This is a genomic window from Agrobacterium sp. CMT1 (assembly GCF_037203725.1).
In the GTDB taxonomy this organism is placed as follows: Bacteria; Pseudomonadota; Alphaproteobacteria; order Rhizobiales; family Rhizobiaceae; genus Agrobacterium; species Agrobacterium pusense.
This window is the reverse complement of sequence record NZ_JBBCAR010000002.1, coordinates 338,940-395,573: the sequence shown is the minus strand read 5'-3', so window position 1 is coordinate 395,573 and position 56,634 is coordinate 338,940. Positions and strand designations below refer to the sequence as shown.

Annotated in this window: 57 protein-coding genes (2 of these 57 running past the window's edge); 22 read left to right on the top strand and 35 right to left on the bottom strand. The window is 59.0% G+C overall.

Annotated features, from left to right (window positions below; translation table 11 throughout):
* Both WA845_RS04615 and WA845_RS04610 read left to right on the top strand, forming a co-directional pair.
* Positions 1–3,239 carry the 3' portion of a glutamate synthase-related protein gene (locus WA845_RS04615; RefSeq protein WP_112556069.1) on the top strand. It extends 2,266 nt beyond the left edge of the window, so 3,239 of the gene's 5,505 nt are visible here — the last part of the coding sequence; the start codon falls outside the window, past its left edge; its stop codon occupies positions 3,237–3,239.
* On the top strand, positions 3,236–5,005 hold the full coding sequence (locus tag WA845_RS04610) for a flavodoxin domain-containing protein (protein ID WP_112556067.1): 1,770 nt from the start codon (positions 3,236–3,238) through the stop codon (positions 5,003–5,005). The genes WA845_RS04615 and WA845_RS04610 overlap by 4 nt, the downstream gene beginning before the upstream one ends.
* Positions 5,006–5,041: 36 nt before the next feature.
* On the opposite strand, the gene WA845_RS04605 is transcribed toward WA845_RS04610, so the two are convergent.
* From WA845_RS04605 to fabA, 5 genes are all read right to left on the bottom strand, one after another.
* Positions 5,042–5,635, bottom strand: coding sequence for a TadE/TadG family type IV pilus assembly protein (locus WA845_RS04605; protein ID WP_037089524.1), 594 nt, complete (start codon positions 5,633–5,635; stop codon positions 5,042–5,044).
* Complete coding sequence (locus WA845_RS04600; protein WP_004439213.1) at positions 5,632–6,228, bottom strand: TadE/TadG family type IV pilus assembly protein; 597 nt, start codon at positions 6,226–6,228, stop codon at positions 5,632–5,634. The genes WA845_RS04605 and WA845_RS04600 overlap by 4 nt, the downstream gene beginning before the upstream one ends.
* Positions 6,229–6,414: 186 nt before the next feature.
* The gene (fabI, locus tag WA845_RS04595; protein WP_022555382.1) at positions 6,415–7,221 is read right to left on the bottom strand and encodes an enoyl-ACP reductase FabI; all 807 of its coding nucleotides are present in this window, start codon (positions 7,219–7,221) and stop codon (positions 6,415–6,417) included.
* 6 nt (positions 7,222–7,227) lie between these two features.
* Positions 7,228–8,451, bottom strand: coding sequence for a beta-ketoacyl-ACP synthase I (gene fabB, locus WA845_RS04590; protein ID WP_020011229.1), 1,224 nt, complete (start codon positions 8,449–8,451; stop codon positions 7,228–7,230).
* A gap of 75 nt (positions 8,452–8,526) precedes the next feature.
* Entirely contained in the window at positions 8,527–9,042 is a 516-nt protein-coding gene (gene fabA, locus WA845_RS04585; protein WP_003507274.1) for a 3-hydroxyacyl-[acyl-carrier-protein] dehydratase FabA, read from the bottom strand.
* Between the two features lie 316 nt (positions 9,043–9,358).
* On the opposite strand from fabA, the gene irrA reads away from it, so the two are divergent.
* Positions 9,359–9,778, top strand: coding sequence for an iron response transcriptional regulator IrrA (gene irrA / locus WA845_RS04580; RefSeq protein WP_003493135.1), 420 nt, complete (start codon positions 9,359–9,361; stop codon positions 9,776–9,778).
* A gap of 75 nt (positions 9,779–9,853) precedes the next feature.
* Here the strand turns inward: irrA and WA845_RS04575 are convergent, their stop codons facing one another.
* The gene (locus WA845_RS04575; protein ID WP_004439220.1) at positions 9,854–10,492 is read right to left on the bottom strand and encodes a trimeric intracellular cation channel family protein; all 639 of its coding nucleotides are present in this window, start codon (positions 10,490–10,492) and stop codon (positions 9,854–9,856) included.
* A gap of 77 nt (positions 10,493–10,569) precedes the next feature.
* Between WA845_RS04575 and WA845_RS04570 the strand changes: the two genes are divergently transcribed.
* Positions 10,570–11,088 carry a hypothetical protein gene (locus WA845_RS04570; protein WP_004439222.1) on the top strand — a complete coding sequence of 173 codons (519 nt, stop codon included), beginning with the start codon at positions 10,570–10,572 and terminating at the stop codon, positions 11,086–11,088.
* 12 nt (positions 11,089–11,100) lie between these two features.
* Here WA845_RS04570 and WA845_RS04565 read toward each other — a convergent pair whose 3' ends face one another.
* On the bottom strand, positions 11,101–11,811 hold the full coding sequence (locus WA845_RS04565) for a YoaK family protein (RefSeq protein ID WP_077986541.1): 711 nt from the start codon (positions 11,809–11,811) through the stop codon (positions 11,101–11,103).
* Positions 11,812–12,016: 205 nt separating this feature from the next.
* Between WA845_RS04565 and WA845_RS04560 the strand changes: the two genes are divergently transcribed.
* The 8 genes from WA845_RS04560 to WA845_RS04525 all read left to right on the top strand — a co-directional run bounded on the left by WA845_RS04560 (position 12,017) and on the right by WA845_RS04525 (position 19,297).
* Entirely contained in the window at positions 12,017–12,958 is a 942-nt protein-coding gene (locus tag WA845_RS04560) for an ABC transporter substrate-binding protein (RefSeq protein ID WP_112556188.1), read from the top strand.
* Between the two features lie 134 nt (positions 12,959–13,092).
* On the top strand, positions 13,093–13,866 hold the full coding sequence (locus WA845_RS04555; protein WP_022555387.1) for an ABC transporter permease: 774 nt from the start codon (positions 13,093–13,095) through the stop codon (positions 13,864–13,866).
* Positions 13,866–14,651, top strand: a complete 786-nt coding sequence (locus tag WA845_RS04550; RefSeq protein WP_337322207.1) for an ABC transporter ATP-binding protein — start codon at positions 13,866–13,868, stop codon at positions 14,649–14,651. Before WA845_RS04555 ends, WA845_RS04550 begins: the two co-directional genes overlap by 1 nt.
* Positions 14,652–14,685: 34 nt before the next feature.
* Positions 14,686–15,423: a histidine utilization repressor gene (hutC, locus tag WA845_RS04545; protein WP_112556063.1), complete on the top strand. Its 738-nt coding sequence runs from the start codon at positions 14,686–14,688 to the stop codon at positions 15,421–15,423.
* Positions 15,424–15,612: 189 nt separating this feature from the next.
* Positions 15,613–16,770 carry a tonB-system energizer ExbB gene (gene exbB, locus WA845_RS04540; protein ID WP_162719266.1) on the top strand — a complete coding sequence of 386 codons (1,158 nt, stop codon included), beginning with the start codon at positions 15,613–15,615 and terminating at the stop codon, positions 16,768–16,770.
* A 6-nt stretch (positions 16,771–16,776) separates the two neighbouring features.
* Positions 16,777–17,262 carry a TonB system transport protein ExbD gene (exbD, locus tag WA845_RS04535; RefSeq protein ID WP_006699793.1) on the top strand — a complete coding sequence of 162 codons (486 nt, stop codon included), beginning with the start codon at positions 16,777–16,779 and terminating at the stop codon, positions 17,260–17,262.
* A complete protein-coding gene (locus WA845_RS04530; protein WP_006699792.1) occupies positions 17,259–18,188 on the top strand; it encodes a TonB family protein in 930 nt (309 codons plus the stop codon). The genes exbD and WA845_RS04530 overlap by 4 nt, the downstream gene beginning before the upstream one ends.
* Positions 18,189–18,307: 119 nt before the next feature.
* Positions 18,308–19,297: an Ldh family oxidoreductase gene (locus WA845_RS04525; protein WP_022555390.1), complete on the top strand. Its 990-nt coding sequence runs from the start codon at positions 18,308–18,310 to the stop codon at positions 19,295–19,297.
* 220 nt (positions 19,298–19,517) lie between these two features.
* Here WA845_RS04525 and WA845_RS04520 read toward each other — a convergent pair whose 3' ends face one another.
* From WA845_RS04520 to phnG, 16 genes are all read right to left on the bottom strand, one after another.
* A complete protein-coding gene (locus tag WA845_RS04520) occupies positions 19,518–19,763 on the bottom strand; it encodes a LuxR C-terminal-related transcriptional regulator (protein ID WP_022555391.1) in 246 nt (81 codons plus the stop codon).
* A gap of 455 nt (positions 19,764–20,218) precedes the next feature.
* The gene (locus WA845_RS04515) at positions 20,219–21,259 is read right to left on the bottom strand and encodes a helix-turn-helix domain-containing protein (RefSeq protein ID WP_022555392.1); all 1,041 of its coding nucleotides are present in this window, start codon (positions 21,257–21,259) and stop codon (positions 20,219–20,221) included.
* 86 nt (positions 21,260–21,345) lie between these two features.
* A complete protein-coding gene (gene phnN / locus WA845_RS04510; RefSeq protein ID WP_162719265.1) occupies positions 21,346–21,942 on the bottom strand; it encodes a phosphonate metabolism protein/1,5-bisphosphokinase (PRPP-forming) PhnN in 597 nt (198 codons plus the stop codon).
* On the bottom strand, positions 21,939–23,075 hold the full coding sequence (locus WA845_RS04505) for an alpha-D-ribose 1-methylphosphonate 5-triphosphate diphosphatase (protein ID WP_004439239.1): 1,137 nt from the start codon (positions 23,073–23,075) through the stop codon (positions 21,939–21,941). The genes phnN and WA845_RS04505 overlap by 4 nt, the downstream gene beginning before the upstream one ends.
* Positions 23,072–23,770 (bottom strand): DUF1045 domain-containing protein, encoded by a 699-nt coding sequence (locus tag WA845_RS04500; RefSeq protein WP_162719264.1) that lies wholly within the window; start codon positions 23,768–23,770, stop codon positions 23,072–23,074. Before WA845_RS04500 ends, WA845_RS04505 begins: the two co-directional genes overlap by 4 nt.
* A gap of 274 nt (positions 23,771–24,044) precedes the next feature.
* Positions 24,045–25,394: a phosphonate ABC transporter, permease protein PhnE gene (gene phnE / locus WA845_RS04495; RefSeq protein WP_037089497.1), complete on the bottom strand. Its 1,350-nt coding sequence runs from the start codon at positions 25,392–25,394 to the stop codon at positions 24,045–24,047.
* Positions 25,394–26,380, bottom strand: coding sequence for a phosphonate ABC transporter, permease protein PhnE (phnE, locus tag WA845_RS04490; RefSeq protein WP_004439242.1), 987 nt, complete (start codon positions 26,378–26,380; stop codon positions 25,394–25,396). Before phnE (WA845_RS04490) ends, phnE (WA845_RS04495) begins: the two co-directional genes overlap by 1 nt.
* A 70-nt stretch (positions 26,381–26,450) precedes the next feature.
* Complete coding sequence (phnD, locus tag WA845_RS04485) at positions 26,451–27,356, bottom strand: phosphonate ABC transporter substrate-binding protein (protein ID WP_004439243.1); 906 nt, start codon at positions 27,354–27,356, stop codon at positions 26,451–26,453.
* A gap of 86 nt (positions 27,357–27,442) precedes the next feature.
* A complete protein-coding gene (gene phnC, locus WA845_RS04480; RefSeq protein ID WP_006699785.1) occupies positions 27,443–28,303 on the bottom strand; it encodes a phosphonate ABC transporter ATP-binding protein in 861 nt (286 codons plus the stop codon).
* Between the two features lie 215 nt (positions 28,304–28,518).
* Positions 28,519–29,136, bottom strand: coding sequence for a DapH/DapD/GlmU-related protein (locus WA845_RS04475; protein WP_112556060.1), 618 nt, complete (start codon positions 29,134–29,136; stop codon positions 28,519–28,521).
* On the bottom strand, positions 29,133–29,840 hold the full coding sequence (gene phnL / locus WA845_RS04470) for a phosphonate C-P lyase system protein PhnL (protein WP_072493818.1): 708 nt from the start codon (positions 29,838–29,840) through the stop codon (positions 29,133–29,135). Before phnL ends, WA845_RS04475 begins: the two co-directional genes overlap by 4 nt.
* 4 nt (positions 29,841–29,844) lie before the next feature.
* Positions 29,845–30,621, bottom strand: coding sequence for a phosphonate C-P lyase system protein PhnK (gene phnK, locus WA845_RS04465; protein ID WP_004439249.1), 777 nt, complete (start codon positions 30,619–30,621; stop codon positions 29,845–29,847).
* A complete protein-coding gene (locus tag WA845_RS04460; protein WP_004439252.1) occupies positions 30,618–31,520 on the bottom strand; it encodes an alpha-D-ribose 1-methylphosphonate 5-phosphate C-P-lyase PhnJ in 903 nt (300 codons plus the stop codon). The genes phnK and WA845_RS04460 overlap by 4 nt, the downstream gene beginning before the upstream one ends.
* Positions 31,521–31,653: 133 nt before the next feature.
* Positions 31,654–32,763: a carbon-phosphorus lyase complex subunit PhnI gene (locus WA845_RS04455; RefSeq protein ID WP_112556058.1), complete on the bottom strand. Its 1,110-nt coding sequence runs from the start codon at positions 32,761–32,763 to the stop codon at positions 31,654–31,656.
* A 1-nt stretch (position 32,764) separates the two neighbouring features.
* On the bottom strand, positions 32,765–33,373 hold the full coding sequence (gene phnH / locus WA845_RS04450) for a phosphonate C-P lyase system protein PhnH (RefSeq protein WP_162719263.1): 609 nt from the start codon (positions 33,371–33,373) through the stop codon (positions 32,765–32,767).
* Positions 33,373–33,834 carry a phosphonate C-P lyase system protein PhnG gene (gene phnG, locus WA845_RS04445; protein ID WP_112556054.1) on the bottom strand — a complete coding sequence of 154 codons (462 nt, stop codon included), beginning with the start codon at positions 33,832–33,834 and terminating at the stop codon, positions 33,373–33,375. Before phnG ends, phnH begins: the two co-directional genes overlap by 1 nt.
* Positions 33,835–33,916: 82 nt before the next feature.
* Between phnG and phnF the strand changes: the two genes are divergently transcribed.
* Positions 33,917–34,654 (top strand): phosphonate metabolism transcriptional regulator PhnF, encoded by a 738-nt coding sequence (gene phnF / locus WA845_RS04440; protein ID WP_004439262.1) that lies wholly within the window; start codon positions 33,917–33,919, stop codon positions 34,652–34,654.
* A gap of 21 nt (positions 34,655–34,675) precedes the next feature.
* Here phnF and dapB read toward each other — a convergent pair whose 3' ends face one another.
* From dapB to mepA, 4 genes are all read right to left on the bottom strand, one after another.
* Positions 34,676–35,503: a 4-hydroxy-tetrahydrodipicolinate reductase gene (gene dapB, locus WA845_RS04435; RefSeq protein WP_112556052.1), complete on the bottom strand. Its 828-nt coding sequence runs from the start codon at positions 35,501–35,503 to the stop codon at positions 34,676–34,678.
* A 126-nt stretch (positions 35,504–35,629) separates the two neighbouring features.
* Complete coding sequence (locus WA845_RS04430; protein ID WP_035206560.1) at positions 35,630–36,652, bottom strand: glucokinase; 1,023 nt, start codon at positions 36,650–36,652, stop codon at positions 35,630–35,632.
* A 22-nt stretch (positions 36,653–36,674) separates the two neighbouring features.
* Positions 36,675–37,058, bottom strand: a complete 384-nt coding sequence (locus WA845_RS04425; protein ID WP_004439265.1) for a methylglyoxal synthase — start codon at positions 37,056–37,058, stop codon at positions 36,675–36,677.
* 99 nt (positions 37,059–37,157) lie between these two features.
* A complete protein-coding gene (gene mepA / locus WA845_RS04420; protein ID WP_112556050.1) occupies positions 37,158–38,213 on the bottom strand; it encodes a penicillin-insensitive murein endopeptidase in 1,056 nt (351 codons plus the stop codon).
* Between the two features lie 199 nt (positions 38,214–38,412).
* Here mepA and WA845_RS04415 point away from each other — a divergent pair, with 199 nt between their 5' ends.
* The 7 genes from WA845_RS04415 (at position 38,413) to WA845_RS04385 (ending at position 48,470) form a co-directional block, all read left to right on the top strand.
* A complete protein-coding gene (locus WA845_RS04415; RefSeq protein ID WP_037089489.1) occupies positions 38,413–40,257 on the top strand; it encodes an extracellular solute-binding protein in 1,845 nt (614 codons plus the stop codon).
* A gap of 142 nt (positions 40,258–40,399) precedes the next feature.
* Entirely contained in the window at positions 40,400–41,494 is a 1,095-nt protein-coding gene (locus WA845_RS04410) for a microcin C ABC transporter permease YejB (protein WP_004439268.1), read from the top strand.
* Entirely contained in the window at positions 41,494–42,639 is a 1,146-nt protein-coding gene (locus WA845_RS04405; RefSeq protein WP_112556046.1) for an ABC transporter permease subunit, read from the top strand. The genes WA845_RS04410 and WA845_RS04405 overlap by 1 nt, the downstream gene beginning before the upstream one ends.
* Before the next feature lie 5 nt (positions 42,640–42,644).
* Complete coding sequence (locus tag WA845_RS04400) at positions 42,645–44,285, top strand: ABC transporter ATP-binding protein (protein WP_045533224.1); 1,641 nt, start codon at positions 42,645–42,647, stop codon at positions 44,283–44,285.
* A 100-nt stretch (positions 44,286–44,385) separates the two neighbouring features.
* Positions 44,386–45,633 (top strand): FAD-dependent oxidoreductase, encoded by a 1,248-nt coding sequence (locus WA845_RS04395; protein ID WP_112556180.1) that lies wholly within the window; start codon positions 44,386–44,388, stop codon positions 45,631–45,633.
* Between the two features lie 172 nt (positions 45,634–45,805).
* The gene (locus WA845_RS04390; protein WP_004439273.1) at positions 45,806–47,167 is read left to right on the top strand and encodes a glutamine synthetase family protein; all 1,362 of its coding nucleotides are present in this window, start codon (positions 45,806–45,808) and stop codon (positions 47,165–47,167) included.
* Position 47,168: 1 nt separating this feature from the next.
* On the top strand, positions 47,169–48,470 hold the full coding sequence (locus tag WA845_RS04385; protein ID WP_037089485.1) for an NAD(P)/FAD-dependent oxidoreductase: 1,302 nt from the start codon (positions 47,169–47,171) through the stop codon (positions 48,468–48,470).
* Here the strand turns inward: WA845_RS04385 and WA845_RS04380 are convergent.
* From WA845_RS04380 to WA845_RS04355, 6 genes are all read right to left on the bottom strand, one after another.
* Positions 48,467–48,955, bottom strand: coding sequence for a gluconokinase (locus tag WA845_RS04380; protein ID WP_034496349.1), 489 nt, complete (start codon positions 48,953–48,955; stop codon positions 48,467–48,469). The two genes, WA845_RS04385 and WA845_RS04380, sit on opposite strands and share 4 nt — an antisense overlap.
* A gap of 107 nt (positions 48,956–49,062) precedes the next feature.
* Positions 49,063–49,803, bottom strand: a complete 741-nt coding sequence (locus WA845_RS04375; protein WP_072493827.1) for an ABC transporter permease — start codon at positions 49,801–49,803, stop codon at positions 49,063–49,065.
* Positions 49,800–50,738, bottom strand: a complete 939-nt coding sequence (locus tag WA845_RS04370) for an ATP-binding cassette domain-containing protein (RefSeq protein WP_112556044.1) — start codon at positions 50,736–50,738, stop codon at positions 49,800–49,802. Before WA845_RS04370 ends, WA845_RS04375 begins: the two co-directional genes overlap by 4 nt.
* Positions 50,735–51,901 (bottom strand): ABC transporter permease subunit, encoded by a 1,167-nt coding sequence (locus WA845_RS04365; protein WP_162719262.1) that lies wholly within the window; start codon positions 51,899–51,901, stop codon positions 50,735–50,737. Before WA845_RS04365 ends, WA845_RS04370 begins: the two co-directional genes overlap by 4 nt.
* Positions 51,902–51,982: 81 nt before the next feature.
* On the bottom strand, positions 51,983–52,894 hold the full coding sequence (gene osmF, locus WA845_RS04360; protein WP_337322206.1) for a glycine betaine ABC transporter substrate-binding protein OsmF: 912 nt from the start codon (positions 52,892–52,894) through the stop codon (positions 51,983–51,985).
* A 126-nt stretch (positions 52,895–53,020) separates the two neighbouring features.
* Positions 53,021–54,067 (bottom strand): AbrB family transcriptional regulator, encoded by a 1,047-nt coding sequence (locus WA845_RS04355; protein WP_022555415.1) that lies wholly within the window; start codon positions 54,065–54,067, stop codon positions 53,021–53,023.
* Between WA845_RS04355 and WA845_RS04350 the strand changes: the two genes are divergently transcribed.
* Positions 54,060–54,215, top strand: coding sequence for a hypothetical protein (locus WA845_RS04350; RefSeq protein WP_162719261.1), 156 nt, complete (start codon positions 54,060–54,062; stop codon positions 54,213–54,215). The two genes, WA845_RS04355 and WA845_RS04350, sit on opposite strands and share 8 nt — an antisense overlap.
* A gap of 49 nt (positions 54,216–54,264) precedes the next feature.
* Here WA845_RS04350 and rirA read toward each other — a convergent pair whose 3' ends face one another.
* Entirely contained in the window at positions 54,265–54,735 is a 471-nt protein-coding gene (gene rirA, locus WA845_RS04345) for an iron-responsive transcriptional regulator RirA (protein ID WP_004439283.1), read from the bottom strand.
* Positions 54,736–54,953: 218 nt separating this feature from the next.
* Between rirA and WA845_RS04340 the strand changes: the two genes are divergently transcribed.
* A complete protein-coding gene (locus WA845_RS04340) occupies positions 54,954–55,958 on the top strand; it encodes a Fe(3+) ABC transporter substrate-binding protein (protein ID WP_337322213.1) in 1,005 nt (334 codons plus the stop codon).
* Positions 55,959–56,047: 89 nt separating this feature from the next.
* Here the strand turns inward: WA845_RS04340 and WA845_RS04335 are convergent, their stop codons facing one another.
* On the bottom strand, positions 56,048–56,634 hold the 3' portion of the coding sequence (locus WA845_RS04335; RefSeq protein ID WP_004439286.1) for a CoA-acylating methylmalonate-semialdehyde dehydrogenase. 910 nt of this gene lie beyond the right edge of the window; the window shows 587 of its 1,497 coding nt (coding positions 911–1,497); its start codon lies beyond the right edge, outside the window; its stop codon occupies positions 56,048–56,050.

Sequence of the window (56,634 nt, the reverse complement as noted above, 5' to 3'; positions counted from 1 at the left end):
GCGTTAGCTTCGCCGTCATCGCCCAGGCCGTGGCGGACTGGCACCGCAAGGCGCTGTCTGTAAAGGGAGAAAGCGACATTCCGCTGCTCGGTCTTTTCAAGGAGCGTGCCGAAGGGGCCGGCCATTCCTATGGCACGACGGCCGTGCGCGGTTTCGTGGATATGACGGAGGAAAAGATCGGTTTCGACAAGGGGACCGAAAACGAAGAGGCGTTACGTCTCCTGCCGCTCAACCGCTTGGAAGATGCCTTCGGTCTCGACGACGCGGCCTATTATCACACCAGTTTTGACCGGTTGACCCCGGAGGCGATCGATGCCTTCGAGGTAACGACTGGCTACCGCGCATTTGCCCGTATGATGGCGGAAGAAAGAGCACGTCGCCCCGCCGCCCTGCGCGATGTCCTGGAATTGCCTGCGGATGTGACGTTCGCCGGTTCGGCGGAAGAGTTTCGCCGTGAAATGGGTCGGTTTTCCCGCAAGGGCAATAACAGCTTCATGGTACGGGGCTTGCTCTGCGAAGGCGCAGAGGAAGGCGCCTTCCGGCTGCAATTGACCGGCCCGCACGGCCATGAGCTTGCCAGGCTCACAGCACTTGGCCAATCGCTGATCGATCGCTTCGGCGAGGACATAGTCGGACATTGGCTTGAAGGGGGCGCTCTTCTGGTTCAGGCGAGGGGCGAGGCTTCCGATTACCTCTCGCTTGTTCGCACCGCGCCGGCGAGCATTTCGCTCGATGCCGTGCAAAATGCCAGCGAGATCACCATGACCCTCGCCTCTGGTGCAATGAGCCATGGCGCGCTTGTCGCGGCCGCCCATGAGGCTTTGGCGCATGGCACCAACATGGTTGGCGGCATGTCAAATTCCGGTGAGGGCGGCGAGCATATATCGCGATACGGCACCATTCGCGCCTCGCGCATCAAGCAGTTCGCATCGGGCCGCTTCGGTGTCTGGGCCGGTTATCTTGCCGATCCGATGCTGGAAGAGATCGAGATCAAGATCGGCCAGGGCGCAAAGCCCGGCGAAGGCGGACAATTGCCGTCTCCAAAGGTCACGGTGGAAATCGCCGCCGCGCGTGGCGGTACGCCGGGCGTCGAGCTTGTCTCGCCGCCGCCGCATCATGATACCTATTCCATCGAGGATCTGGCCCAACTCATCCACGATGCCAAGGCAGCGCGCGTGCGGGTCATCGTCAAGCTGGTCTCGTCAGAAGGCATCGGCACGATCGCGGTCGGTGTCGCCAAGGCGGGAGCGGATGTCATCAACGTCGCCGGCAATACCGGCGGCACGGGGGCGGCGGCCGTCACCAGCCTCAAATATACTGGTCGCGCCGCGGAAATCGGCGTTGCCGAGGTGCATCAGGCGCTTTGCGCCACCGGCCTGCGCGCCAAGGTGCTGTTGCGCTGCTCCGGCGCACACCAGACGGCGAGCGACGTTGTCAAATCAGCTCTTCTCGGCGGGGATAGTTTCGAATTCGGCACCACGGCGCTGATGATGTTGAAATGCGTCATGGCGAAGAACTGCAACATCAAATGCCCGGCCGGTCTCACCACCAATCAGGAGGCGTTTAACGGCGATCCGCGGGCGCTGGCACAATATCTCATGAACATCGCCCATGAAACGCGCGAGATCCTGGCCGCACTCGGGCTGCGTTCGCTGCGGGAAGCGCGGGGCCGCTCAGATCTTCTTCACCTACTCGATCATCCCGCAAGCGTTGGCCAGCTTGACCTCCGGGCAATGCTAACCGTGGTCGAGGAAGTGAAGATCGATAGCCCGGTCTATATGGAAAAGGACTTCGCGCTGGACGATGCCTTCATCGAACTCGTGCGCTCGGCACTGGTCGACGGTGGGCGCGAGAGCATCGAGCTTGGCGGCAACCGTTTCCTTAACAATTGCAACAAGAGCGTCGGCGGCCAGCTCGCCGTCGATATCGAACGTATGCTGAACCATGAGCTTTCCGGCGAAGAGGCGGATGCGCTGCCGGCCGTCAGACGGGACAGCCGTGGCCGTCGATTTCTGGAAGCGGGTTCGGTGCGCATCGATACATCAGGTTCGGCTGGACAATCCTTTGGCGCTTTCTGCAACGACGGCATGATCATGGTCCATACCGGTACCTGCAATGACGGCGTCGGCAAAAGCGCCTGCGGTGGCACCATCGTCGTGCGTTCTCCCGGCGGCGGTTCGCAGGAGGCGGGCGGGAATGTGCTGGTCGGTAATTTCGCACTGTTCGGCGCAACCGGCGGCCGCACCTTTGTGGAAGGGCAGGCAGGCGACCGTTTTGCGGTGCGCAACTCCGGCGCGACCGCCGTTGTGGAGGGCGTGGGGGATTTTGCCTGCGAATACATGACCAACGGTGCTGTGCTTAACCTCGGCAGTTTTGGCAAGGGCTTCGGCAACGGTATGAGTGGCGGTTTCGTCTATCAATACGACCCCTATGGCGACCTGCCGAAGAAAGTCAGCCACGATTCGATCCTGCTTGGCTCCATCACGGGCGAGGACGAGCAGGCGGCGATCCATCGTCACGCCGTTCACCAGCTTCTGAACTGGCACGCGGTGGAGACTGGCTCAGCGAAGGCCGCATGGCTGCTGGAAAACTGGGAGAGCGAACAGCACAATTTCGTTTACGGCATGCCACGCGCGCTGCTGCTTTATCAGGACAGTGACGAAATTCTCAAGGCCAAGCCGCGCAAGGAATTGCTGGAGGAACTGGCTTCCGCACTTGCTGTCCATCAGCTGCGGAAGTTCAAGCTGGCCTATCGAGATCGCAAGTCCGTATTGAACGGCACCGTGCCGGCCTATGGCGAAACGGATACGGAAGACATGTACGCACTGATCAACAATTACACTGTGTTGAGCATGGCGCAGGCCATCGCCTTGCAGCGATTGCCGATGGCATCGGGTCCTTCCGACGCCGCCATCGAAAAAGCGGTGCGCAATCTCATTCTTACGGAAGATTATGCCCTGATGCAGCGTCTGATGAAATGTGCGCGCGAGGCTCTTTCCGACCATAGCGACGGACAGCTTGCGGTGATGATCGCCGCCAAGCGACTTGATGACTACAAGCAGGCACTGGCGCGCCGCAACATCTGGTCGGTGGACAGTCCAGGCACCTATGGCTGGATCATTCAGCAGAGCCGCAAAAACATCGAGAAGATCGGTCGTCTGCCGGGCTTAGAAGAGCTTTTCGCGGCCCGCGCCATTCCTGACCTAACCGCCGCATCCAGCCAGAACAGGGCAGCATGATGAAGATACCCTACATTCCCGAAGACGCGCCCTTTAACGGCGACCAGCGCGCCTGGCTTGCGGGTTTTTTAGCCGGGCTCCACTCCCGCGCCGCCATTGGCCTGGAGGCATCTGTCGCCGCTGCCGCTCCCAAGACGGCGGCGAGCGTGCTGAACATCCTCTTCGGCACACAGACCGGCAATGCCGAGGCGCTGGCAATGGATATCGCCGCCGCCGCCCGCACGCAGGGTATGCAGCCGGCGGTGATGGCGCTTGACGACGTGTCCATGGAGCGCCTGGCTTCGATGAAACGAGTCGTTGTCGTGACCTCGACCTATGGCGAGGGTGAAATGCCCGATAATGCGCAGCTATTCTGGGAAGCGCTTGCCGCTGATGGTGCGCCACGACTGGAGGCGATGAATTTCGCCGTGCTGGCGCTGGGTGATACGGGGTATGACGGATTTTGCCAGGCCGGCAAACTCATCGATACGCGCTTTGAGCAGCTCGGCGGCAAACGTATGAAAACGCGGATTGATTGCGATATAGACTTCGAGGACGCTGCCGCCGCCTGGATCGATGAGACCCTGCCCATTGCACTTGCGCTCGATGGCGGCCAGGCGGCGACTGACGTGACGCCTCGTCCGGCACAACTCCCCAGGCAGGCGACACAGGAATGGAACCGGAAGAATCCCTACCTGGCGCGGCTAAGCGTCAATCACCGTCTTTCCGGTCCGGCCTCATCGAAGGAAATCAGGCATTACGAATTCGATCTCGGGGAAAGTGGCCTCAGCTATGAGGCGGGTGATGCCCTTGGTGTCGTTCCCGTCAACTGCCCGAAACTGGCTGGTGCGTTGCTCGACCATTTCGAGGCGGAAGCCGATAGCGAAGTGGCCGGGCTGGATCGTTCAGTGGGAGACGCATTTCTCCGCATGTTCGAAATCTCGACGCCCTCGCGCGAACTGGTCGCCGAAATCGGCAAGCGCGCGGGTCATGACGAACTAGCGCATGTTCTTGCGAACGGCGACAGGGAGCAGCTGGCCGCCTTTCTCTGGAGCAAGGATATTCTCGACCTGCTCAATCTTGGCGGCAGGCGTCTTTTCGATCTTGCTGAATTCGTGACTTTCCTGAAACCGCTGCAGCATCGGGCCTACTCCATCTCCTCCAGCCCCCTTGCCGCGGGAAACAGCGTGCATCTGACGATCGCCAGCGTGCGTTATCGCGCTCACGACCGCGAGCGCGGCGGCGTGTGCTCCACCTATCTGGCAGATCGGGTGGAGGCAGGGGGGACGGCCGGGCTTTTCGTTTCGCCCAACAAGGCGTTCCGTGTGCCGCAGAAAGACGATGCGCCGGTTATCATGGTGGGTCCGGGCACGGGAATAGCGCCGTTCCGGGCCTTCCTGCAGGAACGGCTGGCGCGGGGCGCCACCGGCCGGAACTGGCTGTTTTTTGGTGACCAGCACCGGCAGTCGGACTTCATTTACGAGAGTGAGCTGGGTGAAATGAGCCGTGCGGGCGTGCTGACGCGTCTCGATCTCGCCTTTTCGCGCGATCAGGCGGAAAAGATCTACGTGCAGACGCGCATGCGGCAGAATGGCAAGGCGCTTTATCAGTGGCTCGAAGAGGGGGGCTATTTTTACGTCTGCGGTGACGCGACCCGCATGGCGAAGGACGTAGACGATGCCCTGCACCGGATCATCATTGACGAGGCCGGCCTCTCTGCGGAAGCAGCAAGCGAATATGTCAGCCAGCTGAAGCGCGAAAAGCGCTATCTTCGCGATGTCTACTAGCCGTCAGCGCGAGGGGATCCGGATGCAACGGTGCATTCAGCAATTGCTGCAGACTGTCTCCGCATCGCGCTGCTTGAAGAAATAATCGCGGCCGATGGTGATCGACTTGACGCCAGAGGAGGAGATGTCGGTCATGAACATCAACAGTTCATGCGGGACAGAAAGTTCGACATGGATGAGGAAGCTGTCAGCAATCAGCAGACGGGTCGGCACCACCACCGCAGAGCCGACCGCATAGGGCCGCTGGTTCTTCTCATCCCAGGACCAGGTGATTTTCGCCTGTTTCTGGGCATCGATCTTGATACCGCTGATCTTCAGCCGGAGACCCTTCGTGCTATAGGGCGCGAAGACTGCGGATGCTACATCCCCCATGCCTGCAAGATAGGTCTTGTCTACAGAACCCGTTTTCGAAATCAGGTCGTTGATCGTCGCGGCGGCGCTGCTTGCCCGCTTGTAGGTATTGTAGCCGATGGTGAGTTCGAAGGACGTCACATAAAGTGCGAGCAATATCGGGAAAATGATCGCGAATTCCACCGCGCCAACACCGCGGCGATCTCTTGCGAAGCGTGAAGCAAGCGCAATGAAACGCAGCCTGCCTTGCGTCACGGCGGCAATCAGACCTGCCATCAGGAGCCCCCGCTTGTCGTGTATTTTTCGTTCATGAAAGCGTCGGTCGCGACGATCAGGAAGTGAGAAGGCATCGATCCATCGGCCGGGCGAATTTTTGTAAGATAGGGGCGAATGATATCGGCCGTTACCCGCCAGCGATAATAGACACGCAGCATGTTGATCGTTTCCGGCCCACCCGGCTTGAAGCCGAATTGCGCCGTATCAAGATCGTAATATTCTCCGAAGGCCTTCAAAGGTATGGCGGTGGGGATATCCTTGAAGGTGGTGAAGGAGCGAAGATCGATATAGAGCTTCTGTTCCGTTTTGATCTCATCCGCGGAGCACGTGATTATCACCGAGACTTCGTTGCAGAAGTTCTTTCGGAAATCTTCTTTCGAAATCGAACTGCTGATCTGCCCCGTCCTCAGCCGCCGGGCCATGCTTTCGGTGGCATTGACGACCACCTGCTCCGCGATCATGGCGATGAAGGTTTCGATGATTGCGAAAACAACCAGGAAATATGGGATGGCGAGGATCGCGAATTCGATGGCTGCGGTCCCGTCGCGCGAAACTCCGAATTTTTCCAGCAATGGCTTCAGTTTGGCCAGTCGCATGAGGCAGTGTCGATCTCTAAGCATATGCGGCAAGCGCAACCGTTGAATTGTTGCGGACCATAATCAACCGATGTTTAAAATCAGTTACCTCGGTGATTTATACTTTAGTGATTTATGAAAATGACACAGACGCCAAATGAAAAAAGCCCGGCACGGGGCCGGGCTTTAATAAACCAGGGACGGTGATTATTCCGCGTCCGCTTTCGACAGAACCTCGAGCGTGGGTGTCGAGGTGATATTATAGCCGCAGTCTACGTAATGGCACTCGCCAGTCACGCCGCGCGAGAGGTTGGACAGAAGGTAGAGCGCAGAGCCGCCGATATCGTCGATATCCGCCGTCCGTCTCAGCGGCGCGTTCTTCTGGTTCCATGCGTAAATGGCGCGCGCGTCGGAAATGCCCGCACCTGCGAGCGTGCGGACCGGGCCGGCCGAGATGGCGTTGACGCGAATGTCCCGAGGGCCGAAATCGGCAGCGAGATAACGCACGGAAGCCTCGAGCGCCGCCTTGGCAACGCCCATGACGTTATAGTTGGGAATGACGCGCTGCGAACCGTTATAAGTCAGTGTCAGCATGGAGCCGCCATTCGTCATCAGCTCGGCGGCGCGCTTGGCGATTTCCGTGAAGGAGAAACAGGAAATGACCATGGTGCGGCTGAAATTCTCGCGCGTCGTATCCGCGTAAAGGCCCTTCAGCTCGTTCTTGTCGGAGAAGCCGATGGCATGCACGACAAAATCCAGCGCGCCCCATTTTTCGCGAATCGTTTGAAACAGCGCGTCCACAGAAGCGATATCTTCGACATCGCAAGGCACGATGAAGTCGGAGCCAAGTTCCGCGGCGAGCGGTTTGACACGCTTGCCGAGCGCTTCACCCTGATAGGTGAAGGCCAGTTCCGCGCCCTGTGCCGCAAGTGCCTTGGAGATACCCCAGGCGATGGAGTGATTGTTAGCGACGCCCATGATGAGGCCGCGTTTACCCTGCATGATGCCGTTCATGGGCAATTATCCGTTATGACGCTGGAAGACGAGCGTGGCGTTGGTACCGCCGAAGCCGAAGGAATTGGATAGGATGGTGTCGATCTTGGCATTGTCGATGCGGCTGCGAACGATCGGAACGCCCGCAAATTCCGGATCGAGTTCGGAAATATGCGCGCTCTCGCCGATGAAACGTTCCTGCATCATCAAGAGGCCGTAGATCGATTCCTGCACCCCGGCCGCGCCAAGCGAATGGCCAGTCAGCGACTTGGTTGACTGGATGTGCGGGATCTTGTCGCCGAAGACTTCGCGGATCGCGCCGATTTCCTTGCTGTCGCCAACCGGCGTCGAGGTGCCGTGGGTATTGATGTAGTCAATGTCGCCCTTGACGGTGGAAAGAGCCTGCCGCATGCAGCGGATCGCGCCTTCGCCTGAAGGGGCAACCATGTCGTAACCGTCAGAGGTCGCGCCATAACCGACGATTTCGGCATAAATCTTGGCACCGCGTGCCTTTGCGTGTTCCAGCTCTTCGAGAACCAGAACGCCCGCACCGCCGGCGATAACGAAGCCGTCGCGGTTGACGTCATAGGCGCGCGAGGCGACGTCGGGGGTCTCGTTGTATTTGGACGACATGGCGCCCATGGCGTCGAAAAGGTTCGACATCGACCAGTCGAGGTCCTCGTGGCCGCCAGCGAACATCACGTCCTGCTTGCCCCACTGGATCATCTCGGCGGCGTTGCCGATGCAGTGCGCCGAGGTTGAGCAGGCCGAAGAGATGGAGTAGTTGACGCCGTGGATCTTGAACCAGGTCGCGAGCGTGGCCGAAGCGGTGGAGGACATCGCCTTCGGCACGGCAAACGGACCGATGCGCTTCGGGCTGTTGTTCTTCAGCGTAATATCGGCAGCTTCGACGATGGTGCGGGTGGAAGGACCGCCCGAACCCATGATGATGCCGGTGCGCTCATTGCCGCTGATATCGCTCTCTTCCAGACCGGAATCGGCGATTGCCTGCTTCATGGCAACATGGTTCCACGCGCCGCCCTGCGACAGGAAGCGCATGGCGCGGCGGTCGACCAGATCGGTGGGGTCGAGAGAAGGCTTGCCCCAGACCTGGCACTTGAAACCGTGTTCGGCAAAATCCGGCGAAAAAGAAATGCCGGATTTGGCATTGCGCAGCGACGCGGTGACTTCAGCGGCATCACCGCCGATGGAAGAAACAATACCGAGGCCGGTGACAACAACTCGTCTCATGAAAGGGACCTTTTCTTAAGATTTCGGCTGGACAACCGAAGCCGCCCGGCGTTTGTCTGAACTATTCCGTCTGCCTCAGGCAGCCTTTTCCTTGGACAGGCCGACCCGCAGGTCTGTCGCCTGATAAATGGTTTCGCCGTCCGCCTTCAGCCAGCCGTCAGCAGTTCCAAGCACCAGACGGCCACGCATCACGCGCTTGAAATCAATACCATATTGAAGGAGCTTGGTGTGAGGGCGCACCATGCCCTTGAACTTCACTTCGCCGGTGGAAAGCGCCATGCCGCGGCCTTCTTCGCCCAGCCAGCCGAGGAAGAAGCCGGTCAGCTGCCACATGCCATCAAGGCCGAGGCACCCCGGCATGATCGGGTTGCCCTGGAAATGGCAGGGAAAATACCAGTCATCGGGGCTGACATCATATTCGGCACGGATGAAACCCTTGTCGAACGCGCCGCCGGTTTCTGAAATTTCGGTGATGCGGTGAACCATGAGCATGGGGGGCAATGGGAGCTGTGCATTTCCCGGGCCGAACAATTCGCCGCGACCGCAGGACAGGATCTCCTCGTAATTGTAACTTGATTGCCTCGTTGCCATACCGCTTTCACTTCCCCAATTACTGGTGTTGATCGACTTCACTAGAGCAAGTTAGGTTCAAAATGAAGCGCTGCAAGGGCAGAGGCGGTTCCGCCCCCATTCTTTGTCTTCGAACCTTCTTTGCAGAAGTCATTACCTCAATATGCCGTCCGCATACAGGAACCATCCGGCCGGAACCAGAGGAAATTTGCAGGAATGGCCGGTTTGCGGCCATTTGCGACACTCGGCGGCGCTGAAACTATTGAAAGCATTCCCTGCAAAAGATATATGCTATTGCAATTGACGGGTGGCATACCTCTGTTTGGAATGGGATTGCATGGCATTTGACGCCACATTGGATATCGGAACGAGGCTGCGGCGCTCTGGGCTGAGGCCCACGCGCCAGCGCGTGGCTTTGGGCGATCTTCTCTTCGCGAAAGGTGACCGCCACCTCACCGTCGAAGAACTGCATGATGAGGCTGTGACAGCTGGCGTGCCCGTTTCTCTCGCCACGGTCTACAACACACTGCATCAGTTCACCGAGGCCGGTCTCATCCGGGTTCTCGCCGTGGAAGGTGCCCGTACCTATTTTGACACCAACGTGTCGGATCACCATCACTTCTTCGTAGAAGGCGAGAACGAGGTTCTCGATATACCTGTCAACAATCTCCAGATCGGCAATCTGCCGGAAGCGCCTGAGGGCATGGAAATCGCCCATGTGGATGTGGTGATCCGCCTCCGCCGCAAGCGCGGCTGAACTTCTTCGGTTCGACAATGGATGTGCAAATGGCGCCCGCGGGCGCCATTTCTGTTTTCAGCGTCGTTCCATGGGTCACTTCATGACATCTTCCGGGCGTCTGCCGGGCTTGCCTTTATAGGGCGGGAAAGTCCAGCCGAAGATCAGCGCGCCGGACCGGATCCCAAAGGCCATCAGCACGCCCGCTGCCGAAGCGGCATAAAGCGGCGCGCCGAAGAAATAGACGACAATGAAGGTGGAAGAGCCCAGAAGCGCGCAGGTGATGTAGATTTCCGGCCGCAAGAGCACGGAGGGCTCACCGGCGAGAATATCGCGCAAAACCCCACCAAATGTTGCCGTCAGAACGCCGGTGACAATGGCGACAGTTGCCGAACCGCTTGCTGCGAGGCCCTTGGCCGCTCCCATGACGCAATAAGCAGAAAGGCCGAGCGCATCGAGCCAGATCAATACCCGGTAACGGGATTCGAACAGATGTGCCGTGAAGAACAGCAGCACCGCCACCGAGACGCAGACGAGAATATAGGTGGGGTTGATGACCCAGAACACCGGCGTTCTGCCGAGCACGAGATCACGCACCGTGCCACCGCCGATACCGGTGGCCGCCGCAAAAAACAGGAAGCCGATCAGGTCGAGCTGCTTGCGCGAAGCGGCAAGCGCACCGGTTGCGGCAAACACTGCCACGCCGGCATAGTCGAGAAAACCCAGAAGTGTCATGAAAAGGTTCCCCCCGGAACACGGGCGGCGAACACGTCAGTGTCGCGCAAGCACTAAACTCTAGGCTGGCCGCCCGGATGATCGCAACATCCATAACCCAAACGGATGCAAAGGAAAATGCCGTGCGAATCGCTCTCGTTGCCGCTCTTCAGGCGCTGGTTCTCTTGATGTTCCCGGTGGCGCTCTCGGCGCAGCAGCAGCTGGTGAGCGATCCGGAGATTTACGAGAAGGATCATTTCCGCAACGAGTGCAAGGTGGCAGCATTCGGCGACGATTTTGTCACACGGCTGGATATCAACAATGACGGGTTGATGGATGCCATCGTCAATCACGGGGTTCTGGATTGCGACGGCGAAAAAGGCCGCGCCTGTGATGACGAGGGATGCCCCTATAATTTTTACGTGCAGGTGAAAGAAGGCGGCTACCTGATGATCGCGACGGCCCGCATCTACGGTTATGACTTCATCAAGCGTTTTGGTAACATGGTCTTCGTGCTGAAGATGCATCCGCGTTATTGCGAGCGTACTGATAAGGAGCCCTGCCTGATGACAGTGCGGGTGCGCGGGACAAAATTCGTCACGATCTCGCGAAAGTGAGCGCAACGGTTGCTACGGCGTAATCCGCCGGATTTTCACCCTCTGATTATAGCGCTGTCGGAGTGAGCGCGGAATGATGAGTGTGGCGATGGCGACAACGAAGACAGCGACTGCCACGACCCAGAGAGCATCCGACTGCATCTTGGCCCCGAGAACGGCACCGCATATCGCACCGCTCAGCATGCCCAGCCACGGCACGATCTGGATGCCCCAATCAAAGCTCCGGTCACCGAGAAGAAAGCGGCCGATGCCTCGGCCGAAACGGGAAAGGGCACCCGTCACATAGGTTAGGCCGATCGGCAGTCCCTCGATATGCTCGACGGCCGCGTTGACCATGCCCATGGCGAAGACCACGAGGTAAAATTGCACGAGGCCCGAGCTCTCGCCACGAAGCAGTGCCGCAATGGCCACAAGCGATCCGACCGCCATGAGGACTGCAAATATACGCCGCTCGAACTTGTGCGCCACCACGATCCCGCCTGCGTTGCCCGCCACAAAGGCAATGATCGCGACAAGGAGTTTCACGGCGTGGGAATAGATGCCGGCTTCCGCTGAAACCGCGGCGCGCGTGGTATTGCCGGTCATGAAGGATACGAAGTCGCCGGAAATATGCAGTCCAACCGCATCCGTCATGCCCGCGATGAAGGAAATGGCGGCAACCAGCGCTATACCCGTGCCGGTCCTTCTGGCCTTGATGATATTACGACGTCTCTGTCTGGTCATGGAGAGCTCGATACGGGAAATCGTTGGGCCTGCTCGCCGGCCGCGTTCTCTATGTCTAGAATGGCTGGCCGTGCATTTGCAATCATTCCAGGGATGTGCGTGCGCTTTCTGTTTTGTCTAGACAAATACAAAATGCCTGCCTACGATGCCTCAAATAAAGCGAAAAACAATGTCGCACAAAAATAAATCAAAAGGGGTTCCGATCATGAAAAAAACCTGGGTTTTCGCCGCTGTGGCGGCGCTTTTCTCATCCGCTTCCGCCTATGCCGAAACGTCCGTGACGATAGGCATGTCGGGCTGGACGGGTTTTGCACCGCTGACGCTTGCAAAACAGGCCGGCATTTTCGAAAAGAACGGCCTGAAGGTCGAGATCAAGAAAATCCCGCAGGCCAGCCGCCATCTCGCTCTCGCTTCCGGTGACATCCAGTGCGCCGCCACCACGGTGGAAACCTGGATCGCCTGGAACGCCAATGGCGTGAAATCCACGCAGATTTTCCAGATGGACAAATCGCACGGTGCCGATGGCATCGCGGTGCGCAGCGATGTCGCAAAGGTCGCGGACCTCAAGGGCAAGACGGTGGCCGCGTCCGCACCGGGCACCTCTCCTTATTTCTTCCTCGCCTGGATCCTCAAGGAAAACGGCCTGACACTGAAGGATGTGAAGGTCGTCAACCTTGAGCCGGGGCCGGCCGCGCAGGCTTTCGTCGCAGGACAGAACGATGCAGCCATGACCTATGAACCCTATCTCTCTACCGTGCGCGCCGCTCCCGACAAGGGTAAGATTCTTGCCACGACACTGGATTATCCCGCGGTTATGGACACGTTTGGCTGCACGCCAGACTTCCTGAAGGCCAATCCGCAGGCAGCCAAGGCTCTGGCGGACAGCTATTTCCAGGCACTTGATCTTATCAAGGCCGATCCCGAAAAATCCTATGCGACGATGGGCGCGGATGTGAAACAGTCCGGCGAGGCCTTTGCCGCTTCGGCAAAATTCCTCGAATGGCAGGACAAGGCCGCCAACCAGAAATTCTTCGAGGGCGAGTTCAAGACTTTTTCCGAACAATCGGCTGACCTGCTGCTCGAAATCGGCGTGATCAAGTCGAAGCCCGATCTTTCGACCCTCGCGGACACGTCCTTCATCAAGTGACGGAAACAGCCAGCTGCATTTCCCTCTCCGGATATTGCAGCCAGTAAGAAGCGCGACAGTGTTCCCGCGTCTTGAGTGCGGGAACATGTTGATGGCGTGGCGAAGTGCCGCGCCGGTTCGGGACAGGCGACAGAATGCAACCACTTCAACCCATAAAGAACAGCACGAGGATAGCGCTCGGCATCCTGTTCTTCGTGCTTTTTTTCTCTGCCTGGGGCTTTGCCACGCTGGGCGGTTTCGTGTCGCCGACCTTTCTGGCCGACCCCGTTACCATGCTGAAGGATGGTATCTATCTGCTGACGGATCAGGGTTTTGCCAGCGATATCGGCATGACGATCTGGCGTGTCGTGGGCGGTTTCGTGCTGGCCTCCGTAGTCGCCGTCCCCCTCGGTATCGCCATGGGGGCTTATAAGCCCATCGAGGCGCTGCTTGAGCCTTTTGTCTCCTTCGCGCGTTACCTTCCGGCTTCCGCCTTTGTGCCGCTGCTCATTCTCTGGGCCGGCATCGGCGAGATGCAGAAGCTGCTGGTGATCTTCATCGGCGCCGTCTTCCAGATCATCCTCATGGTGGCTGTGGCCGTCGCCGGCACGCGGCGGGATCTGGTGGAGGCCGCCTATACGCTGGGCGCGAGGGATCGGGGCGTGGTGCGTCGAGTCCTAATTCCCGCCAACGCACCTGACATTGCCGAAATTCTCCGTCTCGTCCTCGGCTGGGCCTGGACCTATGTCATCGTCGCGGAACTGATAGGCGCCTCCTCCGGTATCGGCTACATGATCATCAACAGCCAGGCGCTGATGGCGACCGGCCAGATCATCTTTGGCATCATCGTCATAGGTGTTATCGGCCTTATCTCTGATTTCGCGTTCAAATCGCTGAACCGGAAGCTTTTTGCCTGGAGGCTTGCCTGATGAGCGAACTCGTTATCAAGGGCGTCAGCCGCATCTTTCCAGGCGTACATGGCGGGCAGCCGACGCTGGCCCTGCAGCCCACCAATCTGGAAATCCCGCGCAATGATTTCGTTACCATCCTCGGTCCTTCGGGATGCGGAAAATCGACCCTGCTGCGCATCATCGCCGGGCTTGACCGTCCGACAACGGGCGAGGTGCTGTTGTCAGGCAGGGCGGTGACTGGCCCGGGGGCGGACCGCGGCATGGTGTTCCAGTCCTACACGCTGTTCCCTTGGCTGACGATCCGTGAAAACGTCGCTTTCGGCCTGCGCGAACGCGGCGTTGCCGAGAAGGAAAAATGGGAGATCGTTGACAGCTATATCGACAAGGTCGGCCTGCGTGGTTTCGAAAACCATTGGCCGAAACAACTCTCCGGCGGCATGCAGCAGAGAACGGCCATTGCCCGCGCCCTGGCAAATGGCCCGAAAATCCTGCTGCTCGACGAGCCTTTCGGCGCTCTCGACAATCAGACCCGCGGGCTGATGCAGGAATTGTTGCTCGGCATATGGGAGCGTGAGCAAAAGACGGTCATTTTCGTCACGCACGATATTGAGGAGGCGGTTTTCATGGCGTCGCGCGTGGTGACCATGTCTGCGAGGCCGGGCCGTATCAAATCGATCACGCCGGTCGACCTGCCGCATCCGCGCCACTACACCGTCAAGGCCAGCCCGGAATTTTCCGAACTGCGTGCAAGGCTGACGGAAGAAATCCGCAGCGAAGCGATCGCCGCCGCCGCTCACGGATAGCAGGGTATGGAACGGGGAGGATAGAAGCATCGGGATGAGGGGCACAGGCGCCGATCTTCAGGAAAAGTCACTGCACGAGCGAATCCGCAACGATGTGGAGCGCCACATCATGTCAGGCGAATGGCCGCCGGGATATCGTATCCCATTCGAACACGAAATGACGCGCCAATATGCCTGTTCGCGCATGACGGTGAACAAGGCTTTGGGAGAACTGGTGCAGCGGGGTCTTATCGAAAGACGCCGGCGTCTCGGTAGTTTCGTCCGTCAGCCCCACGCGCAATCGGCCGTGCTGGAAATCCACGATATCGAACGCGAGGTGCAGGCACTTGGGCTGGTTTACAGGTATTGCCTCGATCAGCGGCGTCTGCGGCCTGCGGGTAAAGACGATGGAGCGGCTATGGCGCTTGCGGCCGATGCGCTTGTGCTGGAACTCACCTGCACGCATTTTGCCGGTGGCGTCCCATTTTGTCTGGAAGAGCGCCTCATCAATGTCACTGCTGTTCCGGAGGCCGAGTTTGCCGATTTTTCGCAGATCGGCCCCGGAACGTGGCTGCTGAAGATGGTGCCCTGGAGCGCTGCCGAACATCGCATCAGCGCCGTCTCGGCCGACCGCAAAAATGCCGCTGCGCTGGGTATCCGATCGGGAGCCGCCTGTCTGGTCATCGATCGCCGGACCTGGCACGGAACGGATTACATCACCCGCGTGTCGGTCACCTATCCCGGTGACCGACACGCGCTCGTTGCGCAGTTTTCGCCTTCGCAGAGCAGCTGAAGACGGTAGATCGGTCAATTTTTTGTAAAGAAGAGTTTACGGGTCGTCTTTTGGCAATATAATAGTTGTCAAAAGAACTCAGGTTTATTATCGGAACGTCAAGCTTTTACGACGGCATCCGTTATGACCCCGGTTTCAAACCGGTCAATCTGCGGATGGGTTCATCGACGGAAATCCGGGATAAAAAACATGTCAGTTGCGACCACCACTTCTTCCACGTCTCTCAACAAGGCAAGCAGGACACGGCGCATTTCCCTTGCCACGACGGTTACCTTACTGGTTGGATTGAGCGCCGGTGCGGTTTTCGCTCAGACGGCATCCGAACCCCAGATTCAGTCCGCACCGCAAGCGGAAACGGTCCAGCCGGCACAGCCGTCTCCACAAACCCCGGCGGCGCCGGACGCTCCAGTTGTTCAGCCGAACCAGCCTTCCACGCTTGCACAGGAACGGCCGGCAGCCGTGGCGCCTGCACAACCTCAAGGCAATGAAGCCGCGCCTGCAGAGCGCGCACAATCTCCAGTCGCTCCCGCCCTGACACCCGAAGGTGCCGCGCCGACCAACGAGGTTTCAAACCCGGTAGAGCCCGTCGGCGCCGAACCGGCAAGTGCCGAACATCGCGCGGATATCCCACACAACCTGTCCCCCTGGGGCATGTTCATGGCGGCGGACTGGGTCGTGAAGGGTGTCATGATCGGTCTGGCCTTCGCCTCGCTGGTGACCTGGACGGTGTGGGTTGCAAAGTCGGTTGAACTTGCAGGTGCGCGTGTTCGGGCCGGCGCAACGCTGAAGGTCATTCGCAAGGCGAAAACTCTTAACGAGGCTACCGAGGCTGTCGAGAAGAAGGGCGGACCTGCGGCGCTCATGCTGCGCATGGCAACTCATGAAATGCAGCTTTCCGATGCTGTGGTCGAACATACCGATGGCGGCGGTATCAAGGAACGTGTCTCCTCGGCGCTGTCGCGTATCGAAACCCACGCCGGTCGCCGCATGTCACGCGGGACGGGCGTTCTGGCAACGATCGGTTCCACCGCCCCCTTTGTCGGCCTGTTCGGCACCGTCTGGGGCATCATGAACTCCTTCATCAGCATTTCGGAATCGCAGACCACCAATCTCGCCGTCGTCGCGCCCGGCATTGCCGAAGCGCTTCTGGCCACCGCCATCGGCCTCGTTGCCGCCATTCCCGCAGTGGTGATCTATAACGTCTTCGCGCGCTCGATCACCGGATACCGCCATCTGCTGGCGGATGCCGCAGCGGGCGTGGAGCGCCTCGTCAGCCGCGACCTCGATTTTCGCCGCATTCCGCCGGGCAGCACCAGCAAACCCGCAGTATCGCTGGTTGGACGGTGATCGGACATGGCTGGAGGAATTCGCGAAAACAGCGGTGACGATCTCTCCGAAAACCATGAGATCAATGTCACGCCCTTCATCGATGTGATGCTGGTTCTGCTCATCATCTTCATGGTGGCCGCGCCACTCGCCACCGTCGATGTGAATGTCGATCTTCCCGCATCCACCGCAAAACCCGCGGAGCGACCGGAGGAGCCGCTGTATCTTACGGTCAAAGACGATCTCTCGCTTAATCTGGGCAATGATGCGGTGGCCCGTGAAGCCTTGGCGGCCGCCATCGACCGCCAGACGGGTGGCAAGAAGGATACCCGCATCTTCCTGCGTGCAGACAAGGCGGTTGATTACGGCCACTTCATGGAAATCATGAACCTGCTGAGAGATGCCGGTTATCTGAAGATCGCCCTTGTGGGGCTGGAAAATGCCGCTGCCGTATCGCAGCCTCCGGCTGCTGGCCAGCCCGCCCCGTCGGCGGTGCAGGAAGCGACGCCATGAGTGAAAACGGCTATCCACAGGCCCGACATTCCCGCCTTTGGGAGGTGACGCTGTGGTCCGCCGCGGCGTTGCTGATGCTCAGCGTCCATGCCGGGTTCGCTTATTATCTGATGCAGGAGCCGGATGAGCTTGAGGCCGGCGGGCCGCCCCCCGCCGCCATCATGATCGAAATGGCGGCGATACCGGAAGCCGTCCAAACTGAAGAAACGACGCAGGCACAGGATGTCGAGGACGCCGAAGAAGTGAAGAGCGACAGCAGCGAACCGGTTGAGGAAGCTGCTCCTGAAGAGACCCCGCCACCACCTGAACCGGTTGCCGAAACGCCGCCGCCTGAGCCGGTGCAGCCGCCTGAGCCACCGGTCGAGGAGATCGTCGAACCGCAGGAAATTCCCGAGCCGGTTGAGCCTGTCGATCCCGTTCAGGAGCAGATGATGGCGGAACTTGAAAATGTCGAGGTCCCCTTGCCCGTCATGCGGCCTCCGCCTCCGCCCGTCGAAAAGAAGGTGGAAAAGAAAGAGCCTGAAGAGAAAAAGAAGGTCGAGCGCCAGCGCCCCAAACCGCAGCAGGCCTCGGAACTGCGTGAAACTGCGAAGGCGGAAGCCCAGCAATCCGACCGCACGGCCGCATCGCGCAGCAATGCCGGCTTCTTTTCTTCGTCATCCGCCTCCCCGGCAAAATGGGGATCGAAAGTCCGCTCGCACATTCAGCGCCGCAAACCACGTTCACTCCGCAGCGATGCAATGACTGCGACGGTGCGGTTCCGCGTCAATGATGCCGGTGCCATCAGCGGTGTCAGCGTTGTTCAGTCCACCGGCGATTCGTCCGTGGATCAGCAGATCGCCGCCTGGATTCAGAGCGCGTCGCCCGTGCCCGCCCCGCCGCCGGAAGCAAACAGGACGATCACGCTGCCGATCAGCATCCGCTAGCAGCTCCCCTGGCCGGACCGATTTTTTCCGACCTGTCCCGTGGTGTGGCCTCAATGATATTTCGCGAATGTTTTCGATGGTGTAGGTCTTGACGACATCACAAGCAGAGGCATTCCGGAATGAAATTCTCAATCGCAGAGGCGGAGGATCTCGTATCCTCTATCTTTGAGCGCAACGGCGTCCTACCGCAAAACGCCCGCTCGGTGGCAAAGGCGCTCGTCGCCTCCGAGGCCGCCGGGCAGGGTGGTCATGGTTTTCGCCGTATACCCGTTTACGTGCGTCAGGCCCGTGTAGGCAAGGTCGATGGCAAGGCGCGTCCGGTGGCCACACGGGTGAAGCCCGGCGTCCTCTCTGTCGACGCCAATCATGGTTATGCCTATCCGGCGATCGATCTCGCGCTTGAGGAATTGCCTGAAATGGCGCGCCAGCAGGGGATCGCGCTCGCCGCCATCCACCGTTCCCATCACGCCGGCGTCATGGCGCTGACTGTCGAACGTATTGCCGAAACGGGTCTCGTGGCGCTGATGTTCGCCAATGCGCCTGCGTCCATGGCGCCATGGGGCGGCAGCAAGCCGCTTTATGGTACGAACCCGATTGCCTTTGCCACGCCCGTTGGCGGCGCTGATCCACTCGTCATCGATCTGGCTCTCTCCAAGGTCGCACGCGGAAAAATCATGGCGGCGCGCCAGAAGGGGGAGACGATCCCGGGCGACTGGGCGCTTGACAGAAATGGCCGACCGACCACCGATCCGGAGGAGGCCATAGAAGGAACCATGGTTCCTGCGGGCGAAGCCAAGGGCGCAGCGCTGGCGCTGATGGTGGAAATCATGGCCGCTGCAATTACCGGCGGAAACTTCGCCTTCGAGGCCTCCTCCCTTCTGGACGACAAGGGTGCGCCCCCCTCGCTCGGACACACCATTATCGCAATAGACCCTGTATCATCAGGCGGCTCTGCCTTTACCGAAAGGCTGGCTCTTATCGCCCAGGAGATAGAAAAACAGGAAAATGTCCGCCTGCCCGGTCGCCGCAGCCAGGGTATCCGCAAACAGGCGTTGGAAAGCGGTATCGTGATCGAAAGCGATATTCTTGGCGAAATTCAATCGCTTTGACCGGACATTAAAAACCCGGCGGGTCGACCGTGACCCGCCGGGTAAACCGTAAATGGCTGCGGTTATCTGCATCGATGGGACCGGACATCATGTCCAGCCGCCATTTGGTCCGCCGATCCAGCCATTGATATGGAAGGATTTTGACGCAGAAAGCCGCTCATTCGGTTTTCAGCTTCCGGAAAGGACTTTGCCGCGGAAGCTTGAGTTGAGCAGGTGGCGATTATGCCTCCTGTTCGATCAGGCCGCGCAGCAGGGCAATACTGACGGTATTCAGCAGATTGGTCGCACCGAGCCTGTGGCGCACCTTTTCCAGAGTATCCTTGACGTCCGCCTCGTCGGCGCCGACTATCACGGCGACGTGCGAGGGATGTTTGCCCCGCGCGACCAGCCCCAGATATTGCCGCTCACGCTCCGAGAGGACGACTTCATGCGTCTGGCGATATTCATGCGGCGAATTTGAAGACATTTCTTTCAGCCTCAAAAAAGATTGGCCTTCCCGGGCAGGAGCAGGCAGTGTTCATTCTCCGACACCAGCTCGTTGGCCGCTCCGTCCACACGCGAACAGAAACGCCAATTTCGCCAATAGGTTTCATCTGGCCTCAGGAGTTTTGCGGTAAGGGGCCGCTTTCGCAGCCTGTAAATCCGATGCAGACGTTCTATTCCAGCCATCGAGGGCCTGCGACAACGACGCCCAGCGACGACAATCTGTCTGGCGTGAAATACAGTTTCAAAGCTTTGGAATGTTTTCGTCACACCCGAAGGAGATCGGCGCTCTAATAGTGGATGTGTTCCACCGATGAAATAACATGACGCGCCAAGTTTTTCATTTTATTGTTATGTTTCGGCACACATCGCGACAACTGTTGATATATTCATCAACTTTAATGCCTCGTTCCGAAATATTGATGCTGTAGCCATGTATTATCCGGCGGAATGATGCGCGTGTTTCCGGCGAATATCCGTAGGTGTTGCCCCGAACCAGCGGGAAACGGAGCGGGAAAATGCACCTGGGGTCGAATATCCAAGCCGGTAACTGATGTCGGAGACCGGAAGATCACTTTCCACTAGAAGCTTGAATCCGGCATTCTTGCGAATGGCATCTTTTATCTCGTTGAGATTGGTCCCGAGTTCGGCAAGGCGCCGCTGAAAACTGCGTTCCGAAAGGTTGAAATAGGGGGCAATCTCGCTGAGCGAAAGCTCCGCATCGGAAAGCCTCATCTGCATATACCGCTTCACCTGATCGATGAAATGCGTCGCGTCGGCCGATGTCTCCGGTCGAAGCATCCGGCACTGCAAATTCATCAATTCGAACAGGCGTTCATCGGCGTTCGGATTGGCCACCTCAAGGAGAGATAGGGGAAGGCGCATGGTATGGATCGGTTGGGAAAAGCTGATCCGCTTCGTCATTCTTTCTTTAAATAATTGAATATTATCGGGTTTCTGTCGCTCCATCCCAATCTCGATCTGATGGATGCGCTCTCCCAGAATATCGCGGAGCCGCTGTATCAGGATTGCCAGGGACAGATCGACATATTGATCACGCTTGACAATCACCGGTGCAAAGGACCATGACAGCGTCACCCCGGTCGCATCTGCAACCATGGTGAAATTGCTGTTATTGGTCGCATAATAGACGTGATCCTGAAGAAAGCGCAGAAACGCCCGCACCGTCGGGGCGCTGATCAGGCCATATCCGAAAGCACCGGACGCGCCGGCGGGAAAAGTGGAGGCGCACTGCAATCCGAAAGCGTCGTCGCCGGATATCAGGGCGCAGGTTTCCAGCAGACGGCATAATCTATCGAGGCTGATGCGCTCTGTGAGACTTCCGAAATTGCCGGGATCGATCTCAAGAGCCTTGCAGATGGGTGCGATATCGATGCCACGCCCCCGCGCATAATTGCTGACGCCAGCGGCCAGACCGGCCACCACAGTTATTTCGTCGCTGAGCCTCTTTTCGGGCATCCCTAGCCTTGGCGTACCATGTTTGGAAATTGTCGCCTGATGGTAAGCCTCGCGCACCCGTTTGTCGAGCAGCGCGGCCGGGGATTTTATGTACGGTTGCGGACGCTTTGCTGCAGAAGCTCCATCATTGTTTTTCCCGCATCTTCGATCGCGCCGCTGTTGTCCACAGTGATCACGTCAAAATCGCCGTCGACACAGAGAGCACTACGTTCCAGCCGTCGCAGGATATCGTCGCGGCTCTCCCGTCCTCGCTGTTCCAGCCTTCGTGCCAGAACCTCCGGTCGCGCCACGATATTCACGACCTTCAGGCGGGAAAAAGCAATACCGAACTGAGGCAGGGCCGACCGGGAACCGTTGGCGATAACCACGTCCCCGGCGTCCAGCTGACGATAGACAGCGGCCGGAATGCCATATTTCAGCCCATGCGCCTGCCAGGAGACTGCGAAAGCGCCTTCACTCTCAAGTCGGTTGAATTCCTGCATGGAAACTGCGTCGTGGTTTTCACCGCCCGCGTCGCTACTGCGGGTAATGACGCGGCGGGTGAAGTGAAAGCCCGGCCGGCCGGACAGCTGCATTGACGCATAATCCATCAGCGTATCTTTGCCGGCCCCGCTGGGGCCGACAATGACGATCATGGTTCCGGGCGATCCCTCGCGCCGGCTGTCTTGTCCGTCGCCGGTCATGCCACGCGCTTGCCCAGACGCCAGACGGAACGTGCCACGGGAACGCCATCTTCGCGGTGAACCCGGACCAGATCGGCCCGCAGACCGCCGGCTATGCGGCCGCGGTCGTGAAGACCAACGGTCCGCGCCGGTGTGGCGGTGACCATACGCAGAGCTTCCGGCAGCGTGATGGCTTCCACCTGATCGGCAAGCAGGAACGGTGCGAAGAGCAGGCTGAAGGGCACGTAGTCGGAAGAGAGAACATCCAGAACACCAATTTCGGCCAGATCGCGGGCGGCGATGTTGCCGGAATGGGATTTGCCGCGAACGATGTTCGGGGCGCCCATCAAGACACTCATGCCGGCGCTGTGCGAAGCTTTTGCCGCCTCGACGCTGGTGGGAAATTCCGCCAGCTTCACGCCGTGACCAATTGCTTCGCCGACATGCGCTTCGGTTGCATCGTCGTGGCTCGCAACGGTGATTCCACGCTCAGCGCAGCGGGCAGCCAGATAATCACGATGTTTGGCGGAATATTCCGCCGATGCCGCCTGCCTGCGCCGCACGAATTCGGCGAACGCCTCGTCGCTCAGACCGCGCTTCTTCTGATAATAGAAAATATACTGGTCCATCGACTGGAACTGGCGCTGGCCCGGGGAATGATCCATCAGCGAAATCAGCCGCACGCGCGGATCGGTTTCGAAATCTTCAAAATGCTCCAGCACATCGGCGGAAGCGACCTCACAACGCAGATGCAGCAGGTGGTCCGAGCGCAGGCGGTTCTGATCCGCCGCCGCCTCGATGGCGTCAGCCATTTCCCGCATTTCACCTTTTTTGAAACCACCGTCTTCATCCGAGCCAAGTCGCAGGCAATCGAATACGGTGGTGATGCCGGAGGCCGCCACCTGTGCGTCATGGGCCTGAATGGCGGCAATCTTGTCCCAGATGACACCGGGGCGCGGCGAATAATGCTGCTCGAGATGGTCGGTATGCAGTTCCACCAGGCCGGGAATCAGGAAATCGCCTTCAAGATCTTCTCCGGTCTTGGAGGCGCCTTCGCTGATATCGGCGATCTTGCCGTCGCGGATCAGAACGGAGCCCAGAATAATATCGTCTTCCAGAACGATACGGGCGTTGGAAAGGGCGTGCTCAGTCATGGTGTCGCATCTTCCTTTTGCTGCTGGTCAAGCGGGTGCCAGCTGTGAACGGTGAAGGGGGCGCCGCGCGTTTCTTCAATGAACAGGGCGAGGCCGGAAACGGTGAGGGGTTTGTCGGTGAATTCGGCAAATCGTGCGGTGAGAAGCTCACGCACGGCGGGCTGTTCGCTTTCGTCGATCCGGCCGGTCAGCGTCATATGAAAACGGAAATCATCCATGACATGCGGATAGCCCCAGAGCGAAAGATTTTCCCGCTGGCTTTCGGTCAGCATCTGCGGCCGGCGGCGGGCAATATCTGTTTCGGACAGGGGGGCGCGGAACCGGTCGAAATGATCCACGATCTCCGCCGCAAAGTCTTGCAGCGGCTGGTAAATGCGATCCGGCACCAGGGCGAAGAATGGCCCAAGTGCACCAACCACGATACGCGGAATGTCAAAGGCCGGCTGGCTTGCAGCAAAGTCCGCGACGGCCGCCAGCAGCTCTGCTTCGCTGTATTTCTCGGACAGCTCGAAAGGCGCTTTCAGGGTTGCGTGGAAGCCATAACGGCGGGGCTCTTCCGTCATCTCTGCATAGTCGGCATGGTCATCATGCAGTCTGCCGGAAAACGCGTTTCGTCCAAGCCAGCGGGATGCCGTTTCGGTCAGAGGATGATCTTTAGCCGGAGAAAAATAGATGGCATAGCGCACGGCAAGCACTCTTCGGTGTCATGGAAAACCAGGGATGAGAAGCTATTTGGCGTGACTCGCCCGCCTCCCGCAAGGTCAGGAGTGCGAAGTAATCTCTTTCCGTGACAGAATGATGATGCGGATGGAAAAAAGCGCACCCGGAACCTCATAGAGGTTAAGGGTGCGCTTGGGGATAAGTTAGCCCTACGGACGCGGGACGGAGAAAGGATCAGTCGCTTCTCCTGATGTGCGGGGCGGGATGACCAACGCTTGCGGCGTCACGTGAAGTCCCGCCTTGCCGGGTTTAATGCTGCGTTTTTCCGATCAGACGCGAACGCAGCGAGTTAGAAATGTGGTCGAACAGGAAAACGACGAAGAGGATCAGCAGGACCATATAGGCCACCTTGTCCCAGTCGGCATTGGTGCCCATCGCTTCCAGCAATTTCAGGCCGATACCCCCGGCTCCCACCGCACCGATGATGGTGGCGGACCGGGTGTTGCTCTCCCAGAAATAGAGTGACTGTGAAATGAACACCGGCAGAACCTGCGGCAGCACGCCGAAGCGATTGACGGCAATCGGCGAGGCGCCGACCGATTTGACACCCTCGCGCTGCTTGTCGTCGACATTCTCCAGCGCCTCGGCATAGACCTTTCCGAGCGCGCCGGTATCGGTGAAGAAGATCGCGGCAATGCCGGGGATCGGTCCCGGGCCGAAGCTGCGGGTGAAGAACAGTGCCCAGATGAGCATGTCGATCGAGCGCAGAAAATCGAAAAGGCGCTTCATGCCCCAGTTCGCCGCCCTGTTCGCGGTGATGTTGCGTGCGGCGATAAAGGCGAGCGGCAGGGCAACGACGGTGCCGAAAAGCGTACCCACGAAAGCCATGACCAGCGTTTGCATCAGCTTGGACAGGATGTCGGCGTGTTGCCAGACACTGTTGTCGAGAAAATCATCGACCATATGGCTGAGATTGGAGCGCGCGGGATCGAGCCTCTCTTCCCAGAGAGCGAGAGCGGCAAGCTCGCCATAACCCTTGCCCCAGAATTCCGATTTCGTATCGAACAGGAAGTTCGCCCATCCAAGGAAACGGCGCTGCACATAAACCTGACTGGTGCGGATTTCCGCCTGACCGGCGAAACCGTAATGCACCAGCACCTTCTTGCCGTCCTGCTGGATTTCGGCAGGCAGCCCCTGTGGTGCAACAACGCCGTCGTCGTTGATCATGACGGGATAGTTCTTGCCGTCGACATAGACATCCACGCGGGTTGGCGTCACATCGAGGCGGTTTTCCGAACCCACATAAACAACGCTGTAACCGCCATCGGGCAGGGGTTGCAGCCAGTCGATCTTCGCATCGACCGGATATTGACCGCGGCTCGACCATTGCGGTTCAACCTTGCCGGCTTCGAAACGGAGGCGCGGTTGGGCGCGCCAGGAATACCAGTCCTGGATGTAGCTGGAGGCGCGATCCCATCGGCCCTGCATGAAAGCCGGACCAACATTGAAGAGGAAAAAGCAGCCGACGAGGTAGGCGGTGACGGCAAGAAGTCCGACAAGCAGACCATATCGCTGCATGAAACTGCGATTGAATACCTCAGGATGCGCAGCCGTCAGCCTCTCGCGCTCGGCAGTGTTGAGAATGAAGCTGGAAGACATCAGGCCGCTCCCCGTCCGAATTCGAAGGATTGATGGCCGATCAGCCTGCGGCGCAGCCAGCCGGAAAACTGATCGACGGCGATGATGGTGATCAGCAGCAGAATGATGATGGCATAGGTCTTCGACGCATGATCATTGCCGATGGACAGCCGGAACACTTCGCCGATGCCGCCGCCGCCCACGGCGCCGATGATGGTGGAGGCGCGCACGTTGATTTCGGCGCGCAACAGCGCATAAGAAACGAAATTTGGCAGCACCTGCGGCACGATGGCGAAACGCACACGCTCCAGCCAGTTGGCACCGGCGGCGCGAAGGCCTTCATCCGGCTTCATGTCGGCATTTTCCACCACTTCGAAGAAGAGCTTGCCGAGAGCGCCGATGGTGTGGACCGAGATTGCGATGATCGCCGCGATCGGACCGATCGACAGAATGGCTGTCAAAAGCCCGGCGACGACGATTTCAGGAAAGGCGCGCAGCACTTCCATCACCCGGCGCACCAACCAGCGCACAAGGCCGGCGCCAACGAGATTGGTGGAGGCGAAGAAGCAGAGCACGAAGGCGAAGCCGGTGCCGATGATTGTCGAGACCAGCGCAATATTGAGAGTGATGATCAGCTGGTAGATGAAGTGCGGGATGTAGAAACCGCTGGTGATGTAAACGCGATCCGCGACATAGTTGTATTTCAGCGAACCGTCCGCATAGGGCGACGGCAGGTCAAACATGGCCCGGAAGATTTCCAGCGGACTATCGGGTACGAAGGTCTTCATGAAATCGAAGAAATAGGGCAGGCGCTCGAAAAATTTGCCTGAATTGGCCGCATTCGCGAAATTCAGGGAGGCGGCAAGGATGACGAGAAAGATCACGAGCGAAATGACGGTATAGATTCGCCGAGTCGCAAGCTGCTGTTGATAATGACGCATGACCGTCTGGGACGATGCGCTCAATCCTTCTGGCGAGAAGGTACCATGGTGCAGTGTGGTCGCCATGCCGCTTTTCCTTTATTTGCAAAAGCGGCGGCGCCGCAAGGCACCGCCGCTTCCGGATATGATCTGAGGATCAGCCGCCGATAACCGACTTACGGGCGTCGATGATCGTCTGGTAGAAAGACGGATCGACCTTGATGTAGGCGGTGTTCTTGCCCTGGGTGAAGCCCTGGAAGCAGGCGAGGTCCTTCTTCGGCAGTTCCATGAAGAAGTTTTCGACCTTCTGCTTCATCGCGTCGCCGAGCTTGTTGGTGACCATCAGCGGGCCGTTCGGGATCAGTGGCGACTTCCAGACTTCGACGATATCGTCCATGTCAAGGTTGCCCTTCTTGACCATCTGGTAGAGGTTGCCGGCCGTGTAGCCTTCTTCCCACTTGCCCACGCCCGAACCAAAGGTGGTGCCGACATCGAACTTCTTGTCGAGAACGGCGAGAACGAGGTTCTCATGGCCGCCGCCAAAGCCGGTTTCGGAGAAGTATTCCTTGACCGGAACGCCGGTTTCCTTCGGAATAGCGACGTTCGGAACGAGGAAGCCGGACGTGGAATCGGGGTCCGCGAAGCCGATCTTCTTGCCCTTGGCATCAGCCAGCGTCTTGATGCCGCTGTCCTTGCGGGCAACCATGATCGTGTAATAACCGGTCGAGCCGTCAGCGCCGGCGGTGGTCAGAATCGGATCAACGGCCTTCGGATCGGCCAGGGCGATCTTGGCGTAGGAAGAAGCGCCCATGGAGGCGATGTCGATGGTGCCGCCGAGCAGACCCTGGATGACGCCGTTATAGTCCGGCGATGGGAAGATCTGAACTTCGGAAACGCCGGTCGCGGCCTTCAGGCCGTCGGCTACGCACTTCGTGTTGCGGATCTGGTCCGCTTCGTTTTCGGAACCGTCGAGACCGATGCGCAGGACCTTGACGTCCTGGGCCATGGCGGAACCGGCCAGAACGCCAAGGGCGACTGCCGAAAGAAGGATTTTCTTCAACATGGACTTTCTCCTGTTTCCCGGCAAGCCGGAGTTTGTTGTGAACCATCGGCCCTTGACGCGGGCGCAAACGATGCTGGGCGGTTCCCTCAGAGCCCGGCGAGAGCGAGCGGTTCGGGACCGGCAGATTGCTGCACCGGACGCGCGGCAAGCTGCGCGCCGGGAATATTGATGCTGGTCGAGGTCATGGTCTCGTCGATGCCGGATCCCTGAGAATCGGTTCCGTAAATCTCGGTAACGGCTGCGGCCGTCAGTTCGGCGGGCGTTCCGTCGAAAACGACGCGGCCCTGAGACATGCCGATGATGCGTTCGCAATAGTTGCGCGCGGTATCCAGCGTGTGCAGGTTGGTAATGACGGTGATGCCTTCACGCTCATTGATGTCGCGCAGCGCGTCCATCACGATCTTGGCGTTCAGCGGGTCGAGAGAGGCGATCGGCTCGTCGGCAAGGACCATCTTCGGAGACTGCATCAGGGCGCGGGCTATGGCGACGCGCTGCTGCTGACCGCCGGAAAGCGTACCGGCCGCCTGCATGGCCACATGCTCGATGCCAAGCCGCTCCAGCGCGGCGATGGCCATCAGGCGCTCTTCATGTGTGAAGATGTTAAAGAGGCTCAATGCCGTGGAACGGTGGTTGAGGCGTCCAAGCATGACATTAGTGAGCACGTCGAGGCGCGGAACAAGATTGAATTGCTGGAAGATCATGGCGCAGTCGCGCTGCCAGTTGCGCAGTGCAGCCCCCTTCAGCGACGAGACTTCCGTGTCATTGAAATAAATGGAACCCGAGGACGGATCGACGAGGCGGTTGATCATGCGCAGCAGCGTCGACTTGCCGGCGCCCGAACGTCCAATCACGCCGACCATCTGGCCCTGCGGAATTTCGACATTCACGGAATCGACCGCAGTGTGATTGCCGAAACGGCGCGTGACTTGCTTCAGGTGAAAGCTCATTTCCCCGTCCAATCTTCTTTTGACGGGGTTCGGCGTAACAGCGGTGCGTGAAGTGCGAATGTCAGTTTGATGAAGAAAATATTACAAAGAGCTCATGTGTTACGGCCGCATGTTTGCCGGCGAATGTCTGGGAACCGGCCCGCCGCGTCTTCGTGATACCAAACTGAAAAAGCAAACCCCGGGAACTTCCCGGGGTCGATCAGGTCTGTAATGTTTCAGCCGCGATATTTTCTGATGAAATCCTCGGCCGACATGCTGCGAAAATCATCGAGCGCGTCGCGCAGTCTTCTGTGATCCCAATCCCACCAGCCGAGGTCATCCATCTGCCGGCCCAGTTCTGCGGGGAAACGCTCCCGGATCAGTCTTGCGGGTACACCTCCCACGATGGTGTAGGGCGCTACGTTCCTCGAGACGACAGCACCTGCTCCGATCACCGCGCCGTTTCCAACGGCGACACCAGGCAGGATGGTGGCGCCGTGGCCGATCCAAACATCGTGACCGATCGCCACGCGTCTGGCGCGGCGAGCGGCAAAAAAATCGGTCTCGTCTTCCGCATCGTCCCAGTAATTGCGCGCGCGATAGGTGAAATGATGCAAGGTCGCCCGCTGCATGGGGTGATTGGTGGCATTGATGCGGACGGAGGCAGCGATGTTGACGAATTTGCCGATGGTCGCGCACCAGATGGCGCCGTCCTGCATGACATAGGAATAGTCGCCCATCTCGACCTCCTCGATGCGGCAACGCTCCGAAATTTCGGTGTAGCGGCCGATCGCGCTGTTGGTGACGCGGGCGGTTTCGTGGATGACGGGCTCAAGGCCGACCTTCACACTCATGCTGCAGCCTTCCGCGGAGAAAACTGCGAAACGTCGAGAATGCGGTCGGCCACGGCTTCCCGCACTTCTTCATCATGAAAGATGCCGAGCAGTGCCGTGCCCTTTTCCTTTTTCTCCCTGATCATCTCGACGACGACACGCCGGTTGGTGGCATCAAGCGAAGCGGTTGGCTCGTCGAGCAGCAGGATCGCATGATCGGTGATGAAGCCGCGGGCGATGTTGACGCGCTGTTGTTCACCACCTGAGAAAGTGGCGGGCGGCAACGACCACAATTCGCGCGGCAGGTTAAGTTTCGAAAGCAGAACGGCCGCCTGCTCACGTGCCTCTTCAGTGGCAATCCTGCGCGCCAGAAGCGGTTCGGCAACAACGTCTATGGCGGCGACGCGGGGTACCGTGCGCAGGAATTGGCTGACATAACCGATGGTGCGATGGCGAATGTCGAGGATCGTGCGGGGGGAAGCGCTGCCGATGTCGACAACTTCACCCTCATGGCGAATCAGAATCTGTCCGCTGTCTATGGCATAGTTGCCATAGAGCATCTTCAGGATCGAGCTCTTGCCGATGCCGGAGGGCCCGCCGAGCACGACGCATTCGCCGCTGCAGACAGAGAAATTGACATCGCGGACGACAGGCAGTTCGATGCCGTCGCGAAGATGCATGGTGAAGCTTTTGAAGACTTCCGAAACGATGAGAGGCGTCGGCATGGCGTCAAACCTGCAAGATGGAGGAAACAAGCAATTGCGTATAGGGCTCGCGCGGATCGTCCAGCACCCGGTCGGTCAGGCCGTGCTCGATGACGTCGCCGCCCTTCATCACCATCATGCGGTGAGACAGCAGCCGGGCTACCGCGAGGTCGTGGGTGACGACGACAACGGCGAGGCCGAGATCGTTGACGAGGCCACGCACAAGATCAAGCAGACGCGCCTGCACGGACACATCGAGACCACCCGTTGGCTCATCCATGAAAACCAGGCGCGGCGAGGTGACGAGATTGCGGGCGATCTGCAAACGCTGGCGCATGCCGCCTGAGAAGGCGCGCGGCTGATCATCGATACGGTCGGTGCCGATTTCCACCCTCTCCAGCCATTCGCTGGCAGATTGCCTGATATTCCCGTAATGCCGGTTGCCAACTGCCATCAGCCGCTCGCCGACGTTTGCACCGGCCGAAACCGCCATTCGCAACCCGTCTGCCGGGTTCTGATGCACGAAGCCCCAGTCGGTGCGCATCAGGAAACGCCGTTCGGCCTCACCCATATGGTAGAGATCGCGCATAGAGCCGTCGCGCATGCGATATTCCACGCTGCCTGCCGTTGGCATCAGCCGGGTGGAAATGCAGTTGAGGAGCGTGGTTTTGCCGGAACCGGATTCGCCGACTATGGCAAGAACTTCACCTGGATAAAGTTCGAAAGAGACATTGCGGCAACCGGCTCGGTCACCGTAATATTTTGAAACGTCACGGACTTTGAGAAGCGGTGCGTCGCTCATTCTGCGGCCTCCTTCACATCCGCCAGCATATGGCCCTTGTGGCCATGGGCGCGGCGGTCCTCGCAATGATCGGTATCGGAGCAGACGAACATCCGTCCGCCTCTGTCATCCAGCACCACTTCATCCAGATAGACATTTTCTGCGCCGCACAGGGCGCAGGGCTTGTCGAAGCGCTGGATTTCAAAAGGATGATCCTCGAAATCGAGGCTGACGACGTCGGTGTAGGGCGGTACGGCATAGATGCGCTTCTCGCGCCCGGCGCCGAACAGCTGCAACGCGTCCGACATGTGCATTTTCGGGTTGTCGAATTTCGGGGTTGGCGATGGATCCATCACATAACGCCCGGCCACCTTCACCGGATAGGCGTAGGTGGTGGAGATGCGGCCGTTGCGGGCAATGTCCTCATAGAGCTTGACGTGCATCAGGCCATATTCCTCCAGCGCGTGCATGACGCGCGTTTCGGTCTCGCGCGGCTCGAGGAAACGCAACGGCTCGGGAATGGGTACCTGATAGACAAGCACCTGGCCCGAATGCAGTTCCTCTTCCGGAATGCGGTGCCGCGTCTGGATGATGGTGGCATCCTTCGTTCGGGTCGTGACGGCAACATTCGACACCTTCTGGAAGAAGGCGCGGATGGAAACCGCATTGGTCGTGTCATCGGCGCCCTGGTCGATTACCTTCAGCACGTCGTCGGGGCCAAGAATGGAGGCGGTCAATTGCACACCGCCCGTGCCCCAGCCATAGGGCATGGGCATTTCACGGGAAGCGAAGGGAACCTGATAACCCGGAATCGCGATGGCTTTCAGGATTGCCCGGCGGATCATCCGCTTGGTCTGTTCGTCCAGATAGGCGAAGTTGTAGGCAGCCAGTCCGTCGTCAAATGAAACTTCTTCAAGCATTGCGCGTTAGCCTTGTGAAAAAAGGAGTACAAGCTCATGGAGATTGGAATTCTTGTAGCCGTGTTCTTTGCTGTCTTTGCAGCAACGACCGTCTTTTGCGCTTACTGGTTCGGCGAGCAGCACAGCCGCTGAGTCATTCGGCCGCATCGCCCATCCATTCCGTGCCAGTCGCGTTCGTTGCTTCGAAATCAGCACGCATTTTTCGGACGAGTCCGAGTTCAGCCTGGAAATCCACGTAATGCGGCAGTTTCAGATGTTCGACGAAGCCCGTTGCCTGCACGTTATCGGCGTGTGAGATGACAAATTCTTCGTCCTGCGCTGGCGCTACGACATCTTCGCCGAATTCGCCGGCGCGTAGTGCACGGTCGACCAGCGACATCGCCATCGCCTTGCGCTCGCTCTGACCGAACACCAAGCCATAACCGCGCGTGAATTGCGGAGGGGCCTTGGACGAACCCTTGAACTGGTTCACCATCTGGCATTCGGTAACCTGGATATCGCCCAATGAGACCGCGAAGCCAAGTTCCGGCACCTCCAGCTGGATTTCAACTTCACCGATGCGAATCTCGCCGACAAAAGGATGTGTCCGGCCGTAGCCGCGCTGCGTGGAGTAAGCGAGCGCCAGAAGAAAACCCTCATCGCCGCGTGCCAGTGATTGCAGGCGCAGATCGCGCGACATCGGGAATTCCATCGGTTCCCGCGTCAGGTCACCGGCAATATGGTCGTCCGGCAACTCGCCATCGCTTTCGATGAGCCCTTCCTGGGCGAGAATATCGGAAACGCGCATGACATGTTCCGGCTCGCCATCCCGCTGGGTTGCTGCTTCGACCGTTTGGTCTTCGAGAAGAGAGGGGTCGAGCAGGCGGTGGGTATAATCGAAGGTCGGCCCCAGCAATTGTCCGCCCGGCAGGTCCTTGTAAGTCGCGGAAACGCGCCGCTTCACCGTCATATCAGCTGTGTCCACCGGTACCGAGTAACCGAAGCGCGGCAGCGTGGTGCGGTAGGCACGCAGCAAAAAGATGGCTTCGATCATGTCGCCGCGCGCCTGCTTGATGGCAAGGGCCGCGAGCGACTGATCGTAGAGAGACGCTTCCGCCATTACCCTGTCGACAGCGAGCGAAAGCTGTGAAACGATCTGCGCGACCGTCATGGCCGGCAGGTCCCGGTCTCCGCGCCGCTTGTCGGCCAGAAGCCGGTGCGCATTGGCGATGGCGGTTTCACCGCCTTTGACAGCAACATACATCTTATGACTCCACGAGTTTGATGCGCGTCGTGCGCGGCAGGCAGACGAATTTATCGCCAGCCGTCAGGATCACGTCGACGCCGCGCGGGAAGAAGGCGTTGTTCTCCGCCCAGAGCCTCGGGAATATGTCGGGCAGACCGGAAGGACTGATCACGTTGACGTGGCGGATGCCAGGGCCGGAAAGCTGCAATTCCCGACCGCCATCGAGATCAGGCAACTCGATGATGAGCGTGGTGGAACGGTCGGGATATTCCTGGCTTCCCAGAGCGAAGAGACCGAAGGACGAAATGGCGCTGCCGGCCTCGAAGACCGCGAAATGTGCCGTGCCCTTTTCTTCTGTCGCAGCTGCGCCAGTGTGAAAACCGATCCAGCTGGGGACAGCGGTTTTTCGCAGTGCGCTGCTCAGCCAGACCGGAGTGTCATGGTCACAGAGCGCCAGCAGAACCGCTCCGGTCGCCGCGGCAAGCGGCAGCGGCGGAAAGACTGCTGTTTCGACCGCCTGTGTGGTGCCCGGACGGGCCATGCCGTCCATCAGTTTTTTGAAAACCCGTTGGGAATCGAAGACGGCGTCGGAGAAACCGCCCGTCAGTGCTTCGGCCTTGACACCCATCAATCTTCTCCTCGAACCATGGTAAAGAAATCGACCCGTGTGGCGGCAGTCTCTTTCATTGTCCGCTCTTTCTCTGCGGTCAGCCTTTTTTCGAGAGGCGAGAGAAGCTCGGTCTCAATGAAATCCCGTGTCGGGCTTTCCTGCCAGAGCGCATCGAAAACGGCGGCGTACCAGGCTTTTTTGCGGCCGGTGCCGAGAACGTGCGCATGACCCACGGTGCCGGAGGCCAACTTGATCGTCGCCCGGGTGACTGTCGTTTCACCGAGGTTGAAAAGAGCGCCGCCACCGCCGATCCGGCCCTTGACCATCACCAGCCCGGTTTCCGGCCCGCGTACGGTTTCCGTTTTGGGGTGCTCACCCTGGCGGGTCCAGGCCGTTTCAAGTTCCTGAACCGTGGCACGGGCAAGGAGCGCTGCCGCTCTTTTTCTGCCTGCGTGTATGTCTGCCGCATCGTTCGTCATCGCTTGACCTCTAATGTCTATTGATATAGACAACTATACAATATAAGCTACAAGTAATGGCGATGAATGACAAGCGTGTGACATGAGCCCTTCGGCAACGATGAAAAGAAAGAATGGAGTGGCGCTCTGGCGGCAGATTGCCGACCGGATCAGAGGCGAAATCGCTGCTGGTGATCACGACGAAACCGGAATGTTACCGCCAGAAATGACATTGGCGCAAAAATTCGGCGTCAACCGCCATACTGTCCGGAGTGCCATTGCCGCACTGGCGAGCGAGGGCATACTCGAGCCGATGCAGGGACGCGGCACGATCATCGCCCGCAAGGAGCGTTTGAGCTTTCCGATATCGCTGCGCACGCGCTTTACGGCTGGCATCGGCGATCAGGTAAAGGAAATGGAGGCGCTGCTGCTTTCCCACATCACCGAGCCGGCCAATGCCGATCTGGCGGCGCGACTGCAATTGCCGCTGGGTACGCCGCTCATACGTCTCGAAACGCTCCGAAAGGCGGATACTCGCCCGGTCTCTCGCTCGACCACGTGGTTCCCCGCCGACCGTTTTGCCGGAATAGGAGAGGCCTATCAGAAAAGCGGCTCCATTACGGCTGCGTTCAAGATGCTTGGCGTGGCTGACTACGTGCGTATTTCGACCGTCATTTCCGCTAGTCACGCGGATACGCGCGATCTCGCCGATCTCGAATTGTCGCCAGGCGCCATCCTGCTGATAACCCAGGCACTGAACGCAGATATGGACGGCGTGCCGGTGCAATACGCCATCAGCCGCTTCTCGGCCGATACGGTCGAATTCACGGTGGAAAACTAGGGTCAAAATCGAGGTGGAAGACTATTCCGCCTGCGACAACCCCAGCACATCCAGCATCGAATAGAAACCGGGCTTCTTGTCGAAGGCCCAGACCGCTGCCGTGATCGCGCCGCGCGCGAAGATGGAACGGTCGCCGGCGTAATGGGAAAGTTCGACGCGCTCGCCTTCGCCGGCGAAGATGACAGAATGTTCACCGATCACCGAACCACCGCGCAGGGTGGCAAAGCCGATGGTTCCGGTCTCGCGCGCCCCGGTATGGCCGTCACGCACACGAACGGATGACGTGGAAAGATCGACCTGGCGGCCGGCGGCGGCGGCTTCGCCCAGCAGCAGCGCTGTGCCGGAAGGTGCATCCACCTTGTGCTTGTGGTGCATTTCCAGGATTTCAATATCCCAGTTCTGCGCATCCAGCGCCTGCGCCGCCTGCTGCGTCAAGACGCTGAGCAGGTTGACACCGAGGCTCATATTGCCCGACTTGACGATGCGGGCATGGCGCGACGCCGCCTTGAATTTTTCCTCATCTTCCGGCGCGCAGCCCGTGGTGCCGATGACATGCACGATGCGGGCCTGTGCAGCGAGACCCGCAAAGGTGACGCTGGTTGCCGGTGAAGTGAAGTCGATCACCCCTTCGGCGTGGAGAAATGCCTGCAGCGGATCGCTGGTGATTTCGACGCCGATGGGGCCGAGACCGGCAATCTCCCCGGCATCGCGGCCCACAAAGGCCGAACCCTCGCGCGCGACCGCAGCATGCAGCTGAACGCCCGGCGTCTGGTGAATGAGGCGGATCAACGCCTGTCCCATGCGGCCCGCCGCGCCAACCACCACCAGTTTCATGCCGCTGCTGCCCATGCTGTCACTCACTTCTCATGTCGGGCGGATCGGAACCCGCCGGTATCGGATGTTTGATGTGTTCCGCATTGACGTTAAAGACCGTCCGCCCGCTTCGCAAGCATCACGTCGGAACGGTTCGGGCGATCAGACCCTCCAGCGCCGCCCGTCCAGCGCCAGGCCGAAATCGGAAGGCGTTCTCGCATAGGTGGCGAGGCCGGAAAGGGCCGCCTGCGGGTGGGTGACGACGAAAGTGGGGATGGTCCGCATCAGCGCGCTGTGCGGCGCCTTGTCTTCAAAGGCGGTCCGGAATTCCGGGCTCTTGAGCGCCGGAATGATCTTCTGCGAAATGCCGCCCGCGAGATAAACGCCGCCCTTGGCCATGAAGATTAGCGCGAGGTCGCCCGCCACGCGGCCGAGATAGGTGCTGAAAAGCGAAAGCGTTTCTTTGGCCTGTGCATTCTCACCCGTGAGCCCCTGCGCGGTAATATCGGCCGGATCGGAAAAGACGGCTTCGATGCCATCGGCCTTGCAGACGGCGCGGTAAAGATTGACCAGCCCGCGCCCGCACAGAATCTGTTCGCCAGCGACGCGACCTTCGATGGTTTCGATATGCGGGAAAACCGCGTAGTCACGCGCGCTTCTCGGGCCGATATCGATATGGCCGCCTTCGCCCGGAACCGGAAACCACATATGGCGCGCATAAACCAGGCCGGCCACACCAAGTCCCGTGCCCGGTCCAAGAACGACGCGAGAGGCCAGCACGTCTTTTTTGCCGGAGCCGATGGCGTCGCGGTTGTTGTCATCCAGAGCCGCAATCGCGAGCGCCTGCGCCTCGAAGTCATTGATGACGATGACGTCCTTCAGGCCGAGATTGGCGAGCATTCCCTTCGGCTTGACGACCCAATGGCAGTTGGTGAGCGGTATCTCGTCACCTTCGATCGGGCCGGCAATGGCAAGAATGGTCGAGACGGGCTGAAGCGAGGTCTTGTCCAGAACAGCCTGCTGGATGGCGTCGTCAATAGTTGGGTATTCCGCCGTCTTTACCGTTGTAAGGTGCACGGGCTCCGCAAAGGAATCGATCAGGATGGAAAAGCGGGCATTGGTGCCGCCGATGTCGCCAAGAAGGATTGGAAAGGACAGATATTCGGTATCGGACGTCTTCGGCATTGCCTGTTCCATGGTGGGAGGGTCAGTTGGCGACGTGGAAGTCGATGAGATTTTCTGCGGTGGCGCGGTTGAGCGCCATGGGAATATCATAGACCGTGGCAAGCCTCGTCAAAGCCTTCACGTCGACATCATGCGGCATTGCCGTCAGTGGATCGGTAAAGAAGATCAGCATGTCCACTTGGCCAGTGGCGATCATCGCGCCGATCTGCTGGTCGCCGCCGAGAGGGCCGCTTTTGAGGCGAATGACTTCAAGCCCGGGGCAGGCTTCCTGCACCCGTCCACCGGTGGTGCCGGTTGCGACAATCTTGAAATTGGCAAGCGCCTTCTGGTGATGACGGGCGAAATCCGCCATATCGTCCTTTTTCTCGTCGTGAGCGATGAGCGCGATACAGCGTTGTCCTTCCATGGTCCCAGCCCGTCCCCGTAGAATTAAATCGATTTGAAGCCTTCTATAACAGCTTGCCGCCATTTGAAAAGGGAAGCTGTTGAATGCCTCATTTCTGTTTCAGTTCAATGTCGGGCGCTGGGTCGGAAGTGGAATATCCGAAGGCGGCTGCAGGGCGGGGGCCGCCTGAATGACCTGTTCCACGCTTTGCTGGCGCACGGCCTGGGTCGGCGAAGTTGAATAAGCCTGGGCTGCAATCCCCTCGGGGTTGGCGGAAGGAGCGGCGGCCACGGCGGCGCAGGCAGCGGGCAGGTCGGAAACCATGACGGGACGCGGTTTCACCGGCTTGGCATTGGGGTCCTTTTTCGGCGGCGCCCATGGCTCCTTGGTGAACCACCAGGCAAGAGACTTGTCGCAGCCATCGCCCTTGCCGACGGCGGCCTGCGGCTTGCAGTTCGGCGCGCCGGGCGGGCATTCGAGACGGATGTGGAAATGCTCGTCATGGCCGTAGATCGGCCTGATCTTGCCCATGAAGGTGCGATCGCCGGTCCAGGTCTGGCAGAGCTTCTGCTTGATCGCCGGGTTGACGAAAACACGCTCCACCTGCGGGTAACTTGCCGCCATCATCACCAGCCGTGCATTCAGCGGCGACCACTTGCGGTCGTCAACCGTCAGAAACTTGCTCTTGTCCAGCATGGAGATGAAGGGCACCGTTTCGCGCTGTTCGACAGTGAGCCGAGGCGTGGGCATGGGCCGCCACCAGACATCTACATCGAGGCCGATCTGGTGCGAGGCATGGCCTGTCAGCATCGGACCGCCGCGCGGCTGGGAAATGTCGCCGAGCAGCAGGCCCGGCCAGCCGATTTTCTGGGCGTCCTGCGAAAATTGCTCAAGGAAGGAAATCAACTGCGGCTGGCCCCAGCGCCGGTTGCGCGAAAGGCGCATGGCCTGCCAGCCGGGACCATCCGTTGGCATGGCGACTGCGCCGGACTGGCAACCTTTGGCATAGGAGCCGATCGGCTGCGATGCGGCGGCGGAAGGCAGCGCCATGTGGCCGAACACTTCTTTTGCGGGCCTGTCTTCGGCCGATGCGGTTTCGATCTGCAACTGCAGCGACGAGACGACCGACATCGCCAGCATCGTCGCCTTGAAAATTCTCGATGATCCCGCCCTCATATAGCCGTGCCCGTCCGATCAGTTGATTCTCTTGCCCCTAGAATAAACTGGAACGGGATTTTGTTAAAACCATGTTTCGCTTGGCCCTTCAGGGCGGGATAACGACGCTGATAAAGAGCTTGTGAGACAGCGCATCTGTTTTTTGCCAATGTTTCTTTTATGCTCTCCGCAACAGGCACAAAACAGGGACATTGACCCGATGATATTGGCACCACTGAAATCCCGACTTCTTATCGCCCTTATGGCGTCCGCCCTTCTGATGCCGGCGGCGGCTTCCGCCCAGTCGGGCGATGTCTGGCGAAAGGGGATTTCGACGGTCGGGGAGCTGAAGCATCCCGATGGATTTGACCATTTCGATTATGTAAACACCAATGCACCAAAAGGCGGCACGTTGCGCCTCTCCACATCGGGCACCTTCGATACGCTGAACCCGCTGCTGGCGAAGGGCGAGGCGGCGACGGGCCTTTCGCTCGTCTTCGATACGCTGATGAAGTCAACGGAAGAGGAACTGTCGGCCTCCTATGGTTTGCTGGCGGAAGGCGTCAGCTATCCCGACGATATCTCCAAAGCGACGTTCCGCCTGCGTCAGGAGGCCAAGTGGGCGGATGGTAAGCCTGTGACGCCTGAGGATGTCGTGTTCAGCTTCGAAAAGGCCAAGGACCTGAGCCCGCAGCTTGCGACCTATTACACCCACGTCACCAAGGCGGAGGTGAGCGGTGACAGGGACATCACCTTCACCTTCGATGAAAAGAACAATCGCGAGCTGCCGCAGATCGTCGGTCAATTACTGATCGTTCCCAAGCACTGGTGGGAGGGCACCGGCCCGGACGGCAAACCGCGTGACATATCGCGCGGCACGCTGGAGCCTGTGATGGGTTCCGGCCCCTACAAGATCGCTGCCGTCGCCCCCGGATCGACCATCACTTATGAACGCCGTGACGATTATTGGGGCAAGGACGTCAACGTAAATGTCGGGATGAACAACTTTAAAACCATCGCCTACACCTTTTTTGCCGATCAGGACGTGGAATTTCAGGCGTTTAAATCGGGCACGATCGATTTCGCGCGGGAGGCTTCCTCCAGCCGCTGGGTCACGGGTTATGATTTTCCCGCTGTCAAAGACGGTCGGGTGAAGAAGGAGGAGCTGCCGAACATCTACCGTTCCGTCGGCATCATGCAGGCCTTTGTGCCGAACATGCGGCGGGAAAAGTTCCAGAACCCGAAACTGCGCAAGGCGCTGAACTATGCTTTCGATTTTGAGGAACTCAACCGCACGCTGGCTTACGGTCAGTTCCAGCGTATCAACAGCTTCTTCATGGGCAGCGAACTGGCTTCGTCAGGCCTGCCAACGGGTCGCGAACTGGAACTGCTTCAGGAGCTCAAGGATCAGGTTCCACCTGAGGTCTTCACGACGGAATACAAGAATCCCGTGGCGGGCGATCCGGCCAAGCAACGCGACAATCTGCGCGAAGCCGTCAGGCTGATGAAGGAGGCGGGATATGAACTGCGCGGCAATCGCATGGTCAATGCGAAAACCGGCCAGCAACTCGATATGGAATTCCTGATTGATTCCGCCGGCATGGAACGAACGATACTTCCTTATGTCCAAAGTCTGAAGAAAATCGGCATCAACGCGACCATCCGCACAGTCGATGCCTCGCAATTCACCAACCGCACCCGCAGCTTCGATTACGACATTATCGTCAAGCTCTGGGCGACGTCGGCCAATCCGGGTAACGAGCAAGCCGATTACTGGGGTTCGGCGGCTGCTGATCGTCAGGGATCGAACAACCTCGCCGGCATCAAGAACCCGGCCGTCGATGCTTTGGTGCGCAAAGTCATTTTTGCGCCCAATCGCGATGAGCAGGTCGCTGCTGCCCGGGCGCTCGACCGGGTGCTGCTCGCCAACAGCTATGTCATTCCGCAATTCTACCGCGGCGAGCTGTTCATCGCCTATTGGAACACGATTATCCGCCCGGAAAACCTGCCCGAATATGGCATCGGTTTTCCTGAAGCCTGGTGGTCCAGCCAGGCCGGAAAATGACGCCGGCCTTGCTTTCGCGATCAAGGCTTGATTCACATAGGCCGAGACGAATCGCTTGAAATGCGCGTGACGCCGCTTTGAGGAAAGGACCGGGCTTGACCGAGACGAAAATCGCTGACCGAACGGCTGGGGGAAGAGGCTGATGGGCGCCTATATCCTCAGACGTCTGGCGCTGATGATCCCGACCATCATCGGCATCATGGGCATTTCGTTTCTTGTCATCCAGTTCGCCCCGGGTGGGCCGGTGGAACAGGTCGTCGCGCAGCTGACGGGTCAGGGCGACAGCGCCTCCGACCGGCTCTCGGGCGGCGGCGATCTCATGGGGCAATCAGGCGGCTTCGATGAAAGCGGTTCGAAATATCGCGGTGCACAGGGGCTCGATCCGGAGCTGATCAAGAAGCTCGAAAAGCAGTTCGGTTTTGACAAACCGCCGCTCACCCGGTTCCTTGAAATGATGTGGAATTACATTCGCTTCGACTTCGGCGACAGCTTCTTCCGCAATTCGTCGGTCATCGATCTCATCATTGACAAGCTGCCGGTCTCGGCCTCGCTCGGTTTCTGGATTCTGATCATATCCTATGTGATTTCCATTCCGCTCGGCATCAAGAAGGCCGTTTCCGATGGCTCGACCTTCGATGTCTGGACCTCAGGCATCATCATCATCGGTTATGCGGTGCCGAGTTTCCTGTTCGGCATCCTGCTCATCGTGCTTTTCGCCGGCGGATCGTTTTTCGACTGGTTTCCGCTGCGGGGCTTGGTGTCTGATAATTTCGACCAGCTGAACTGGTGGCAGAAGATCATTGACTATTTCTGGCATCTTACCCTGCCATTGATCGCTCTGTCGCTCTCCGCCTTTGCGACAACGACGCTTTTGACCAAAAATTCCTTCATCGACGAGATCAAGAAGCAATATGTCATTACTGCCCGCGCCAAGGGTCTCACCGAGCGCAAGGTCCTTTATGGGCATGTTTTCCGCAACGCGATGCTGATCGTGATCGCCGGTTTTCCGGGTGCTTTCATCTCGGCCTTTTTCACAGGCTCACTGCTCATCGAGAATATCTTCTCGCTGGATGGTCTCGGCCGCCTCGGTTATCTCTCGGTCGTCAACCGTGATTACCCGATCGTCTTCGGCACACTGTTCATCTTCTCGCTGATGGGCCTCGTCGTTGGCCTCCTCTCTGACCTCATCTACACATGGATCGATCCGCGTATCGACTTCGAGCGGAGGGACGTGTGATGTCGCTCGCTCATCCTGCAGGAACCGAGACGCTGGTAAATCCCAAGCGCCCGTGGTTTTCGCCGACGACCAAGCGCCGCTGGCAGAATTTCAAGGCAAACCGCCGTGGATACTGGTCATTCTGGCTGTTCCTGATCCTGTTTTTCCTGAGCCTGATGGCGGAATTCATCGCCAATGACAAACCCATCCTCGCCTCCTACAAGGGCGAGCTGCTGGTGCCGGTCATGGTGGATTATCCGGAGGAGAAATTCGGCGGGTTCCTGGCCCAGACCGACTACAAATCCTCTTTCATTCAGGACGAGATCAACGCCAATGGCTGGATGATCTGGCCGCCGATCCGTTACTCCTACCAGACGGTCAATTCCAATATTCCGCATTCCGCGCCCACGGCACCTTTCTGGCTGATGGATAAAAAGGAGCGCTGCTCGGCCTATCCGCAGGGTGATGCCGATCCCGGCTGCACGCTTGGCAATCTGGACTGGCTCGGCACCGACAATCAGGCCCGCGACGTCACGGCGCGGATGATCTACGGCTTCCGCATCTCTGTGCTGTTCGGCCTGACGCTGACCATTGCTTCCGCCATTGTCGGCGTCACCGCCGGCGCCATTCAGGGCTATTTCGGCGGCTGGACGGACCTGCTTTTGCAGCGTTTCATCGAAATCTGGTCGTCCATGCCGGTGCTCTACATCCTGCTCATCATTGCGGCCATTCTGCCGCCCGGCTTCTTCGTGTTGCTTGGGATCATGCTGCTGTTTTCATGGGTCGGCTTCGTCGGCATTGTTCGCGCCGAATTCCTGCGGGCCAGAAACTTTGAATATGTCCGTGCCGCCCGCGCACTTGGCGTCGGCAACTGGACGATCATGTTCAGACACCTTCTGCCCAATGCCATGGTGGCGACGCTGACCTTCCTGCCCTTCATTCTCTCAGGGTCGATCACGACACTCACCTCGCTCGATTTTCTCGGTTTCGGCATGCCGCCGGGATCGCCGTCGCTGGGCGAGATGATTGCGCAGGGCAAGAACAACCTTCAGGCGCCCTGGCTCGGTCTCACAGCCTTCTTCACGATGTCCATCATGCTGTCGCTCCTTATTTTCATCGGCGAGGCCGTTCGCGACGCCTTCGATCCACGCAAGACGTTCCGGTGATCGCCATGACGGAAACAAATATCCAGCCGCTGCTCTCCGTTCGTGATCTCTCTGTCGCCTTCCACCAGGGCGGCGCGACAAGTGTTGCAGTCGATCACGTGTCTTTTGATCTGATGTCGGGCGAAGTCGTTGCCCTTGTCGGCGAATCCGGCTCTGGCAAGTCGGTGACGGCCAATTCCATCTTGAAACTGCTGCCCTATCCGGCAGCAAGCCACCCCTCGGGACAAATCCTGTTCGATGGTAAGGACATGCTGACATTGCCGGAGCGCTCGCTACGTGCGGTGCGCGGCAACGACATCACCATGATCTTCCAGGAGCCGATGACCTCGCTCAATCCGCTTCACACCATCGAGCGACAGATCGGAGAGATTCTTGAGCTGCATCAGGCAATCACGGGGAGCGAGGCGCGTGAACGCACACTGGAGCTTCTGCGCCAGGTCGGTATCCGTGAACCGGAAAAACGCCTGAAAGCCTATCCGCACGAATTGTCCGGCGGCCAGCGACAGCGTGTGATGATCGCCATGGCGCTGGCAAACCGGCCGAAACTGCTGATTGCCGACGAGCCGACGACGGCGTTGGACGTGACGGTTCAGGCCCAGATTCTTGAACTCCTCGGTGATCTGAAAAAGCAACACGGCATGTCCATGCTGTTCATCACCCATGACCTCGGCATCGTCCGTAAATTTGCCGACCGCGTCTGCGTCATGACGAAGGGGAAGATCGTAGAAACCGGAACCGTCGAACAGGTTTTCAACGATCCGCAGCATGCCTATACACGCCACCTGCTGGCGGCGGAGCCCAAGGGCGAGCCGCCGGTTTCCGACAGCAGTAAGCCTGTGGTCATGCAGGGCGACGATATCAAGGTCTGGTTTCCCATCAAGGCGGGGCTGATGCGTCGCGTTGTCGACCATGTTAAGGCGGTGGACGGTATCGATATCACGCTGCGTGCCGGCCAGACGGTGGGTGTGGTCGGGGAATCCGGGTCCGGAAAGACAACCCTTGGTCTCGCGCTCTCCAGGTTGATCGCATCTGAAGGACGTATCAGCTTCATCGGCCAGTCGATCGACCACTATTCCTATGAGATGATGAAGCCGCTCAGGAACCGGCTGCAGGTCGTGTTTCAGGACCCCTATGGTTCACTCAGCCCGCGCATGTCGGTGGGTGAGATCGTCGCCGAGGGCTTGAAGGTGCATGAGCGGTCGCTGTCTGCCGACGAACGCGATACGCGCGTCGCCACCGCGCTGGAAGAGGTCGGTCTCGATCCGGCCACCCGCTGGCGATATCCGCATGAATTTTCCGGCGGCCAGCGCCAGCGCATCGCCATTGCCCGTGCCATGGTGCTTAAACCCCGTTTTGTCATGCTGGACGAGCCGACATCGGCACTCGACATGAGTGTGCAGGCGCAGGTGGTCGATCTCTTGCGTGATCTCCAGGCAAAGCATGAGCTCGCTTATCTCTTCATCAGCCACGACCTGAAGGTGGTGAAGGCACTTGCCAACGACCTGATCGTCATGCGTCACGGCAAGGTGGTGGAGAGCGGCCCGGCGGCGGAAATCTTCGCCAGTCCACAGCAGGACTATACCCGGGCGCTCCTGGCGGCTGCCTTCCACATCGAGGCCGTGAAAACGAAGGCGATTAGCCAGTAGGCCTCGTGGTGTTTCTGTTAAGGCAATGATTTTTCTGTTGCTTCGCGAAAAATGCCGACCCATGTTGCTGGGTATGTGACGCAAAGACGGATTGATTGCCATGGCAGCGGATGTGATCGTTTTGGGGGCGGGGATCATCGGGGTTTCCACCGCCTTGCAGCTGGCCCGCAGGGGCAGGTCGGTGGTGCTGGTCGACCGGCGCGGACCGGGTGAGGAAACCTCTTTCGGCAATGCCGGGCTGATCCAGAGAGAAGGTGTGGTGCCCTATGCCTTTCCGCAGGATCTCGCCCTGCTGCTGCGCTATTCCCTGAATAACAGCATCGATGCCCGTTATCATCTCTCAGCTCTGCCCAAGATCGCGCCTTTTCTGGGCCGCTACTGGTATAATTCCGCAGCCGCGCGCCATGCGGCAATTGCCCGGGCCTATGCACCGCTGATCGAGCATTCGGTATCCGAGCACAACATCCTGATCGAGGAGGCCAAAGCCGGTGACCTGATCGTCAAGAATGGCTGGATGGAAGCCTACCGGACAACCGCACGGCGGGACGCTGATTTTGCCTTTGCCGAACGTCTGGCGCGAGACCATGGCATTTCCCATACGAAACTCGACGCTGAGGAACTTGCCGCTGCCGAACCGCATCTGAGCCATGATTTCGTCGGCGGCCTGAAATGGAACGATCCCTGGTCGGTGCTCGATCCGCATGCGCTGACGCTCGCTTATGTCCGGCTGTTCGAGAGCCTCGGTGGACGAGTGTCAAGGGGCGATGCGTCCACCCTCAGTCAGACGGCAAGCGGTTGGACGGTGCGCACCGAAACCGGCGCAGTCGAGGCCGAACATGCCGTCGTGGCACTAGGCCCCTGGGCGGATACCGTCACCGAGCGACTGGGCTACCGTTTTCCGCTCGGCGTGAAGCGCGGTTATCACATGCATTACGCGCCGCAGGAAGGCGCTAAGCTCAATAACTGGCTGATCGATGCCGAGCGGGGATATTTCCTTGCGCCGATGCGAAAAGGTATCCGGCTGACGACGGGTGCGGAATTTGCCGAACGCGATGCGCCGAAATCGCCCGTGCAGATTGAACGGGCGGAGCAGGTGGCGCGGACCGTCTTTCCTCTTGGCGGCCGGCTGGACGCGGAACCGTGGATGGGTGCCCGGCCCTGCACGCCGGATATGATGCCGATAATCGGCAAGGCGCCACGTCACCGGACTTTATGGTTTGCCTTCGGCCACGCCCATCACGGGCTGACGCTCGGGCCCATTACCGGTCGTGTTCTGGCTGAAACGATACTGGGCGAAACGCCTGTTATCGCGATTGACGCGTATCGCCCGGGAAGGTTCAATCCCTGAGAACGAAATCCGCTGGCCTTCTGTGAGCGGGCCACGTAACATGGTCCCATGCAAAGGGGAAAAGGGGCAGACGTCATCATGGTGGCGAGGTTTCTCATCTATCAGCAGCAGGATGATTTTCGCTAGCGAAGATTGCTGCGCATGATCAGAGATGGAAACGGCTTGCTGGTGCATGATGGATGATATTGAAAACGCAAAGAAATTTTTCGTCGATAACCCCGATATCGAAATACTCGAAGCCTTTGTCATAGATGCCAACGGCGTGCCGCGCGGCAAATGGATTCCGCGCGAACGGGCAATCGACGTGCTTGAAAAGGGGATGGCCATTCCCCGTTCCGTTTATGCGCTGGATATCTGGGGCCGTGATGTCCACGCTGCGGGCCTCGCGGAGGGCACGGGTGATCCGGACGGCTTCTGCTTTCCCGTTCCCGGTACGCTGTCGCGGGTGACATGGCTTGGCCGGCCGACGGCGCAGGTTTTGCTCGCCATGAAGAATCCGGATGGAACCGGTTTTTACGGCGATCCGCGCCATGTTCTGGCGCAGGTTCTCAATGCATATAAAAAAGCGGGTTTGACCCCTGTCGTGGCCACTGAACTCGAGTTTTACCTGATCGATCCCGTTCGTTCGGCGCTCGATCCCGTGCGTCCGCCGCACAGCCGCGAGGGCCGGTGGCATACGGGCCAGACGCAGGTCCTGTCGATTTCAGAGTTGCAGGATTTCGAAGATGTTTTCCACGACATCGCGACAGCGTGCCGCGCGCAGGGCGTGCTTGCCGATACGACGCTGCGGGAAAATGGTCCCGGCCAATATGAGATCAACCTCAATCACGTGCCTGACGCGTTGCAGGCTGCCGATTTTGCCGTTTTTCTAAAGCGTATCGTTAAAGGAGTGGCGCGTCGGCATGACCTCGACGCCACCTTCATGGCCAAGCCCTATGGGCTTCAGGCAGGCAATGGCATGCATGTGCATTTCTCCGTTCTCGACAGGGATGGCAGGAATATCTACGCGGGAGAAAACGGCCCTTCGGATGCGCTGCTCCATTCGGTCGGCGGCCTCCTTGAAAACATGGGAGAGAGCATGGCGATCTTTGCACCTCATGCCAATTCCTATCGCCGTCTCACACCGAGCGAACATGCGCCGACCTACGCCTCCTGGGGTATCGATAACCGCTCAGCAGCGGTGCGCGTCATTGTTGCCAGCAAGGCGGCGACGCGTATCGAACACCGCGTCGCCGGCGCCGACACCAACCCCTATCTGGTTCTCGCGATGATACTGAGCGCCGCGCTCGCCGGCATGAAGGAGAAGCGCCAGCCCGGCGGCGCGATTTCCGGCGACAGTCACGCGATCAACCATGAGCCGCTGCCCACCAACTGGGACTATGCGCTGCAACGCTTCACGCGGTCCAGCTTCGCCTATGCGACGCTTGGCCAGAAATACCGTACGCTGTTTTCCGCCTGCAAACAGCAGGAGCTTTCCGAATTCTCCCTGCGTGTAACCGACGTCGAATATGACGCCTATATCAGGACGGTGTGAAATGGCTGAGGTCACCAACATTCCCAATCCCGGCCACACATCGTCATGGTATGCGGCCTCCGCTAATGTCAAAACCGTGCGGCCGACGCTTGAGGGCGCGCTGGAAGCCGATGTCTGCGTGATCGGCGGCGGTTTCACCGGCATTTCCGCCGCCCTTGAACTCAGTGAACGTGGCTACGCGGTCATTGTGCTGGAAGGCGTGCGGGTCGGCTTCGGCGCGTCGGGGCGCAACGGCGGGCAGATCGTCAACGGTTACAGCCGGGATCTCGAGACCATCGCCGGCCGCTACGGGCATGACAAGGCAGTGAAGCTTGGGGAGATGTCGCTTGAAGGCGGCGCGATCATCCGCAACCGCGTCACCAAATATGCCATCGACTGCGATCTGGTCGACGGCGGTTTCTTCGCCGCCTTCACGTCAAAGCAGATTCGCGAAATGGAGGCACACAAGGCCCATTGGGAAAAACATGGTCATGGCGGCCTGGAAATGGTCTCCGGAGCGGATGTCGGCCGCTACGTGAAGACCGATCGTTACGCCGGTGGCATGATCGATCGTTTCGGTGGCCATATCCATCCTCTTAATCTCGTGCAGGGCGAGGCGGCGGCTGCCGAAAGCCTGGGCGCTCGGATATTCGAAAATTCGCGGGTCATTGCGGTAGAGCAGGGGGAAAACCCCGTCGTGCGGACGGCAACGGGCAGCGTGAGGGCGAAATATGTTCTCGTTTGCGGCAATGCTTATCTCGGCAAATTGCTGCCGGAAATCGGCGAAAGGATGATGCCGGTCTCGAGCCAGGTCATGGCAACGGAGCCCCTTAATGCCGATCTGATTGAGGCGCTTCTGCCCGCCAATTACTGCGTCGAAGATGCCAATTACATTCTCGATTATTACCGTCGCACCTCGGACAACCGTCTGCTTTACGGCGGAGGTATTGGTTATGGCGGCAGCGATCCGGCCGACCTGACAGGCGTGATCCGCCCGAACATGCTGAAGACCTTCCCGCAGCTGGAAAAGATAAAGATTGAGTATGCCTGGAGCGGCAACTTCGCCTTGACCCTGACGCGTATTCCGCACATGGGCAAACTGTCGGACAATATCTACTTTTCCCATGGCGACAGCGGTCACGGGGTAACGACCACGCATCTGCTCGGCAAGATATTGGGCGAGGCCGTCGCAGGCCACGCCGAACGTTTTGATATCTGGAGCTCCTTGCCGAACTATCCCTTCCCGGGTGGCAAGACGTTCCGCGTTCCGCTGACCGTACTTGGCGCCTGGTGGTATGGCCTGAGAGACAGGCTCGGGCTTTAAAACACGACCGTTTTCAAAGCGGAAAGCGCGTTCGAAACGATCTCTTCCGGGGTCGTATCGATGCTGACGGCCACGACGCCGGGCTCTCCCGTCGGTACTTCCAGCGTGGCAAGCTGGGTCTGAAGCAGCGAGAGCGGCATGAAATGACCCTTCCGCTCGCCCATCCGCCGGCTAAGCAGCTCCAGACTGCCATCCAGATAGACGAAAGCCAGCGGGCCGCCTGTGGCCTGGCGGAGGCGGTCGCGATAGATTTTCTTGAGCGCCGAGCAGGAAACGACAACACCGTTGCTTTCGCTGCCTTTGCGAAGTTCCGCGCCGACGAGATCGAGCCAGGGCCAGCGGTCTTCATCAGTAAGGGGAATACCCTCTGACATCTTGTCGACATTGGATTTGGGGTGGAGTTTATCGCCCTCAATAAAGGCAATGCCCAGTTTCTCCGCCAGACCTTCCGCGACCGTGGACTTGCCAGAACCGCTCACTCCCATCACGACGATTGCCTGTGTCACCCGAACCTCTGAAATTTCTGTTTCGACGGTTTGCCCCTACCATGTGCGGCGAATGTCGGGAATATAAAATGTGACGCATCTCAGGGTCATTGCCCGGTTCTGCGGGCCGCGGTCCTTTCCAGGGCGGAAAAGCCGGTGTGTATCAGGATCGCCAGTGCCGCAACGATAAGCCCGCCTTGAAGGATGAAAGCGAGATTGTTGGATTGCAGGCCGGCGATGATAACTTCCCCAAGCGTCCTTGCGGCAACCGTTGAGCCGATGGTGGCGGTGGAAAGGCTGATGACCGCCGAAAGTCGGATCCCGGCGAGGATGGCCGGCAGGGCGAGCGGCAGCTCCACTTTTACGAGCCGTTGCCAGCCGGTCATGCCGCTGCCTCTTGCGGCATCCACCACTGCTGGCGGAAGGGTGGTAAGTCCGGTCAGCGTATTTTCGAAGACGGGCAGCAGGGCATAAAGAAACAGCGCGATCAGAGTGGGTTTTTCGCCAAAACCGATTATCGGCACCGCAAGCGCCAGCACCGCCACGGGGGGAAAGGTCTGGCCGATATTGACGATGCTGCGGGAGAGCGGAAGGAAATCCCTTCCGAAGGGTCGGGTTACGAGAATGGCGAGCGCACCCGCCATCATCGTGGCAAACCCCGTTGCGATAGCAACAGTGGCGAGATGCGAAAGGGTGAGGGAAAGCAGATTGGCCTGCGTGTAGATGGCTGGCGCATTGGCTTGCACAAGGGGGCTGAACAGGGGCGAGAAGCTCTGGGGCGAGGCAAGAAACGCCATCAGCGCCAGCACCAGAAATCCCAGGGCGAAGAAAGAAGCGGCTTTTCTCATCGGTTTCCGGCGGCGCGCTGGAGGAGAACGTCACGCCGCACCAGGCCCGCGGGCTGTCCGCTGTCTTTTATTACTGGCAGGACATCGCGGCCCGCCCATAACATGGCCGAAAGCGCGTCGCGCTGGCTTGTATGTTCGCTTAGCGGCTCGCCCTCGGCGCTTCCCGGCTCAACGACATCGGCAACCGAGAGGACCGAGAGCAGTTTCAGCGCGCGTTCGTTTTCCCCGATCATGGTGCGCACGAAGTCATTCGCGGGTTTCAGCACCAGTTCTGCCGGCGGACAGTCCTGCACGATACGTCCCTTGTCCATGACTGCGATACGATCAGCCAGATGAAAAGCCTCGTCCATGTCGTGCGTGACGAAAACGATGGTCACGCCAAGCTTCTTCTGTATATCGATGAGGTCTTTCTGGGCCTTGGCGCGAATAACCGGATCGAGAGCGCCGAATGGCTCGTCCATCAGGAGAATGTTCGGTTCAGCGGCCAGCGCCCGCGCCACGCCGACACGCTGCTGCTGGCCTCCGGAAAGTTCATGTGGGAAACGCTCGGCATAAAGCGCAGGTTCGAGCTGGAAGAGATGCATCAGCGCATCGATCTTCGCAGCGATGCGTTTGCGGTCCCAGCCGATCAGCTGCGGCACGGTCGCGATATTCTCCGCCACCGTTCGATGCGGAAACAGGCCATGGCCCTGAATGGCATAGCCTATCTGGCGGCGAAGCCTGAATCCGGATATCGCGCTGGCATCTTTTCCGTCTATTCGGATTGCGCCGGAAGTTGGCTCCACCAGCCGGTTTATCATGCGCAGCAGGGTGGTTTTTCCCGACCCCGACGTGCCGACGATGACGGTGACGGTGCGCGGCGCGACCGTCAGGGACACCTGGTCCACAACGGTCGTATCGCCATATCGCTTCGTGATGGTGTCGATCTCGATCATGCCTTTTGCCTTCCGCCTGAGCTGAAGAGATTGCTGTCGATGAGGGCGTCAAGCGTGATTGCTGCCGCAAAGCCGAGGAGAACGGTCGGCACGGTACCCAGCAGCACGAGGTCCATCGCCGTCTGCCCGATGCCCTGGAAGACGAAAACGCCAAAACCACCGCCGCCAATCAGCGCCGCGATCGTCGCGAGCCCGATATTCTGCACCAGCACGATGCGGATGCCGGTGAGGATGACCGGCATGGCCAGCGGAAACTCCACCCGCAGCAGGCTTTGCGTCGAAGTCATCCCGAGTCCGCGCGCCGCCTCCCGGACTGCTCGCGAAACGCCGGAAAGGCCAACCACCGTGTTGGAAACCACCGGTAGCAGCGAATAGAGAAATAGCGCCACGAAGGCGGGCGCCATGCCTATGCCGGCGATGCCGATCTTTGCCGCGCCCGGCACCGTCGCTGCGATCCATCCAAGCGGCGCGATCAGCAAACCGAAAAGAGCGATGGAGGGTATGGTCTGGACGATGTTGAGGGTGTTCAGCACGCCCGCCCGCAGCCGCTCCACCTTGTAGCAGAGGAGGCCGAGCGGAATGCCCACGAGCGTCGCCGCAACGAGCGAGCCGATGGCGAGCTGCACGTGCCGCAGTGCCTCGGTCCAGAATGTGTCGGCTCTCCCGGTATATTCCCTGATGATCGAGAGATCGTTCCAGAGACCGCTTGTCAGCACGGCCGCAAGTGCAGCCGCCGCCAGCAGCAACAGCAAAATCCGAACGACGGGCCTGGGCCTGAGACGGGCTATACAATCCGTAGCAAGCAGAGCCAGCCCGGCAAAAATCAGCCAGAAACCGCTGGCAGGCGAGACGCGGGCAAAACTATTGCCCTCCGGTGTCAGGAAAGAAGCAGCCTGACCGACGAAAACCGCCAGTACTGCAAGCCCGACTAGCGCAATCGTGAGTTTGAGGCGGGCGGAAAAGCGAAAGAACGCGATGAATGCAGCAAGAAGAACGACGGTGGTGATAATGGCGGCAGCCGAAGCCGGGAGGGCTTCGAAAACCGTTCGTGTCTCACCCTGAACGATCCGGTTCGCACGGAATGTCATGAAGGGCGCCACGAGAAGCGCATAGAGAAGCAGGCATGAAATCACCACCCCCACCTTGTCAGGCCATTTCGTCAAATCCCGCTCCCCTGTCTCATCGATCAGGCGAAGGCCGGAAGAACGAATTTTTCCCGACCCGTCGCCCGGAACCACAGACTATTACTTGACGAAGCCGTTCTTGGTCAGGAAGTCGAGCGCGACGGTTTTTGCCTGCTCGCCGCCCACCTGCACACGGGCGTTAAGCTCCTGCAGGGTCGCCAGATCGAGCTTTTCAAACACCGGTTTCAAAAGTTCCTCGATATTCGGATGCTTTTTCAGGACTTCTTCGCGAATGATGGGCGCCGGCTGATAGACAGGCTGCACATGTTTGTCGTCCTCCAGCACCACAAGACCGGACGAGGCGATGCCGCCATCCGTGCCGTAGACCATGGCGGCATTGGCGTTGTTGGTCTGGTTGGCTGCGGCTGCGATGGTAGCGGCCGTATCGCCGCCGGACAGCGTGATCAACTGGTCCGGCTTCATGGTGAAGCCATAAGTGGTCTGAAACGCCGGCAGGGCAGCAGCCGAGTTGACGAATTCGGAAGAAGCGGCAAGAACCACTTCACCGCCGTCGGCAACATATTTGCCGAAATCGGAGAGCGTCTTCAGCTTGTTTTTGTCCGCAACATCCTTTCGCAGCGCGATTGCCCAGGTATTGTTGGCCGGGGAGGGCGTCAGCCAAACGATCTTGTTGGCGTCATAGTCGAGCGTCTTTGCTTCCTGGTAGGCCTTGGCGGCGTCCTTCCAGAGCGGGTCATCCGCCTTGGAGAAAAAGAAGGCGGCGTTGCCGGTATATTCGGGGTAGATGTCGATCTCGCCCGCGGTAATCGCCTTTCTGACGACTGGCGTTGCGCCGAGCTGAATGCGATCCGTCGTCTCGATATTGTTCTTGCTGAGAACGGCGAGAATGATGTTGCCGAGAACGCCACCCTCCGTGTCGATTTTCGACGACACGACCACTTGCGCCTGAGCGATCGAAACAGAAAAGGCAAGCGCAAGTCCGGCGCCCGTCAACGTCATCAAGCGGTTCATGAATGGTCCTCCGATGGGTCAGCCTGCCGAACAGGCGAAAGGTCGCCGCCCGCAATTGCGGCTAAGCCTGAACGTACCGGAGAGAAAAAGGTTGCAATGCTGCTGCCAGCATTTTTCCGGCAGATGTCAGGTTTCGCCGTCTCGTTTTCGGGCATCCTTTCCCATGACGAGCGGCATAAGAACCGACAGGAACAGAAGCCTGATGACGTGATGCGAGCCGACATAGGCGGTATCTGCGTGCATCATGACCGCCATCGCAGCCATGGTTTCGAGGCCACCCGGTGAATAGGCGATCATTACCGCATTGAGCGGAACGCCGGTCACGTGGGAAATCATCCAGGCAATACTGCCGGCGATCACCATGACGGCGATGGTGACGACAAAGCCCGCTACAAAGCCCTTGCGCACCTCCATCAGCGAGACATTCGAAAACCGTGTCCCGATCAGGCAGCCGATCAGCACATACACTGGAAGGCTGAGCCAGGTCGGGACGCCGCCTTCAGTGAGGCCGGTAATATGCGTGCCAATGGAGATCGCGACGCCGCCGAGCAGCAGGGCAGCAGGAAACTTCCAGCGCAGGAAAAGCCAGCCGGTCATCAGGGAAGCGACGATGGTCAGTCCCAAGGTGAGGAGATCCATCGGCGGTTTGGTGAGGAGCGGTTCGGTGCTGACAAGATCGAAATATTCCACGATCAGCGGTACGGAAAGAGTGAGCGCAAGTACCCTGACGCTTTGCACGATGCTGACGGTTGCGAGGTCGCTTTTCGTCTCGGCCCCGAGGCTGATGATATAGCTGAGGTGGCCGGGGGAAGCGCCGAGCATTGCCGTGGTCCGGTCGTAACCGAAACCGTAATGCAGTATCCAGTAAGCGACATAGAGCATGATGACGACAGCGACGAGGACGACGACAAAGCTCACCGGCCAGGTCTTCGCAGCGTCTATCACGGAGGGCGTCACGCTCGTTCCCATCGAAATGCCGACAACGACGAAACAGGCATTGCGGATGAAGGCGGGAATGCCAAGCCTGAGGCCTGCCAGTCCAGAGATCGTCACCGCAAGTGCCGGGCCGGATAGAAAGGGTGCCGGGATATCGATGAGGCTGGCGAGCAGCGCACCTATGCTGCCGATGAGCGCGGTAAGCGCAAATGTATGGAATTCAGGCTTGATGATCATTGCGACGCTGATTGGTTGCTTGAAAAAGCTCGCGACCAAATGCGCCGCTTCCGTTCGCGAGGTCAACACGCGGGATCAAAAATATTCTGTCTCGCGCGGCTTCCTTAAAGATCTGTCTCGCGCGGCTTCCTTAAAGAAAAGCCCGTGACCTCATGGGCACGGGCTATGGTGTAATCGCCAGGGAAGCAATAAGACGATCATGCAGCCGGAAGGGCAGCGACCTTCGGCATCGTGGTGTCGAGGCCAAGCAGAAAGTTGATCTGCGGCCGAGCCTTGACGAGATCGTCGATCGAATATTCGGCCAGCACGTCGAAGAAGGCGTTGAGCGCCTTGCGCAGTGCCGAATTCAGGCCGCAGCTGTCAACAAGAGGACATTCGACGGCGCCGTCCTCGAAACATTCCGCCATGGCGAAGCTGTCTTCGGTGACCCTGACCACATCGAACAGGCTGATCTTTTCGGCAGGCTTGCCAAGCCGCACGCCGCCATTGCGGCCGCGAACTGTTTCCACCAGGCCGGCTTTGTTGAGCGGCTGGAGGATCTTGAACAGGAACAGCTCGGAAACGCCATAGGCCTTGGCAATCTCCGGAATGCGGCTCAGATGGCCTTCATTTGCGGCGCAGTACATCAACATGCGCACGGCATAGTTGGTCTGTTTGGTCAAGCGCATGCTGGTCTCCTAACTCTCAATGTGGAGTTATATAGTCTCTTTTTCAGTTTAGAACAATTCCAGAAACCGAAAAAACTGGCATCCATCCGAGATTTCTCAAACAGCCTTGTTGACCGCCTTCATGATTCATGAACAAACAAGTCAAGAATCGGAATGTAATGGAGGCATTCACAATGGCAAGCTTGAAATCATATTTTTCCGCTGCCGTTTTTTCAGGGATGATGATCCTTTCCTGCACACCCAAAGCCTGGGCAGAGGGAGAGGTTAATGTCTATTCCTATCGCCAGCCTGAATTGATCCAGCCGCTGCTCGACGCCTTTACCAAGGAAACGGGAATAGAGACGAATGTTCTTTTTCTCGACAAGGGACTGGTGGAACGCATCCAGGCAGAAGGCGTCAATTCGCCGGCCGATGTGCTGTTGACGGTCGATATCGCCCGTCTGGTCGAGGCCAAGGAGGGCGGTGTCACGCAGCCTGTTCTCAACGATCCCGTCATCGAAAAGGATATCCCCGCCAATCTGCGTGATCCCGAGGGCGAATGGTTCGGCCTGACGACACGCGGCCGGGTTGTCTATGCCTCGAAGGAGCGGGTGAGCCAGAAGGATATCACCTATGAGGAACTGGCGGATCCGAAATGGAAGGGCAAGATCTGCATTCGCGACGGCCAGCATTCCTATAATATTGCGCTGATCGCCTCAATGATTGCACATCATGGTGTCGATTATACCCGCACCTGGCTTACCGGCCTGAAGAACAACCTTGCCCGCAAACCTGATGGAACCGACCGCAGCCAGGCGAAATCAATCTTTTCCGGGGAGTGTGATATTGCCCTTGGCAACACCTATTATGTCGGCCTGATGCTGACAAATGACCGCGAGCCGGAAGAAAAGGAATGGGCGGGATCCGTGCGCGTCATCTTTCCCAATGCGGGCGACCGCGGCACCCATGTGAATATTTCCGGCATGGCCCTGACGAAATACGCCCCCAACAAGGACAATGCCCTGAAACTCATGGAATTCCTGGCATCGCGCGAGGCACAGGAAATCTATGCCAGGCAGGTCTTCGAATATCCGGTGCTGCCCGGCGCCGAGCCGTCGGATGTGGTCAAGGGCTTCGGCCCCATCAATCCGGACAAGTTGCCGCTGACGGACATCGCCGCCCATCGCAAGCAGGCATCCGAACTGGTGGACGAAGTGGGCTTTAATGACGGCCCGACCAACTGATCTCGGGCCCTGCTTCCAGCACGATGAATTCCAGTCAAAAAAGCCCCGCTGCAAAACAGCGGGGCTTTTTTGTATTGCCTGCTTGCGGCTTATTTCATCGTCGGCATGACGAATTCGGCACCCGACTTGATGCCAGACGGCCAGCGCGAGGTGATGGTCTTGGTCTTCGTCCAGAACTTGATCGAATCCGTGCCGTGCTGGTTGAGGTCGCCGAAGCTCGAAGCCTTCCAGCCGCCGAAGGAATGGTAGGCGAGCGGAACCGGGATCGGAACGTTGATGCCGATCATGCCGATATTGACGCGGCTTGCGAAATCGCGGGCTGCATCGCCGTCGCGGGTGAAGATGGCGACGCCGTTGCCATATTCATGCTTCATCGGCAGTTCCAGCGCCTCTTCGTAGTTCTTGGCACGAACGACCGACAGAACCGGTCCGAAGATTTCCGTTTTGTAGATGTCCATGTCAGGGGTGACGTGGTCGAACAGGCAGCCGCCGACAAAATAGCCGTCTTCATAGCCCTGCAGCTTGAAGTCGCGGCCGTCGACCAGGAGCTTTGCGCCCTGTTCCACGCCGCTGTCGATCAGGCCCTTGACGCGCGTCTGGGCTTCCTTGGTGACGAGCGGGCCCATATCGGCCTTGTCGTCGGTGTAAGGACCGATCTTCAGTGCCTCGATCTGCG

Bases quoted from the DNA above. Each gene is read 5' to 3' on its own strand.
- WA845_RS04525 (WP_022555390.1), top strand. From the start codon at position 18,308: ATGAAATTCTCAATCGCAGAGGCGGAGGATCTCGTATCCTCTATCTTT.
- WA845_RS04340 (WP_337322213.1), top strand. From the start codon at position 54,954: ATGATGATCCTTTCCTGCACACCCAAAGCCTGGGCAGAGGGAGAGGTT.
- phnK (WP_004439249.1), bottom strand. From the start codon at position 30,621: ATGAGCGACGCACCGCTTCTCAAAGTCCGTGACGTTTCAAAATATTAC.
- irrA (WP_003493135.1), top strand. From the start codon at position 9,359: ATGGCATTTGACGCCACATTGGATATCGGAACGAGGCTGCGGCGCTCT.
- WA845_RS04530 (WP_006699792.1), top strand. From the start codon at position 17,259: ATGAGTGAAAACGGCTATCCACAGGCCCGACATTCCCGCCTTTGGGAG.
- WA845_RS04375 (WP_072493827.1), bottom strand. From the start codon at position 49,803: ATGAGAAAAGCCGCTTCTTTCTTCGCCCTGGGATTTCTGGTGCTGGCG.
- WA845_RS04550 (WP_337322207.1), top strand. From the start codon at position 13,866: ATGAGCGAACTCGTTATCAAGGGCGTCAGCCGCATCTTTCCAGGCGTA.
- hutC (WP_112556063.1), top strand. From the start codon at position 14,686: ATGAGGGGCACAGGCGCCGATCTTCAGGAAAAGTCACTGCACGAGCGA.
- mepA (WP_112556050.1), bottom strand. From the start codon at position 38,213: ATGAGGGCGGGATCATCGAGAATTTTCAAGGCGACGATGCTGGCGATG.
- phnH (WP_162719263.1), bottom strand. From the start codon at position 33,373: ATGGGTGTCAAGGCCGAAGCACTGACGGGCGGTTTCTCCGACGCCGTC.
- phnF (WP_004439262.1), top strand. From the start codon at position 33,917: ATGAGCCCTTCGGCAACGATGAAAAGAAAGAATGGAGTGGCGCTCTGG.
- WA845_RS04380 (WP_034496349.1), bottom strand. From the start codon at position 48,955: ATGGGAGTGAGCGGTTCTGGCAAGTCCACGGTCGCGGAAGGTCTGGCG.
- WA845_RS04415 (WP_037089489.1), top strand. From the start codon at position 38,413: ATGATATTGGCACCACTGAAATCCCGACTTCTTATCGCCCTTATGGCG.
- WA845_RS04385 (WP_037089485.1), top strand. From the start codon at position 47,169: ATGGCTGAGGTCACCAACATTCCCAATCCCGGCCACACATCGTCATGG.
- rirA (WP_004439283.1), bottom strand. From the start codon at position 54,735: ATGCGCTTGACCAAACAGACCAACTATGCCGTGCGCATGTTGATGTAC.
- fabA (WP_003507274.1), bottom strand. From the start codon at position 9,042: ATGGCAACGAGGCAATCAAGTTACAATTACGAGGAGATCCTGTCCTGC.
- phnD (WP_004439243.1), bottom strand. From the start codon at position 27,356: ATGTTGAAGAAAATCCTTCTTTCGGCAGTCGCCCTTGGCGTTCTGGCC.
- phnN (WP_162719265.1), bottom strand. From the start codon at position 21,942: ATGACCGGCGACGGACAAGACAGCCGGCGCGAGGGATCGCCCGGAACC.
- WA845_RS04610 (WP_112556067.1), top strand. From the start codon at position 3,236: ATGATGAAGATACCCTACATTCCCGAAGACGCGCCCTTTAACGGCGAC.
- WA845_RS04410 (WP_004439268.1), top strand. From the start codon at position 40,400: ATGGGCGCCTATATCCTCAGACGTCTGGCGCTGATGATCCCGACCATC.
- WA845_RS04425 (WP_004439265.1), bottom strand. From the start codon at position 37,058: ATGGAAGGACAACGCTGTATCGCGCTCATCGCTCACGACGAGAAAAAG.
- WA845_RS04565 (WP_077986541.1), bottom strand. From the start codon at position 11,811: ATGACCAGACAGAGACGTCGTAATATCATCAAGGCCAGAAGGACCGGC.
- WA845_RS04430 (WP_035206560.1), bottom strand. From the start codon at position 36,652: ATGCCGAAGACGTCCGATACCGAATATCTGTCCTTTCCAATCCTTCTT.
- WA845_RS04460 (WP_004439252.1), bottom strand. From the start codon at position 31,520: ATGCTTGAAGAAGTTTCATTTGACGACGGACTGGCTGCCTACAACTTC.
- WA845_RS04600 (WP_004439213.1), bottom strand. From the start codon at position 6,228: ATGCGACTGGCCAAACTGAAGCCATTGCTGGAAAAATTCGGAGTTTCG.
- WA845_RS04555 (WP_022555387.1), top strand. From the start codon at position 13,093: ATGCAACCACTTCAACCCATAAAGAACAGCACGAGGATAGCGCTCGGC.
- WA845_RS04350 (WP_162719261.1), top strand. From the start codon at position 54,060: ATGATCATTGCGACGCTGATTGGTTGCTTGAAAAAGCTCGCGACCAAA.
- phnG (WP_112556054.1), bottom strand. From the start codon at position 33,834: ATGACGAACGATGCGGCAGACATACACGCAGGCAGAAAAAGAGCGGCA.
- WA845_RS04455 (WP_112556058.1), bottom strand. From the start codon at position 32,763: ATGTATGTTGCTGTCAAAGGCGGTGAAACCGCCATCGCCAATGCGCAC.
- exbB (WP_162719266.1), top strand. From the start codon at position 15,613: ATGTCAGTTGCGACCACCACTTCTTCCACGTCTCTCAACAAGGCAAGC.
- WA845_RS04395 (WP_112556180.1), top strand. From the start codon at position 44,386: ATGGCAGCGGATGTGATCGTTTTGGGGGCGGGGATCATCGGGGTTTCC.
- WA845_RS04560 (WP_112556188.1), top strand. From the start codon at position 12,017: ATGAAAAAAACCTGGGTTTTCGCCGCTGTGGCGGCGCTTTTCTCATCC.
- WA845_RS04575 (WP_004439220.1), bottom strand. From the start codon at position 10,492: ATGACACTTCTGGGTTTTCTCGACTATGCCGGCGTGGCAGTGTTTGCC.
- WA845_RS04505 (WP_004439239.1), bottom strand. From the start codon at position 23,075: ATGACTGAGCACGCCCTTTCCAACGCCCGTATCGTTCTGGAAGACGAT.
- WA845_RS04475 (WP_112556060.1), bottom strand. From the start codon at position 29,136: ATGAGTGTGAAGGTCGGCCTTGAGCCCGTCATCCACGAAACCGCCCGC.
- fabI (WP_022555382.1), bottom strand. From the start codon at position 7,221: ATGAACGGCATCATGCAGGGTAAACGCGGCCTCATCATGGGCGTCGCT.
- WA845_RS04400 (WP_045533224.1), top strand. From the start codon at position 42,645: ATGACGGAAACAAATATCCAGCCGCTGCTCTCCGTTCGTGATCTCTCT.
- dapB (WP_112556052.1), bottom strand. From the start codon at position 35,503: ATGGGCAGCAGCGGCATGAAACTGGTGGTGGTTGGCGCGGCGGGCCGC.
- WA845_RS04405 (WP_112556046.1), top strand. From the start codon at position 41,494: ATGTCGCTCGCTCATCCTGCAGGAACCGAGACGCTGGTAAATCCCAAG.
- phnL (WP_072493818.1), bottom strand. From the start codon at position 29,840: ATGCCGACGCCTCTCATCGTTTCGGAAGTCTTCAAAAGCTTCACCATG.
- phnE (WP_037089497.1), bottom strand. From the start codon at position 25,394: ATGTCTTCCAGCTTCATTCTCAACACTGCCGAGCGCGAGAGGCTGACG.
- WA845_RS04355 (WP_022555415.1), bottom strand. From the start codon at position 54,067: ATGATCATCAAGCCTGAATTCCATACATTTGCGCTTACCGCGCTCATC.
- phnE (WP_004439242.1), bottom strand. From the start codon at position 26,380: ATGGCGACCACACTGCACCATGGTACCTTCTCGCCAGAAGGATTGAGC.
- osmF (WP_337322206.1), bottom strand. From the start codon at position 52,894: ATGAACCGCTTGATGACGTTGACGGGCGCCGGACTTGCGCTTGCCTTT.
- phnC (WP_006699785.1), bottom strand. From the start codon at position 28,303: ATGAGCTTTCACCTGAAGCAAGTCACGCGCCGTTTCGGCAATCACACT.
- exbD (WP_006699793.1), top strand. From the start codon at position 16,777: ATGGCTGGAGGAATTCGCGAAAACAGCGGTGACGATCTCTCCGAAAAC.
- fabB (WP_020011229.1), bottom strand. From the start codon at position 8,451: ATGAGACGAGTTGTTGTCACCGGCCTCGGTATTGTTTCTTCCATCGGC.
- WA845_RS04390 (WP_004439273.1), top strand. From the start codon at position 45,806: ATGATGGATGATATTGAAAACGCAAAGAAATTTTTCGTCGATAACCCC.
- WA845_RS04515 (WP_022555392.1), bottom strand. From the start codon at position 21,259: ATGCCCGAAAAGAGGCTCAGCGACGAAATAACTGTGGTGGCCGGTCTG.
- WA845_RS04370 (WP_112556044.1), bottom strand. From the start codon at position 50,738: ATGATCGAGATCGACACCATCACGAAGCGATATGGCGATACGACCGTT.
- WA845_RS04520 (WP_022555391.1), bottom strand. From the start codon at position 19,763: ATGTCTTCAAATTCGCCGCATGAATATCGCCAGACGCATGAAGTCGTC.
- WA845_RS04570 (WP_004439222.1), top strand. From the start codon at position 10,570: ATGATCGCAACATCCATAACCCAAACGGATGCAAAGGAAAATGCCGTG.